Raw genomic sequence first — 57,671 nt, forward strand, 5'->3', positions numbered from 1 at the left:
AAGGAGCCCAGCGATGCGCAGGTGCAGCGCGGCGTGAACCTGATCCGTTCGCTTACGGACAAGGATCATCTCGATGCGGACAAGAGTCTGAATCTGTTTTGCCTGATGGTGTTGAACATGAATGAGTTCGTCTACCTGGACTAGCGAGGAATACGAACATGCACGAAGCGAACAAAACGACGAGCCAGTTCTGCGGGCGGACGCGCCGGGAGTTTTTGTGGCAGGCCGGCGGGGGTTTTGGCGCGGCGGCGCTGACGGGGCTGCTCAGTGCGGAGGGCTTTTTCCAGAAGCAGGCGATGGCGGCGGACGGCATGACGCCGTTCCGCAATCCGGTCGCGCCCAAGCGGCCGATGACGACGCCGAAGGCCAAGAGCGTGATCTTCCTGTTCATGTACGGCGGGCCGAGCCACGTCGATACGTTCGACTACAAGCCCAACATGTACGCGCTGGACGGTCAGACGATTCCGGTGAAAACCTTCGGGCGCGGCGGCAAGAAGAACGAGGGCCGCGTCGTCGGACCCAAGTGGGCGTTCAAGCAGTACGGGCAGTGCGGCAAATACGTCAGCGATCTGTTTCCGCATATTGGATCGTGCGCCGATGACATCGCGTTCATTCATTCGATGTACGCCGACTCGCCGATTCACGGGTCGGCCCTGCTGATGATGAACAGCGGGCGCATCCTGTCGGGTCATCCGTGCATCGGTTCGTGGGTCAACTACGGGCTCGGCTCGGAGAACGAAAACCTGCCCGGCTTCGTCGTCATGCTCGACAAGAAAGGCGGACCGATCAGCGGCGCGAAAAACTGGTCGAGCGGGTACATGCCCGCCACGTATCAGGGCACGATTCTGCGTTCGACCGGCGAACCGATTCTCAATTTGAGGCCGCCCGCCGACATGAGCGCTTCGGCCCAGCGCCGCCTGCTTGATACGCTCAAGGATTTCAATGAAGAGCATCTGGCGACGCGCGCCAGCAACTCCGCCCTCGCAGCACGCATCGCCAGCTATGAACTGGCGTACAAGATGCAGCAGTACGCCCCCGAAGCCGTCGACTTCGAGAGCGAGCCGGCGTACATCAAGGAGATGTACGGCCTGGATCAGGACCGCACGTATGACTTCGGGCGGAAGTGCCTTCTGGCGCGCCGGCTGGTCGAGCGCGGCGTGCGGTTCATTCAGATTTATTCGGGCGGAGCGCACAATGACGACAATTGGGATGCGCACACCGATATTGAGAAGAACCATAATTTCCACGCCGGCAACACCGACTTGCCGATCGCCGGACTGATCAAGGACCTTAAGCAGCGCGGGCTGCTCGACAGCACGCTGATCATCTGGGGCGGGGAGTTCGGGCGTCAGCCCACGGCCGAATACGCCAAAGGCACCGGTCGCGATCATAATGCGTATGGGTTCACGATGTGGATGGCGGGCGGAGGCGTGAAGGGCGGGACGAGCGTGGGCGCGACGGATGAGCTGGGCTCGGCGGCGATCGAAAATCGCTTCCACGTCAAGAACCTGCACGCCACCGTGCTCACGCAGATGGGCCTCGACCCGGACAAGCTCTCGTATTTCTTCGGCGGGCTCAACCAGAAACTCGTCGGCGTCGAAGGCGCCGAGCCGATTCGTCAGATCATCTGATCCGCCATGCTCAACACGCTCGGCTCCGTCAGGCCCACGAGACTTGCCATGCGCACCAGGTCCGCCGCATTACGCGCCTGCATCTTACGCATCATCCGGGCACGGTGATTCTCGATCGTCCGCAATGAAATCGACCATCCATAAGCAATCTGCTTGTTGGACTTGCCCATCACGACTTCATCGAGAAGTTCGCGTTCGCGTGCGGTCAGTGAGTCGATGCGGCGGCGTATTTCGGCCGCGTCGTTCAACAGTTGGCGCCGGCTGTTGGCGTTGCTGACCGCCTTCGTGACGTGCCGGCGAAGATCCTCAAGATCGACGGGCTTTTCGAGCATGTCCACCGCCCCGGCTTTGACGGCTTGGACGGCGGAGGCGACGTCGCCGTAACCCGTCAGCATGATCACGGGCACGCAGGCGGCGATCCGCCGCTCATGGCGCAGCACATCCAGCCCGCTCATGCCCGGCATGCAAAGATCGAGAATCACGCAGCCGATCGCATCCGGATCGAAAGCCCGAAGCATCGCTTCGCCGCTGTCGAATTCGCGGACTTCGTAGCCGTCTATCCGCAAGTTCATGCCCAAAGAGGAGCGTACCGCCAAGTTGTCGTCCACGATCCAGATACCCAGTTCCGATGTCATCATGATCTTCCTTACAATCTTGGTAAGAAGTCAATGAACCCCAGACCCCGATGCGACATGAACAACAACGGCCGCATCACGGTCACATGAACCATTCCCCGATTCATGCGTCCCACGACTCGACGTGCCGGATGATCGGTGCCGACAAGAGGGGCTTTGCACGAAAGAGACGAATGATATTTCAACGCATCGCACGATCTCAAACGCTCGTGGCTCCGGGATGCTGCATCCTTCGGACACGTTGCATATGAACTTTTAGGCATAAGGCGCGGGAGGGACAAGATGTGGATTTCCCTTACTATTCACGAACGACGCAAAATGCGAAGTTTTCAGCTTCCACACAATCGTCGCGATCTGCATCGCATCGATGGTTAATGACAGTTCGGCCGATGGACTGTTGTCAACAGCATGACACTTGATCATGCAATTGACGAGGCGTACCACGACCGGATGTCATGATCGCCCGATGATCGCGATCAACAGGGGTGCGTTGTGTACGCAATATTCTCTGAAATATCCGGTGGATTCTGCATAGGCGACCTCCTGTCATCAAAACCAAGAGTGCCGAACCAAGACATGGACCACACTCTGATCATAGATGCACGGCGCGTTCTGTCAATGGGCGCGCTGAATTTTCGCGGGCTCTTTCAAGTACGAAACAACATCGCGCGATCGGGAGAAGCACTTATCAATCAGCTGGCGCGGCGGGCCGATGGAGTGATCGGATGCGGATGGATTGATCATCACGAGGCGGTATGGCATGCGCAGTCATTCGAGGCCGATGGCATTGATCATCGAAGACGCCGCGGGCGCGGGGCGATCGCTGGCGTCGTCGCTGCGCGCTGCGGGGTGCGCGTGCACGCTCATCGATGTGACGGGCGATGTGAGCGCGTCGATACAGCGGCCCGTGGATCTGATTATTGTGGCGATGGGGAAGCGGGGCACGTCGGCGCTTCAGGCGGTGCAGGTGATTCGCCTGCTCAGCGCGGCGCCGATCGCGGTCATGTCACCGGGCGCGGATGCCGAGCGTCGGAGCATCGGGCCATATACGGATTTGACATGGATCGATGCGACGACGTGCGAGGCGCGGATGATCAAACGCCTCATGAGCATCGCATCGGCGCGATGCGAGCCGAATCAGTCCTTCTGAAAATACGGCGGGAGCGTCGGCTTCGTGTCGCGGAGGATTTCCAGCACGGCGCGGCGCTTGGCGGTGGAGATGTCGGTGAAGTCGGCGCTGGTGTCGCGGCCGGTGAGGATCTCGTAGAGCCGGCGGTTGACGTAGTCGAGCAGTTCCGGCGGCATGGCGTCATAAGCGGGCGTGTAGATCAGGTAGCTGCACGGGTATTCGAACATGTAGTGCTTAAGGTTCAATTCGCGCAGGGAGCGGCCCTTGCGGTCGCGCGGGCCGGCCGCCTCGAACTGCTCCCGGAACTTCGTCGTGCCCGCGATCGGGTTTTCGAGCACGGGCTCGTCGATGAAGAGCATGTAACGCAGGATGGCGTCGCCCTGACGCTCGATGCGGTTCTGCGTGGAGGGGCTGATTTCGTTTTCGGGCCGGCTCATGATGCGATTGGATTCGCGCTGGTGATACAAAGCGATGCGGGTCTGATAGCTGCCGCGCGCGATCAGGTTGTGCATGTGCGTCTGATGCTCGAGGACCATCATCGCCACGATATCGCTGGACGGCGTGAGATAGGGCGAAGTGTCGAAGCGATTCGTCAGATCGGTGACGTTCGTGCCCTTCGTCGTGTCGAGCGGGGGCAGGTCGCCGTTGCCGTCATCGGGGCGATTGAGCGTGACGTTGCCCATGTGCTGCTGCTTGCCGCTGGTGCCGGTGATGTACCAGCCGCCGAAGCGATTGGACAGGGGCGTGCGATGGGTGGTGACGGTCGTGCCGGCCCGGAGCAGGGGGAATCCGTCATTGTCGGTCGTCACGGAGCGCACCATATGCCCGGGCACGGACTGCGTCATCGCCGAGTCGTGACATTGAAGGCAAAGATCGGTCTGTCGAACGAAGGCGGGACGATCGGACTTGTGGACATCAAGCGTATAGAACACGCCGCCGAGTTTGGGATCGACGGCGGAGATTTCGATGACGTCGCCATGCTGGACGGAGCCGATGTAGACATCGTCATTGAAATAGAGCGCGCGGGGCGTGGCGGGGGAGATGTGGCGAATCTGAAAGCTCGTCTTGGAGAAGACGAGCAGTTGGGACGTGGGGGAGATGTGCAGGGCGTCGAGCAGGGCGGGCAGGTAGCCGCGCTTCGGATCGTAGGCGAGGTGGATTTTGCCCGCGTCGATGTCGCGCTGAAGCTGCGCGACGGGATCTTCGGGCGTGGACGTGGCGTAGTTGATGGGCTCAAAGTCATAGTCGCCGTCGGCGCCGCGGGCGGCGGGGACGAAGACGGCGAGCGCGATGAGGAGGAGTATTCGTCGCATGGGCGGGGTCCATCATTATAGAACACGCTCGCGGTCACCCCAACCGGCGACGTGCGGACCGCGAGCGTGTCAGCGAGATAGGCGATCGATTACCGCTGCATTGCGAAGGAAGCGGCGGGGGCGTCGTTGCTCGGCGCATAGCGCGACGGGCTGCCGAGGACGATGACGCAGCCGATGAGCAGGACGGTCAAGAGGCAGGTGGCGAGGAAGACGCAGAGTGTTTTGTCGGTGTCGAGCATGGCAAGCTCCTTCCTATCCGGCGGCTGCGGCCCTTGTCGCACCCGCGACGAATCGAGCCCATCCGGCGGACATATTTGGATAAAACCATCTATAAATCAATATATCGTCAATTTGTCCGGGTTGTCAATACGGCGGATGGAAAATTGCGGGAATATTTTGGGGGGAGGATGGGGATGGGCGGGGCGCAAGGCAGGGGCAAGCGCTTGTGATGACATGGGTTGGAGCGGGCGGAATGGGCGGGGAATCAGCGGGGCAGGAGGACGCCCAGCGCGGCGGCGAGGCGCGCGATGAACGGGCGGTGCTCGGGCGGGGCGTTGTCGCGCCATGCTGTGAGGTAGTCGCTCATCGACTGCGGCTTCGCCGGGTGTGCGACATTGAGCCAGCGAACCGCTTCCCAGTGCTCCGGCTCCGCCTCGATGAACGGCAGCAGCGCCGCCGCCGCGACATTATTGAGCGGGCGATTGTCCGCCTTCGCCCGCAGTTCGGTCGCGTGCTGTGCATACCACTTCGCCAGCGTCAAACCCTCCGGCAACTTCGCCGCCGCGAGCCGCTGGTTCGCATAGTCATCGAGCGCCCCGGCATACGAGGCCCAGTTGCGATAAGGCGGATGCTCGCGCCATGTGTTCGCCATCTTCCGCAACACGAACAGCGACGCCGCCTCGCACATCGTCTCTTCGAACCACTTGCACCCCGTGTCGTCATCGTCGTACACGCACATCACATGACACAGCTCATGCGCGAACTGAAACGACATCTGCGCCCAGAGCCGATCGCCCGTGTTGAGCTTCATCTGAATCGCGCCGTCGGCGGCGCGTTCGTAGAGCACGATCGGGCCGCCGCGCGGTTCGACGTGAATCGCCGGCAGATCGTGCGGCCCGTACCACGGTGTCAGCTCATCGCCCGCCGATCGCAGCACCGCCTCCACATCCGACACTTCGCAATTCCATCCTTCGGGCGCGATCCGCAAATCCAGATGGATCGGCTTGCGATCGTCCGCCGCCTGCGCGGCGAGCAACATCATGCTCGCCAGAAGCGCCGCACTGAGGATGGATCGCGTGCGCCGCTTCATGTCATGCACCTTCGGGCCCGATGCGTTTGCGCTCGCCTTTTTCCTGCGTGGGCATCGCCTGCTCGCCGACCGGCGGCGTGGGCTTGGGCAGGCGCACCGGCGCGGTCAGCGCGAGTCCGAGCGTGATCGCCGTGTCGGGCAGCGAAGTGGGGGGCTCGGCCCTGGCGTCCTTGAAGCGGAACGCCGCGGTCAGGTCGCCGAATGTCTTGCGCCGCCAGTCGCTGATGTTCGGCTCGCGGACGCCCGTGAATTTTTCGAGGAACTGGAGCACGGACGTGTGATCGAACGGCTGCGAGCAGACCCATCCGCCGGCGGTCCATGGCGAGATGATGATGCACGGCACGCGGAATCCACCGCCGATCGGCAAACCGCCGACGAACTCGTCGGGCGTCCCCTCCGGCGGCGTCGGCGGGGCGACATGGTCGAAAATCCCGTCGTTTTCATCGTAATTCAAGATGAACGCCGTCTTGGCCCACACCTTCGGGTTCGACGCGATCGCCTCGATCTTGCTCGCCACGAACGCGGCGCCGGCGGCGGGCATGAACTCCGGATGCTCCGACTCGGTGCTCGTGGGCATGATCCATGACACCGTCGGCAATCGATCGTTGCGCGCATCCTCCTCGAACGTCCCGCGCGGTCCGTGAATCATCGCTTTCTGATGCAGGGGCGATCCCGGCGGCGCCTGCCGGAACGCCTCGAAATATTCGAGTACATTGCAGCCGTAATTGTCCTTCTCCTGATACACCTTCCAACTCACGCCCGCTTCTTCAAGGCGCTCCGCGTAAGTCTTCCATGCGTATCCGTGCACCTTGCCGTTTTCGTCCTTGGGGATCTTGTTGCTGATGAGCGGTCCGCCGCCTTTGCCCGCGGGGTCGATCGTCCCGGTCATCCAATACATGCGGTTCGGCCATGTCGGACCGAACACCGAGCAGTGATACGCATCGCAGATCGTAAACGACTCGGCGAGGGCGAACTGAAAGGGAATGTCCTCGCGCGTGTGATAGCCCATACAGAACGGGCCGTTTTTTCCGTCGGCTTTGCGGTGGGCGGGGAGCCAGTTGTCCATCTTCCCGCCGTTCCATGCTTCATGCTGCACCTTCCACGAATGATTCGTCGAAGGCATTTTCTGCGCGCTGGTCGTCTGCGTGTTCATGCGGAACGGCAGCAGCACGCCGCCGGGACTTTGGTCATCGGGCTGATGAAACACGCTCTTGCCGTGCGAAAGCGTCATCGCCTTCGCGTCGTCAAATCCGCGCACGCCGGCCATCGTGCCGAAGTAGTGATCGAAGGAGCGGTTTTCCTGCATGAGCAGCACGACATGCTTGATGTCCGCCATCGTGCCGGTCGGCGGCGCGTCGGCCAGCGCCCGCCGCACATTCGGCGGCAGGGCGGTCGAAGCCATCGCGGCCGCGGTCAGTCGTGTCGCGTTCGACAAAAGGCGGCGGCGTGTGAATCCGCCCGTGTGCATCGATTCGTCAGCCATGCGGTTGCCTCCAGTATGTCAATTAAACGGACGCAGCCCGGCGACGTCAACACAAATCTCCGCGCCGGCGCGATCGCATCAAAAAAGCGTCTGCGGCATGTCGTCGATCGGATCGATCAGGTCCGGCCCGTCATGCGAAGGCGTGTTGACGCGCGGCGATACCGGCTCGGCGCACAACGCTTCCGCATCGCTCGGGCGAAGCACCTCGCCGGCGCGGTCCGCGTCCGCCTTGAGCCAGTCGTCGATCTCGCTCGCCGTGAGAATCACCGGCATGCGATTGTGGATCGGCGCCAGCAGCGCATTCGGCTCGGTCGTGATGATCGTGTACGTCTCGACGGGTTGATCGGCGGCGTCGCGCCACGATTCCCACAGCCCCGCGAAGGCGAACGCCTCGCCGTCGCGCCGGTGAATGTAGTACGGCTGCTTGTGATCGCCGGTCTTTTTCCATTCGTAAAAGCCATCGGCGGGCACGACGCATCGCCTGTGCCGATACGCGTCGCGAAACGCCGGCTTTTGGCCGATCGTTTCGGCGCGGGCGTTGATCAGCTTGTTGCCGATTGTTTCATCCTTCGCCCATCGCGGCACGAGCCCCCATCGCATCGGCCGCATGACCCGCCGGCCGGCGTCGCCGATGACGATGACGGGGGCGAACTGCATCGGGGCGATGTTGTAGCTCGGGCCGAAGACGCGGAACTCCTCGACGAGGCCGAACGCCGACATCAGTTGCGCCATGCGTGATTTGAGCACGTAGCGTCCGCACATGATCCGCCTCGCCGCCCTTAGCGCGCCGCCGGACTCGGCACGTCGAGCACCTGCGAGTTGGGCGTCGAGTTGCCGAAGCGCTGAAAGTCCTTGAACGTCCAGACGACTTTCTTGTCGCGCGTCACCTCGATGATCTGCGGATTCGTCGGGCCGGCGTGACAGTTGCCGAAGACGATGTTGCCGTTGGGCATCAGTTGCAGCGTCGTCACCCATGCCAATTCGATGCCCGGCAGGTCTTCCGATGTCAGACTCCAGACGATCTGCTTGTCGGGCGAGACTTCCAGGATGCGATGCCCGTTGCCCGTCGACATCAGCGTGTTGCCGTTGGGCAACCGAAGCGCGGCGAAGACCTGGTTGCCGAATCCCTCGGGGCCGTGCCCGCCCTTGGGTTGCATCCCGAACAGCGGCACGTCGTACTCCCAGACGACCTTGCCGTCGCCGTCGTACTCGCGCACCTTGCCGTCGCCTTCGTGACACACGAGGTAGTGCCCATCGGCGAGTTTGCGGACGAGGCGCGTATCGCGATGCGGATTGGGATGATCGACGGTGAGCTTGATTTCGTGCACGATGCGGCCGTCGTGATCGACTTCGATGATGCGGCCGGGGCCGGACTCGGCGATCATCGTGTTCCCGTCGGCGAGGCGTTCAAAGGCATGCACCTGCACCGGCTTGCCCTCATTGCCGTTCATCTTCGTCGCCTCGTATTCCCAGACGACGGCGTTCGTCGCCGGGTCGATCTCGACGAGGTGCGTGTACGAATCCTCGAAGAGAACGTGACCGTTGGCGAGCATGTGAAGGTCGTGAATCTGGTTGACCTTGTGCTCCCATTCGGTGCGTCCGTCGGCGCCGATGATGGCGATCCGCTTCACCGAATCGTCCGCCACCAGCAGGCGGTGCCCCGTCGTCTGCCCCATCGCCGCCGCCGCCCACACCAGCGCCAGGCCCATCACGATCGCTGCACGCATCGGCCACATCCTTTCGCAAATCGTTCCGATCCGCCCGGCCGCCTCGCCCCCGGGAAACCGCCCGCGGACCATCCGCACATTGTACCCGCCCCCGATTTTCCCGCACTGGCCAACGACGCCGCCGAAGCGTACTATGTCACCACCCCCGCGGGCGTAGCTCAGTTGGTAGAGCGTCAGCTTCCCAAGCTGAATGTCGAGGGTTCGAACCCCTTCGCCCGCTTTGATGGTTAGAGGCCGCCGAGTACCGCATGGCGCGTTCCGCTTCGTGGCGATCGAAACCATCCGCACGTCTGAAGCGTCGTCCCTGGAAGATTCGATTATTTGGATGTCATCGCGCACGAGCCGAAGAAGTTGATCGGCCCGCCGTCCGCTTGGACGGGTTGCAGGTTCAGATCGGGCGGCGTCGGGCCGCTGAAGAGAATGATCGTTTCGCCGCGGGTCAGGTCGATCTTGTACAGCCCGTCGCCCAGACCATGAATCTTGTCATTCAGCGAGGCATCGATCGCGCGGATCGGCCCGTCAAGTCCCGGCCGGATTCGACACGGCCAGCCGGCCAGACTCTTGACCGCCACCCATTGCGTCCTGCCTTTGGTGCGTGAAGCGCTGACCAGAAACGCGCCTTCGGCGCGCAGGTCTGCGAAGGCCACGTCGCGCCATGCCTCCGGCACGCCGGGGAAGACGCGAATCGTCGACACCCATGCCGGATGATCCGCATCGTCGGCCCACTGGCTCCAACTCTGCAGCAGCATGTCCTGCACCGACGCCGCGCCCGACAGCGGCGATTCGATCACCGGGCTGTCGGCTTCCATGTACATCGTGTTGGGCGTGAGCGTGCGGTCGATCAGACCGTTGAGATACTCAATCGCCTTGTCGCCCTGATGCATCGAGGCGTACATCGACGCGGCGCCGCTGTAGGAGTAACCGGCGAAGGCCTTGGCGCCGAACGCCCAATGGTCGACCGACTTTTGAATCAGCTCGCGCTGATCCGGTTGCTCCCAGTTGACCTGATACAGCGGGTAAATCATGAGCAAATGCGAGTAATGACGATGCCCGCCCTTGAAGGGAACATCGCGGGCGATCATGAAGCCGTTGTCATCCACGGGGTAGTCGGCCAGATGCGCGAGAATGTCTTTCCACTGCGGCAGCTGCGGGTCATCGATGCCGAGGCGCACCGATTCGGCGATCAGCGTGCGCAGGCCCCACCGCAATACGCCCATGTCGTAATTGCAATCCGGCCCGAATGTCAGTTCAGGCGAGTAGGTCGGGCGAATGTGATACGCGCCGTGCTCGTCTTTTTCAAGAATCGGCAGGTAGACATTGATCGCCCGCCGCAGCATCGGCAGCATCTTCTCGCGCAGCCGGTTATCGTCCGCCGCGTATCGGCATTGCCGCCAGTAGTTGTGCATGGCCCACGGCAGGTTGGCCACTTCGACGGTGCCGCTTTGTCCCTTGAACATTCCGCCCGCAAGGTCCGTCGAACTCGTGATGCGTGCAACGCGCGCCATCTGGCCTTCATACGGACCGAAATCAACGCCGGCGAAAGCGCCGTTCGTCGGTTTGCCCCTGGGCGCGTTGGCGATGAGCTGCGGCGTGTTGTCGTCGATGAGGTCCGCCAGCGACTGCCCGATGTTCAGGCGGTTGGCGGTGTAGACCGGGTAGTACGCCAGTTGAATATTCAGATTCCACCACATGCCCGGCCAGATCGAATTGCGATACCACGGGCCCATCAGATCCATCGCCGGCTTGCCGTCGCGCGTCGCCGCCCCAAGTTTGTACATCTGAATCCAGTAAAAGCTCTCGAGCCGCGTATCGGGAATGCTCACGAAGCTCTGAGCCAGATAGTCGTGCCACCACCGTCGATGATCCTCGACAAGCTCGTCGAAATTGACGCGCTCGGCCCGCGCGATCGCGTCCGTCGCTTCGTCGATGCTCGACGCCTGCGTGTTGTAGCCGATGGCGATGTAGATGCGATGCAGGTTGCCGCTCGCCGCGAGGGTCTTCCATGCGGTCGTATAGTCGCCGCCGGCGAGCATGGGCTGGCGCGATAATTGAATGGCACCGCGCGTCGAGAGTTCGGCCGGGGGATTGGCGGGGTACTTGTCCTGCGGGCGCCGGCGGCCGTAGCCCTCGGGCTTCGATCGATACACGCGCGGCGATTCGGAGATGGCCGGCACGTAATCCCATCGACAATCGCGCTCGCCCTGGTCGGGTTCGAATTCGACGACCATGACATCCCGCTGCGACGGGATGAACGCACGCCATCTGATCTCACCGCGATCAGTGATGAGCCGGCCCCGGGCTTCGGCGTTCCACAGGTCCAACCGCATGTCGCCGCCGGTGATCTTGCCGACCGGCGTGATCAGGAAATGCCCGATCGGCAGTCGCGCGTGATCCGTCAGCGGATCGCTGCCCTTGCGATGATCGAGGATATCGCTGCGGCCCAAGTCCAGTCGCAGCGCATCGGTTTCCTCCGGTCGGTAGTCGAAACCAAAGATGCTCCCGCCGGGCGGCTTGGAGGGCTGATAGATCATCAATCCCAACAGCCCGTTGCCCAGAAAGGCACCCTGTTCCCATTTGCTCGGCAGTTCGTCCCACACCAGGTCATGCCGCGACATGAACGTCGGCCAGTCGATGGCATCGCGAATATCAGCCGCCGATACGCCGGCCGTCGACCACATGACCATCACGCAAAGCGCGACAGCTTCTAATTTCCGGCGCAAACGCACTTTGTTGCTCCGTCAAGAATCATGGCGTCGGGTCGAACCGTTGAACCCTAGCGTAATGCCCGGCGGATGCAACTACAATGGTCGCGGGTGATCGCGCCCATTCCCGGAGACGCTGATCCATGAACAAATCCGCCCTCCATCAAATCGTCGCGGCGTTGCGCCCGATGTTTGATCGGGCCGTGTTGATCGCGGTCGGGTCGGCGCTCACGACCGTCGCGCTCGCGGGGGACTTGCCTACACCGCAGGAATACGGCGCGAACTGGCCGCGTTTTCGCGGGCCCGACGGCAGCGGGGTCTACGCGCCCGGCGACATCCCTGTGACATGCGATCCGGCGACAGGACGGAATGTCGCATGGATCACCCAAGTGCCGATCAGCGGATTCAGTTCGCCCATCGTATGGGGCGATCGGCTGTTCGTTTCCGGCGGCGACGAATCGCAGTGCGCGGTCATGTGTCTGGATACGCGATCGGGCGCCGTGTCATGGCGCAGCGCCGTGCCGAAGATTGTCGGCGACGCCGCCGAGCCGGAAAAGGCGCCGGACGAGTCGGGCATGGCGGCGGCGACGACAGCGACGGATGGGCTTCGCGTGTATGCGATGTTCGCCAACGGGGTTCTGGCGGCGTTCGATCTGTCGGGCAAGGTCGTCTGGTCCAAGCGCGTGGCCGTTCCGAAGAATCCATATGGGTTCGCCACGTCGCTCGTGACCTGGCGGGACCGCGTCATCGTTCAATTCGATCAGGGCGATCCGGATGATCAGCTCAGCAAGCTTTACGCCTTCGACGGCGCGACCGGCACGGTCGTTTGGCAACAGCCCCGGCCCGTCGGCACCTCGTGGGCCACGCCGATTGTCTTCGACGCCGCGGGAAAGTCGCAGATCGTCACGCTGGGCGTGCCGTGGGTCATTTCATATGCATCGTCGGACGGGTCGGAAATCTGGCGCGCCGACTGTCTCGACGGCGAAGTCACGCCCTCTCCGATCTTCCGCGGCGGGATGCTCTTCGTCGTCAGCCCGACGGTCAAGCTTCAGGCCATCCGCCCGGACGGACAGGGCGATGTGACGGGGACGCACCTGGGCTGGGAGGCGGAGGACAACATCCCCGATGTGAGCAGTCCCGTCAGCGATGGTCAATGCGTCTTTGTCGTCAATACGCCGGGCATATTGACGTGCTATGACGCGAAGACCGGCCGCAAACATTGGGAACACGATCTGGGCGACGCGTGCAAAGCGTCGCCGAGCATTGCGGGCAATAAGCTCTACGTCGTCACGATGCACGGGGCGCTGATGGTTGTCGAGGCCGCGCCGCAGTTCAAAGAGCTCGGGCGGTCGACGCTTGGCGAAGAAGTCTTCGCCAGCCCGGCCTTCGCGCAGAGCCGGATGTTCGTGCGCGGGGTGCATCATCTGATCTGCATCGAAGCGGCCGCGCACGAGCCGGTCAAGCCATGAAAATGCGTCTTCTGATTGACGTTCCGAGGCGGAAGTCCGCCGCTTTTCTTACCGGCCCGCGCTGACCGAATCGGTCATCGCCTTGGCGCCTTTCTGCACCGCCCACAGATAATTCTGCGACCCGATGAAGAGCGAGCCGTTGGCTGTGACGGGTGTGGCGTACGGCGCGGAGCCGAGGGCGATTTCCGAAAGCACTTTCATCTCTCTGTCCGCCTTGAGAACGATGAGCATTTTGGAAGTATTGACGAACACCTTGCCGTCGGCGACAAGCGGCGTGCTCCACGTCTCCGCGTGCGCGTCGTACACCCAGTAGGGCTTGCCGGTTTCGACGTCAAGACAATGAATGTGACCAGCCAGGTCGGCGGCGTACAGCAGACCGTCGCTGATGGCGACGCTGGAGATGCTGCGCTCCAGCGCGTCATAGGTCCAGACGCAGCCGGTGTGCGTGATGTCGCCGGTCTTGGCGGCGTCGATGCAATGCAGGAGGCCGCGGCCTCGCCCGTGCGACGGGTCCTGTCCGATCGTGCAGTAGACGCGTCCGTCATGAAACACGGGCGACGCGATGATTTCGCTGGGTCCGAGGAATCTGCCGTCATCCCGGTTCGTGGTGTACTTCTTGCGCTTGTCCCCGATGTAGTAGTTGAAGGGCTTGCCGTCGCCGAGCGGATCGCGGTACGACGGCGGATCGCAATCGTAGGACCAGACCTTTTTGAAATGGATCGGCTCCGAAGGCACATCTTCGAGCGCTTCAAAGGCGTAACAGATTCCGTCCGCCCCGCCGAAGAAAACAAGCTTCCTGCCGTTCACCACCCCGATCGTCGGCGGCGACCAGAGGCAATGCCACATCCGATGCCCCAAATCCTCCGTATCGGTGGCGAGCAGTTTGCCTGTGACCGCATCGAGCGCGATGAAGCTCGGCGCATCGGGGCGGAGGCAGAATGTATGGTCATGATTGACGCCGTTGGCGGAAACGGTGTACAGGATGCGTCCGTCGACGAGCACCGAGCACGCCGCCACATCGTGCGGGCACACGCCCAGTTGATCCACCAGATCGTATTTCCAGACGATGTCGCCATCGGACTTATCCAGCGGGACGGGCGGCTTGTGGGCGCCGGCGATGTAGTGGGCTTCGTCGGTGAACGGCCCGTCGTTGCCGTTGGCCTGTCCTTGCACGTCCAGGCAAAGAATCTCGCAGGCGCTGGTCATCACGTAGGCGCGATCACCGACGACGGTCGGCGATGAACAGACGCCCAGGTTCTGCTGACCGTAGTGCGCATTGTCGGGCAGCAGGTCCTTGGGTCTCACCGGCACCGGCAATCGCCAGAGCGTGCGCCCGGTCATTTCGTCAAGGCACCACACCATGCCGCCGCGCGTGCGCTTCAGGCGCGGGTCGTCCTGCAGACTCGCATCGTCCGTCCCGACGAACACCCGGCCGCCGGCCACCGACGGATTTCCGCACATGTGCGTGCCGAGGCGAACGACCCAGCGCACATTCTCCGTCGTGCCCGGTTCCATCCCCTGACCCGTCGGCGACTTCTCGCCCGGCTTGAACGTCTGCGGCAGCCCCGTCTCGCTCGACACCATGTTCCGCCCCAGGTCGAGTCCGCCCCACCCCGGCCAGTCGCCCGCTTCAAGTATCGCCCAGGGGATCAACACAAAGCCGACCGTCGCGCAAAGGAGTGATCTGCCCATGTTCGCCTTCGACTTCAATGAGGAACAGGTCCGAACGGAACCGCCGCCGCTTGCACGTGTCATCATATCTTCCGACGCGATGCCGTTCACGCCCGCCCGCACGATCAGACCGAGGCGGTTCAACGCTGATCGGGCCAGGGGATGGGCTTTTGCGTCGAAGAGTCGATGGGCATGTCCGCGCCGACGGAGCGGAGATATTTGCCGAGCTTGCCGGCGAGTTGGGCGACGATCTGCGGGTTCTGCGAGGCGACATCGTGGGCTTCGCCGATGTCGCTGGTGAGGTTGAAAAGCTCGATGACGCGATTGGTGTGATGATAGATGAGTTTCCATGGCCCGACACGGATCGCGCTGAAGGGCGGATCGACGTAGTTGTGCGGGAAGTGCCAGTAGAGCGGGCGCGTGTCGGCGCCGGGCATGGTCTCGCTGCGGAGCAGAGGAACGAAGCTCAGGCCGTCGACACGGGGTTTGGCGGCGTCGGGGATCGGGACGTGCGCCATGTCGAGGAACGTGGGGAAGAGGTCTTCGATCATGACGTACTGCTCGCATTTCGATGCGGGTTTCGTCACGCCGGGCCAGCGGACGATGAGCGGGACGCGCGAGCCGCCTTCGTAGGGATCGAGCTTGTGCCCGCGCAGGGGCTTGGGGCCGGGCAAGGCGCCCATCGTGCCGTTGTCGCTCATGAACACGACGATGGTGTTGTCCGCGATGCCCAGCTTGTCGAGATGCGCGAGCACGTCGCCGAGCGATTGGTCCATGCCTTCGATCATCGACGCGTAATCGGCCTGTGAGCCCTTGAGGCCCGCGGCACGATACTTCTCGACGAAGCGACGATCCGCTTCGATCGGCGCGTGCACGGCGTAATGCGCCAGATACAGATAGAACGGCTTGTGATCGGCGACCGCCTTGTCCATCGCGGCCAGGGCTTCGATCGTCAGCGCTTCGGTGAGGTTGATGTCCTTGCCGTGATATTTGTCGAGGCCGGGCACATCCCAGATCCGATCGCCCTTGCGCCACGCGGCGCTGAAGTCATGCAGCCCGTCATAACTGCCGGGCCCGCCGGCGGCGTGACCGGCGATGTTGACGTCGAATCCGAGATTCAAGGGATCCGCCCCGGGCGTGCCCTCCGCGCCCCAGTGCGCTTTGCCGGCATGAATCGTGCGGTAGCCCGCCTCGCGCAGCAGTTGCGGAAGCGTCACCGCCGCGTACGTCAACGGCGTCGTCGGTCCGCCGACCGGGGCGAGCCCGTTGCGGTTCCACTGCGGCAGTTCGATGCCCTTGAGCGAACGATCCGGCGAAAGGTTCTCGCGCAGCGTCCAGTTCGTCACCCGATGACGCGCCGCGTTCGCCCCCGTCATCAGCGAGACGCGCGACGGCGAACACAGCGAGCACGCATACGCCTGCGTGAACATCATCCCCCCGTCCGCGAGCGTCTGCATGTTCGGCGTGCGGTAGCGATCGTTCAACTCGGTCCGCTCTTTGTAGAACGCCACCGACGTGTCCTGCCAGCCCATGTCATCGACGAAGAAGAACACGATATTGGGCTGACGCGGCGGCGCATCGATAGGCGCCTCGGCGGCGCGGAGGATGCTCGACGTGAGAAGACACAGCAATGCAGCCGCAAGATGACGCATCAGGCAATTCCCGCTTTGGTCAGTAGTACATGGGTGAGCCGATGGCGCGGTCGACCCAGCCGTCGGGATACGTGGCGACGTTGAACATTTTCTGCGTCTTGATCTGGCCCGCGTCTTTCCATCGCACGCTGCCGTCGCCGAACGATTGATTGAGGCCGGTGATCGAGGGAGGCGCGTATTCTTCGAGGCCGCCGGCGGTATTGTTGGGATGGTAGCTCCACGCCCAGCCCTCGCGGCCGTGGTTGTAGCGGAACAGGCCGGTGCTGGTGTTGGGCATGAGCACATCGCTGGTGAGCAATTGCGCCGAGCCGCCGCCGCGCGAATCGCACAGTTGCCGCTCAGCACCATTGTGATATTCCGCGGGGCTCCAGCGATCGACGCCGGCGAAATAGGCGTAGGACAACTGCGTGAAGTGATAGCCGTCGGTCAGATGGGTGACCCAGTGCGTCGCGGCCAGCTCCCGATAAAAGTCACGATCGACGGAAGGGCAGATCAGCACGCCGCGCGGAACCTTGTTGGGGATGTCGAAGCCGCTCAAATACGGTTGAATGCGATGCACGGACCACTCGCCGGTGTCGTCGGTCTGGATGGTGTTGATGTATTCGGGATTGCGGCCGGTGGCGGCGTTGGGCGTTTTGCGCGTGATCATCATGATGCCACGATTGTTGAGGCCGTAGCTGATCGCGCCAACGGCGATCTGTCTCTGATTTGCGGCGCAGACGGCAAGCCGAGCGGTGATGCGCGCCTGTTTGAGCGAAGGCAGAAGGATCGCGATGAGCAGCGCGATGATGGTGACGACGACGAGCAATTCGATCAGTGTGAAACCATGTCGGCGCATGGGACGTTCCACGGGGAAGCCCACGGCGGCATGCCGCGGGCCTCGGGGTTAATGATGACGGCGGCGCTTGGCTGTGGTCAGGGCGAGCAGCGCAAGCCCCCCGGGCAGCGCGGCGGGGGCGGGGATCACGATGACGCCGGCGAGGACGCCGACTTCGGTAGGCGTCAGGACACCGGTGTAGATGCGGGCGTCGTCGAGCAGGCCATCGAAGCTTTGCCCGGTGGTGCCGGTGCCCGGGCCGCCCAGACGTGCGGCGGTCTGAGCCGTGTTGATGGCGACGGGCGTGTTGGGCATCGTGCCGGTGGCGATGACCGCGCCGTTGCGATAGAGGAGGGTCTGGCCGGTCGTGCCGTCGAAGGTGACGGCGAAATGGATCCAGACATCCAGCGGCTCGGCGGCCGTATCGTCGAGAATGACGGTGTCGCCGCTGTCGTCACGCGAGATGAAACCGATTTTGCCGGCCAGCGCATGACTCGACTCATAGAGGCGCAGCAGATAATTGTGCTCGAACGGCGAGGCGACCTGATAGACGCCGAAGAGTTCCGCGGCCCCGGAGCCGGCGGGAACAAAATCGACATTGACCCAGATGGAGAGACTGAAACTGCCGTTGATCTGTAGTTCGCTGATGGGCGAGAGGTTCACGTAGTCGCCGGCCCCGTTGGTCCCGCCGTCGAAGTTGAGCGAACGGGTCGATCCGCTGGGCACGGGAGCGACGTTCGTGGACCAGTTGGGCGTATTGACGAAGACGCCGTTCTGAGGGGTGCCGGCGGAATCACCGACGGTGGTGCCGGCGCCTTCGTCCATCTTGTAATGGGCCAGCAGCGTGGCGGCGGGCGCGGCGGGAGCGCCGAACATCAGCGCACAGGCGGCCAGGATGAACAAGCGTTGCCTCTTCATGGGGTCTCTCCTTGGTTCAGCGAATACAGGTTTTGAAAGTGATGGATCAGTTCGTTCAATTCATCGTCGTTCAAGGCGCGGCTGAAGTGCAGCAGTTCCGCGAGGTCGCCATCGAACGGCGCGGCGCCCGTGGGGTGGGACCCGATGAACGCGGCGACAGTGTCCGGGAATGTGACGTCGGGAAGGGCAGCGACCTGCGTTTGGCCGGCGGCGCACAGCTTGAGCGTGCGGGTCTGATCATCGATGACGAGCGCGAGGAGCATCGGGGCGTCGGGGCGATCGAGCGGAAGCGAAACGCTCCGGAGATTCTTTTGCCCATCCCAGATACGAGCGACGGCGTTGAGGCCGATCTGTAGAGCAACCGTGGGCGGGCCGTTGCTGTTCCAGATCATGGTCTGTGCGACTTGGGGATGACGATTCTGCAGGACGGCGAGAATCGTCTGGCTGCGCGATTGGCGGAAGGGCTCTGTGGAGAGGGCGGACCCGTCGGCGTTGAATCGCACGGCGGGCCGCGCGGCGATCGCGGCGGCGGCAAAGCGCGGAGCGACGGACGGAGGCGCGGCGAACGCGGGGGGTTGCCCGGACGCGGCGCGATTGTTCCATCGCACGACCCGGCCCCCGGCGTCGGTCTCAACGCCATGCTCGGCGCTGAGCCAAAGCGTCAGCCCGGCCTGCACGGGAAGACCCGGGGTGGTGGTGACGCGGGCCACGACGCCCTGATGGAGCTGCGCGGTCTGACCGGCGATGAGGACGGTTGCGTCGGTCTTCGTTTTGAGGCGAACGGAACCCTCGATCACCCGAATCGCAGCTCCATCCAGGGCGTCGATCTTCACGCTGAATCGTGTGCCCAGATCGACGATGCGGGCGCCGCCGGGAAGATCGACGGCGAACCCTCGCGCCTCGGGGCGAACGTAGGCCTCAAGCCGCCCCGCGGTGAGCTTGCCGCTGTTGTTGCCCGTCATTTCAAACTCGCACGGGCCGGTCAGATCGACGACCGCCGATGATTTGAACATGATCTGAGCCGTCCCCGACACGAGCCGGATCGGCCCGGCCTCCAGCGCGCCGCCGAGCTCCAGTTGGTCGAAATCATCGGCAAATACCGCATTTTCCGTATTGGTCAATAGCGCCACGCCACGCTTCGGACCCGCCGGCCCGGCCGCGCGATCCGATCCGCCCGTCGGCGGCCGCACGGTGAACCAAAGACTCATCAATATCGCCAGCGCCGCCGCCAAACCCGCCGCATATCGCCAGTTGAACTTCGACCGCGCCGGCGTCGCCGTGACCGTATGTATCGAATGCGCCCGGATGCGGCCGACCGAACGCAGACGGCAGTGAATCATGACAAACGTGCGATAAAGCATCATCGCCTGCGCATCCGTCATCAGCACGCGCTCAAGCCGCTCGAGCGTCGGCGCATCCGCTGTGCCATCAACCGCGGCCGCGATGTCGCGCAGCAGTTCCGAGGGCGTCGGCGTCCCGATCTTTTCAGATTCGTGACTCACGGGTTGGCCTCCCGGATGCGGCGCTGAACGCAGTCGAGCAGTTGCGTGCGGATGCGATGAATCGCCTTGCGGATCGACCGCAGCGAGCGATCGGACTCGGCGGCGAGGTCCGCGGCCGTGGCCTGCGTCGAGTAGAACGCCTGGATCAATTTCATGTCCGGCTCGCGCAGCCCGTTCAAGCATTTCTGCAGCGCCGCCCAGCGATGATCCAACTCCTCGCTGTGCGACTCCTCGAATCGCGCGATCTGAGCCACCAGCCCGTCGCCGAATACATGACGATCCCGCTGCTGCGATCGGCGGAAGTTCCGCACCTGGTTGAACGCGATCCCGTTGGCCCATCGGACAAAGTCGCGCGAGCGGTCGAACTGATCGAACTCGCGCCAGAGCACCTCGCTCGTCCGCTGAAAAATATCCTCCGCATCGTCGAACCGATGCACCATCGAAAAGATGAAACTGAAAATGCGATCGCGATCGCGCGAAAAGAGCGAAACGAAATCCGCCCGCGGGTCGGGATCGTGCGGCTTGTCGGTGCGGTCAGGCATGCGAACCAATTTTCCATCTCGGCGCAAAGACGCTTACCAGAGTATGGTCCGCCCACGCCCTGATTGCCCCCACAGAATTCGAAAATCATGTATTGAGCAATGCGGGCTGTGCGTCGTAAAGCATTTTATGGAAGGTGTTTGTGCGCTGCAAAATCAGCCCGGCTTCCGGAGAATCCGCTTGCCGTGACCGAGCGTGCCGATGAACTTTCCGTCTCTCGCCGACGCCTTGCCCCGCACGCTCACGAAGCTCGGCCGACCCGTCAGTTCGTACCCCTCGAACCCGTCATAATCCGTCGCCATCAGGTGGTCTTTGGCCCTGATCTTCCCGCGATAATTCGGATCCCACACCACGATGTCCGCATCCGCCCCGAGTTGGATCACGCCTTTGCGCGGATAAAGCCCGAAGCGCTTCGCCGCCGCGGTGGCGCCGACTTGGACAAAGCGCTCCATGTCGATCCGCCCGGTGCTCACGCCGTGCGCCCACAACAGCGTCATGCGATGCTCGACCGACGGAATCCCGTTGGGGATCTTCGTAAAGTCGCTCGCCGGCGGCTTGCCCATTTCCTTCTGCTTGGCGAAATCGAAGGGCGCATGATCCGTCGCCACCGTCGCAATCGTCCCGTTCGCCAGCGCGTGCCAGAGATACGCCTGATGCTCCTTGGCGCGGATCGGCGGGCTCATCACATATTTGGCCCCTTCGAAATTCGGCCGCTCGGCGAACGTACTGTCCATCGTCAGGTAGGGAATCACCGTCTCGATCTGCACATCGACGCCGCGCGCGCGGAAGGGCAGCGCCGCTTCGATGGCGTCGCGGCAGGAGGTGTGCACGATGTACCCCGCCGCGCCGGTCATCTCAAGGAACGTGCAGAAGTGATGCACGCCCTCCGCCTCGACGCGCACCGGGCGCGACGGCTCGTGCCACTCGGGTCCGGTCTTCCCCTCGGCCAGCAATTTCGCCTGAAGCTTCGCCACCAGTTCCGCGTTCTCGCAGTGCGCCGTGACCACGACGCCCAATTCCTTCGCCAACCGCAGTGTGTCGTACAGTTCGTGATCCTCGACGCCGAACGCGCCCTTGTACGCGAGAAACACCTTGAACGAAGTCACGCCCGCCTCGACGATCTTGCGAAGCTGCTGCTCCACGCCGGCGTCGAAGCGCGTCACGCCCATGTGAAACGTCCAGTCGCAGGCCGACAGCCCGCGCGCCTTCGAGTCCCATAGTTCAAACGCCTCCGCCGGTTCCTCCGAGCGGGAGGGACAGATCATCTCGATCAGCGTGGTCGTCCCCCCGACGATCGCGGCGCGCGAGGCGGAGTCATAGGTGTCCTTGGCGTACGTGCCCATGAACGGCAGGTAGATATGCACGTGCGGGTCGATAAATCCCGGGAAAACAAGCTTGCCCGTCGCGTCGATGACCTCGTCCGCCTTGACGGACGCCGGGTCGATCGACGATGCGATGCGCGTGATCGTCTCGCCCTCGGCGTAAATATCCGCGGTGAACCGGCTGTCCGCATTGACGATCGTTCCGCCACGAATCAAAAGCGACATGCATGAGTCTCCAGTTTAGCGAGGCCGCTCCTCGCCGTGAGCTTGCCGAACGGGCGGCCTGTTCCTCATCCTCCGACAAGATCCTCCGTCTGCTTCACGAAATCATCGCCGTCCCACTTGTTGTCCACCGTGATCCCCGCCTTGCGGGCGATACGCGCCTGCGCCGCCGCCTTCGCCTGCGCCTGCATGCGGACCAGCTCGGCGTGCGTCGTGAAGTACGGCAGCGCCCGGCCCTTGAAGTCGGCGATCGTGTTGAAATGATGCTTGTCCATGAACCTGAGAAGCTGCTCGCTCATCTTTTTGACCATGTCGTACCCGTATTTCATCACGCCCGTGCAGACCTGCACCGTGTCCGCGCCGAGCAGGATGAACTGGGCCGCGTCCTCGCCGGTTTCGATCCCGCCGATCCCGCTGATGCTGCGTATGCCGCCGAACTCATCGCGAATCAGCGCGGCGATCTCCATCACCATGCGCAGCGCGATCGGCCGCACCGCGATCGACGAGTATCCGCCCGGCGTCGTGTACCCCTCGACCGTCGGCATCGGCCGCAGTGTCTCCAGATCGACGCCCATCACGCAACGGATCGTGTTGATCGCGCTGATGCCGGTCGCGCCGCTCTTGAGCGCCGCGCGCGACGGGGTCTCGATGCGCGTGACATTCGGCGTCATCTTCGCCCATACCGGAACTTTCGCCGCCGACATGACCCAGCCCGTCACTTCCTCGAGAATCTCGGGGTTTTCGCCCATCGCCGCGCCCATCTTCCGTTCCGGCAAGCCGTGCGGACACGAAAAATTCAGCTCCAGCGCATCGACCCCCGCCTCCTGCGATCGCTCGACAATCTCGATCCACGCATCGCGGTTGTACTCCTCCATGATCGACGCCACCAGTACGCCGCCTGGCCACTCGTTCTTGATCATCTTGAAGTCGTCGATCCACTGTTTGAACGGCGTGGTGGCGATCAGCTCGATGTTCTCCCATCCGTAAATCTCCTTCGCATCCGTCGAGAGCCGGGCGTAGCGCGGCGCGACGTTGATGACCTTCGACGCATCGAGCGAGACGGTCTTGGCGATGACGCCGCCCCAACCTTCCTTAAACGCTTTGCCGACGACGTTGCGGTTCGTCCCCGGCGGGCCGGAGCCGATCACGAAAGGGTTGGCGAACTTGAGGCCGTCGACGGTGGTGGCGAGCGTGGGCATATCTCTTTCCTTGTCAGTCGAGGTCGATCTTACGACATTTTGGCTTGAATCTCATCGAGACATTCATCGACGACCGCGAGGAGAAATTCCGCGTCGTCCCTGGTAATGCACATCGGCGGCTTGATGCGCATGGTGTTGCCGAACAGGCCGCCCTTGCCGAGAATCAGCCCGCGGTGCTTGGCCATCTCCATCAGCTCCGCCGCCTCGGCCTTCGCCGGTTCGCGCGATTTGCGATCCTTGACGAGTTCCATGCCGAGCATCAGCCCCAGCCCGCGCACCTCGCCGATGATCGAATGCTTGCCCATCAGGTCGATGAGTCCGGCCTTGAGGAAACCGCCGATTTTCCGGGCGTTTTCCTGGATGTGCTCCGCGTCGATGACCTCGATCGTCGCCAGTCCCGCCGCCATCGAGATGGGGTTCCCGCCGTACGTGTTGAAGTGCACGCGCCGCGTCATCGTCTTGGCCACATCGCTGCGCGTCGTGACGGCGGCGAGCGGCGCGCCGTTGCCGATGCCCTTGGCCATCGTGACCACATCCGGCTTGACGCCGAAGTATTGATGCGACCAGTACTGATCGCCCGTCCGCGCGAATCCGCCCTGCACTTCGTCGGCGATGCAAAGTCCGCCGTGCTGGCGGACGATGTCGTACACCACGCTGAAAAACTCGCGCGGCGGAACAATCGTGCCGCCGACGCCCTGAATCGGCTCGCCGATGAAACACGCGACTTCCCCGCTGGTCTGGTACTGAATGACATTCTTGACGTCCTTCGCGCACTTGAGGTCGCAGCTCGGATACGTCAGACCGTACGGACAGCGGTAGCAGTAGCCCGGATGCGTGTGATGGATATTCGTCGCGGGGTTCGACTTGAAGCGCCAGGTGCCGTGCGCCGTCAGCCCCATCGGCGTCGTCGTCCCGCCGTGGTATCCGTTGCGCAGCGCGATGACATCGGTATTGCCCGTGAATTCGCGCGACATGAGCACGGCGATCTCGTTGGCTTCGGAACCCGAGTTCGTGAAATACGTCTTGTCGAGCGGCGCGCCCTTCGCATCGGTGGGCATCTTCGACGCGAGCTTCTGCGCGAACTGCGCGATCGTCGGATGCAGGTAAATCGTCGTCGTGTGCTGCAACTTCCCGGCCTGTTCCTGAATCGCCGCGGCGACTTTCGGGTGACAATGACCGACGCTGACGGTGACGATGCCCGCGAATGCATCAAGGTATCGCTTGCCCGTTTCGTCCCATACGTACTGCATCTTCCCCTCGACGATCATCAACGGATCGCGGTAGTACGTCAGCACGCCGGGGTTGACGTACTGGTGACGCAGGGCGATGACCTCATCGCGGCTCGGGCCGGTGTAGGGCGAAGGCGTGTGCGAACATTGGGGAAGCGCGATGGTGCGGGCGGTGTGTGTGGGGTTCATGTCATGTAGCTCCATCAAGCGGAGGGTGCGGCGTCGATGTCGTCGGCCTCGGGAATCATAGTGCTCGGATGATCGACGAGGCCGCGCTCCTGCGGCGTGCCGGGAATGACGTTATCGAGAATGATGCCAAGGATCGCCGCGACGGCCATGCCGGTCGTGCCCACGGCGTTGATCACGTCGGCGAGCGTCGTGCGCCAAGTCGCTGCGTCAGCGATTCCGCCGGTGAGCATCTGCTTCACCGCTTCCGACCCGCCGTTGTCGAAGTAGTAGGGCACGCTGATGCCCATGAACAGGGCGAACCCGCCGATGAACAGGTTGCGATCGGAGTTGAGGTCGGCCCGGGCGAACTGGCGGACGCCCACGGCGGCGATCAGGCCGAATAGGGCGCAGTAGAGCCCGCCGACGACGGGCATCGGAATCGCCGCCGCCAGAGCGCCGAATTTGCCGAAAATACCGAGGAAAATGAGAATGATCGCTCCGATCTGCACCACGTAGCGCGAGCCGACGCGCGTCAGTCCGATCAACCCGACGTTCTCCGAATAGCTCGTCGAACTGAACCCGCCGAACACGCCCGTCAGCGCACAGCCGATGCCCTCGGCCCCAATGCCCATCGAAATCTCGCGCGGCGACGGATTGCCCGCGCCCGCCATCTGCTTGCACGCATGGTAGTCCCCGAAGCTCTCGATCATCGACGCCAGATACCCCGGCAGCACGGCGGCGAAGAAGCCGACCGTGAACTTGGGCAGCCCCCATGGGAAAAACACGCCCGTCGTGCGCATCCATTCCGCGTGTTCGAACGCCGAGAGGTCCGGCCGGGCGGGATGATCCGGGCCGTACACGCCGACCGCCGCGAGCACGGCGCAGATGAGCATCGACCCGGCGATGGCCAGCAGCATGGGGAACATGCGGCAGATGACGCTTTTTCGCGCGAGGATGAACGAGAAGAGCACGATGAGGACGATCGTCTGAATCGAGGTGGGCCAGTGTTTGGCGGCGATAGGCGCGCCGACCTGATAGAGCGCCAGACCGATGAGCATGATCACCGGGCCGACGACAACGGGCGAGAGGACTTTGCGGATCAGACCCATGAGTCCGCTGAAGCCGACGAGGGTTTCGAGGGCCGCGCCGCCGATGACGGCGCCGGCGATGTAGGGCATGGCGGCGCCGGGCGCGGCGGTCGGGTTCTGATCGTGAACGATGGCGATGATGGCGATGAACGCGGAGAGGAACGAGAAGCTCACGCCCTGAATGATCGGCAGGCGCGAGCCGAACGTGGACTGTATGAACGTGGCGATGCCCGAACAGAGCATCACCGACGAAATGAGCAGTGCGATCCCGCTGGTGTCGAGGCCCATCTTCGGACCCAAGAGCAGCGGGACCGACACGGTCGAACCGAACATGGTCAAGACATGTTGGAGCCCCAGCACGGTCGCGCGGCCGAGCGGGGGCTTGTCTTCGAGTCCGTAAAGCATGTTCGATGCGTCAGCCATGATTCATCGTCTCAACCACCAAGACACCAAGGTCACCAAGGAAGACATTTTTCAGCATTTTCAAGGTAGTTTCCTTGGTGTTCTGGGTGTCTTGGTGGTTCAATCTTCGGGTGTTCTCATGTGACAACCGCCGCCGGACTCGACGGCTTGTTTCGTGCATCACGGGCCGATTAAAGGGCGGTGATGGCCGAGTACGTCTCGGGGCGACGGTCGCGGAAAAATTGCCAGGTGTTCCGCACTTCGCGGATCATGTCGAAATCCATGTCGGCGATGACGATGTCATCCTCGGTGCGCTTGCTCGACTGGGCGATGAACTGTCCGCGTGGATCGCAGAAGTAGGACTGCCCGTAGAACTCGCCGATGCGCCACGGCTCCTCCCAGCCCGGCCGATTGATCGCGCCGACGAAATACTGATTCGCCACCGCATGCGCCGGCTGCTCGAGCTTCCAGAGATACTCGCTCAAACCGGCGACGGTCGCGCTGGGATTGAACACGATCTCCGCGCCGTTGAGGCCCAGACACCGCGCGCCATCGGGGAAGTGCCGGTCGTAGCAGATGTACACGCCGACTTTGCCGATGCGCGTGTTGAACACGGGATAGCCGAGATTGCCGGGACGGAAGTAGAACTTTTCCCAGAAGCCGGGGTTGCAATGCGGAATGTGAATCTTGCGGAACTTGCCCAGGTACGACCCGTCGGCGTCGATCACCGCGGCGGTGTTGTAATACACGCCCGGCAGCTCCTCTTCATACATGGGGACGACCATGACCATCTTGTGCTTCCTGGCCAGCTCCATCATGAGCTTCGTCGTCGGGCCGTCCGGCACCGGTTCGGTCAAGTGGTACCACTTGGTGTCCTGCTCGGCGCAGAAGTACGGGCCGTAGAACAGTTCCTGAAGGCAGCAGACTTGAGCGCCTTGTCCGGCGGCCTGGGCGATCATGTCGACGTGTTTGTCGATCATGGACTTTTTGATTTTTTCGATCGGCGACGTAGCGGGCTCGCTCAAAGTCGCCTGAATCAACGCTCCGCGGACCATTCGAGGCATGAGAAGACTCCAGCACAGCGTGCGAACAAACCCGCTGATTCATCGGCTAAGATGATCGGCCGGGTACAACTTGTCCACGATACCGCAACAGGTTCAGTTTGGCTACACAAATATCCGCTGAAAGGCCCGTGCATGACGATGACCGCCGCCGCCCAGACCGTGCCCGCGTTGATCGGGGGCAAGTGGATCGAGCTTAAATCCACGCGTTTTGTCGAGGTTTTCAACCCGTCGAGCGGGTCCGTCCTCGCCCGCACGCCGCTGGGTTCGACGGCGGACGCCGCCGCCGCCGTCAGCGCGGCGGCCGAGGCGCTGCCGGCCTGGAGCGAGACGCCGGCGGTCGACCGGGCCCGCGTCATGTTCGCCTACCGCGAACTGCTCAACCGTCATCACGATGAGCTGGCCCGGCTGGTCACGCGCGAGCATGGCAAGACGCACGCCGAAGCGGTCGCCGAAGTGCAGCGCGGCCTCGAAGTCGTCGAGTTCGCGTGCGGCGTGCCGAGTCTGCTGGCGGGCGACACATTCCCGAACCTGGCGGCGAATGTCGATGGCGAGACGAATCGTCATCCGGTCGGCGTGTGCGTCGGCATCACGCCGTACAACTTTCCGAATATGGTGCCGTTGTGGATGTTTCCGATCGCGCTGGTGTGCGGCAATACGTTCGTGCTCAAGCCGTCGGAGAAAGTGCCGCTCAGCGCGATCCGGCTCGGCGAACTGCTCATCGAAGCGGGGCTGCCGGCGGGTGTGTTCAACATCGTGCACGGCGACAAGGTCGTCGTTGACGCGCTCTTGTCGGACCCGCGCGTGGCCGCGGTGTCGTTCGTCGGTTCGACGGATATCGCGCGCTACATCTATGCCACCGCCGCGGCGCACGGCAAGCGCGTGCAGTCGGCGGGGGGCGCAAAGAATCATCTGATCATCATGCCCGATGCCGACCTCGATCAGTCGGTCAAAGCGCTGGCGGCGTCGGCGTTCGGGTGCGCCGGTCAGCGCTGCATGGCGGGGTCGGTCGCGCTGGCGGTCGGCGACGTCGGCGATGCGCTGGTGGATCAGTTGGTGGACTATTCGAGCCGCATGACGGTCGGCCCGACGGATGGGCACGACGAAACGGAGATGGGCCCGTTGATCAACGAGGCGCATCGGACGCGCGTCGCCGGTTATCTGGATACGGCCAAGTCGGAGGGGGCGTCGGTCCGGCTCGACGGGCGGGAAATCGCCGGGAAATTCGATGGTTTTGTGCTTGGACCCTGCGTTGTTGACGAGGTCACGCCGGACATGACACTGTGGCGGAACGAGATTTTCGGACCGGTGTTGTCGGTCGTGCGGGCTCAGACGCTTGACGACGCGCTGGCGATCGGCCGGGCGTGCCCGTTCGGCAACGGCGCGTCGATCTTCACACGTGACGGCTACGCGGCGCGTCAGTTCAAGCGGCACTTCAACGCGGGCATGATCGGCGTGAACATCGGCGTGCCGGCCCCGATGGCGTGGCTCCCGTTCACGGGTTGGAACGCGTCGTTCTTCGGCGACCTGCACGTGCAGGGAACCGAAGGCGTGCTGTTCTACACACGGCAGAAGATGACGCTCACACGCTGGTTCGCCTCGTCCGCCGAGTCGCATCACGACCCCGTCTGGCGCGGTAAGCGATAAGCCAACATGCAGCAACCGCGCAGCGTCCGGTCGGTAGGAACGCCCATGAAGACGCTCGCACTGATTTTGTCGCTGATGGCATTCGCCGGCCTCGCGCAGGCGGAGACAGTGGTGCACCAGCGGGGGACGAAGATACTCGACGGGCGCGGGCGCGAGCTGAACCTGCGCGGGGTGAACCTCGGCGGGTGGTTCGTCTGGGAAGGATGGATCTTCGGCAACGGCATTCTGCACACCGAAAGCACGATGCTCGCGCGGCTCCAGAAGCAGATCGGCAAAGGTGAAACCGACGCGTTCGAACAGCAGGTGTACGAGCATTTCATCACGGAGGCGGACATCCAGCGCATCTCCGCGGCGGGGTTCAACTGCGTGCGTGTGCCGCTGCATCATCGGCTTTTCGATTCGCCGCGCGGGTTTGAGCTGCTCGATCATCTGATGGACTGGTGCGAGAAACACCGGGTGTATGTCGTGCTTGATCTGCACGCGGCGCCGGGCGGGCAATCGGGTTTGTTCATGGCCGACCCCGCCGAGCCGCGCGATCGGCTTTGGGTCTCGCGCGAAAGTCAGGACAAGACCGTGGACCTGTGGCGGAAAATCGCGGGGCGGTACGGCAAGCGAAAGTACCTGGCGGGGTACGATCTGCTCAACGAGCCGGCCCCGCCGTCGGGCGAGGCGCTGGCGGCTTTGTATCAGCGGATCATCGAAGCGATTCGCGCCGTCGATGCGGATCACATGATCATCCTCGAAGGCGCGAAATTCTCGACGGACTTTTCGATGTTCGACAAGCCACCCTGTAAGAACTTGGCGATGAGCTTCCACATGTACACATGGTTCGGCGACGATCGGGCGAAGAAGATCGGCGAGTACGTCGATCTGGCGCGCCGGCTCGATGTGCCGCTCTGGTGCGGCGAGTTCGGGGAGAACACGGTCGAGATGATCCGCTCGACGGTCGATCTGTATGCGGTCGAGCCGGTGATCAACGGGTGGGTGTATTGGACATGGAAGAAAGCGCCGAATCATTTCCCGGGGACGCTCGTCGTGAAGATGGACCCGAACTGGAAGGCGGTGATCGATTGGCTGAGCAGCCCGCTGGGTTTGAATCCGCCGGACGCGGCGACGATCCGCGCGGGGATGAAGGCGTTCATCGAGGCGATCGATGCGAGCAAGTGCGAGGAGAATGCGAAGATGATCCGGGCGGTGCTGCCGGGGCACTAGAGCGGGCGGTTCAGTCGATGTTGTTCGTGGCGATCGTCGTGCTCTTGAGGCGGATTTTGTGCGTCTTGCCTTCGCGATCGATGGTGAACGCCCCGCCCCACACGCCGGCGTACGGCCCTGTGTCCCACTTGACCGTCTGGCTCGCCGCGTCGAACGAATACGTCCCCTCGCCCTGAAGTTTGTCGCCCGGGAGGAACGCCTTGTACTTCCCGCTGGCTAGCTCAAACGACCCGAGAAACAGCGGCGGTTTCCCGACGGCTCCGTAGCTCATGATCCGATACTTCCCATCGCGCGGCCCGGTCGCCGCCGCCGCATCGTCGGCCGCGCGGACGCACAGCACGGTCCACACGAACATCACCACCGCAACGATCATCGCACGACGATTCATGAGGTCTTCTCCATGGATGAAGGCGTTCCCGACACGCCCGCGGATTCTACCATGCCCGGCGCGCCGCGGGTGATCGAGTTCAAACGCGCCATGGATTGAACATGTAGCGCACGGCGGTGAACGTAGATGCTGCCGACAAAACCAATGCTGTAGACGGCGAGCATGACGGCGATGACTTTGGGTGATCGGGCGATCTGAAGGTTTTGCTGGGTGAACGAGACGATGTACAAGGCGATGGCATTGTTGCAGAAGTGGCCGATCATTGATGGGTAGATGGATTGCGTTGCGAGTGTTGTATATCCGAGCCAGAGCCCGATCGGTATTACGAATGGAATCTTTGATGGATTCAAATGTGCGCAGGCGAAGAGTATTGCTGAGAGGGCGATCGCAGCAGGCGCGGACATTCTGCAGGCGAGCCATCGTGTCGCCAGACCTCTGAAGAGCAACTCCTCGCACATTCCGGGTATCAGCGACGCGATCAAGAATATGCCCACTACTTCCATCCCAGCCGATTCCTGAAGTGACAAGCCGAGCAGACGTTCGACCGGGTCTTCGCTACCCATGCTCATGCGCGCGATGACCATCAGTAGCGATACGAATAACGTGCCCATGATCCAAAGCGGCCAGGTCGCCGCCGAGAGCCGGCCGGGCACGAATCCCAATGCGGATGTGAGTTGACGCGGGCGCGGCAATCGCCACGCCGCAAGTATCGCCGCCACGAACATCGTGAACTGCATTGGCAGCGCGGCTGGGGCCAGCAGGCCTAAGCCGTGCGTCTTGTAATCGTAATAGATTGCCAACGGTTTGGTGCCGGATGGCGCATACACCACATGCTGCACGATCGGCGGCGCCCAGTGCGCCATCGAAGCCTTCGTCAATAAATAACCGATTGCGACCGCTGTGACCGTGACGACCACCACATGCCAGCTTCGCGAAGCATCGACCGGCTCCAACTCCGACTCCACCGTCGGCGTCAACCGGAGAACATCATCAATGGGCGCGGCTGTGCCGTCGGGTTCGATGGGGGGGAGCGTCCCGGACATGAACGGCGATGATATCCGCCAATCGCGCGGGGTCGCAAATGCGAAGGACTTGGCTGCGGCGATCATCGAGTGGATAATGTACGAGGCCATCACGGCAGGCGGGGGTCATTCATGAAAATTGAAAGCATCATTCGACCCGGGGAATTCGCGTCCATCGGTCAGTTGATTTTCAGCGATGATCGAGTGGGCGTGACGGATGGCGGGTACGTTCTGGGCATGGTGAGCCGCGCATCGCTGACGGGCTATCGGCTGGAGTATCGAAGCAGCTTCAAGCATCCTCGCGCGGGATTCTTGATGGGGGTCATCCTTGCGGGCCTGCCGCTGCAGACAGTGGCGGGCGATCCGTTGAATCTCGGTTGGCTGATCCTTTCGACGCCGCTGCGCATGATCGCCTCGTTTTGCATGTTCACCTTCGGCGCGGCGATGCTCGTCAGCGTGGCGTGTCGGCGCGACATCCCATGGATCGTCTTCGAGCGAGCGGCGGGGGAGCGGGCGTTTCCATTGCAAGCGGAATTACCCCCCGAGGCGGTCGCGGTGATGGATCAGATGTGCGAACGACACGCGGAGGAAACGCAATAGCTTGAATCCGGGGCTCCCTGCTTCGCGAAGCGCTGCGCAGGGCGGCGTCGCGTCCTTAGAACACGTGTGAGAAGTCCATGGATCAACGAGCCGCGACCGTCAGGGAGCGGTCGAACCAAGCATCCCTGTGCGGCGCCGCGACCGCTCCCTCACGGTCGCGGCTCGTTAAACGCCCCCTTCTCACACACGTTCTTAAGCCGTCATCTTCTCCCGCACGCGCTCCAGCAGTTTCTTCGTGGCGATGACGCCCGCTTCCTCGCTCATGCCGCTGCCTTCGTATTCGATGCCCAGGAAGCTGTGGTAATTGTGCTTCTTGACGACGATGTCGAGCATCTTGAAGTAGTCGGTGTGCGTCTCATTCCCGTCGGCGTCGAAGTCGTGCGTCTTGGCGCTGACGGCCTTGGCGAAGGGCATCGTTTCGTCGACGCCCTTGTAGCGGTCGTAGTCGTGGAAATTGCCGAAGTCCGGCAGCGTGCCGCACAGCGGATGGTTGACCATCTTCATCACCCCCGCCAGCCACTGGCCGTTACTCGACAGCCCGCCGTGGTTCTCGACGATGACGGCGATGTTGCTCTTCGCGCCGTATTCCGTCAGCCGCGCCAGCCCGTCGGCGGCGAGCTTCTGCTGCTCCTCGAAGCTGCCGTTGCTCTGCGCGTTGACACGGATGGCGAAACAGCCCAGGAACTTCGCCGCATCGACCCACTTGTAATGATTCTCCACCGCCATCGTCCGCTTCTTGTCATCCGGATCGCCGATCGCGCCTTCGCCATCGCACATGATCAATCGGCTCTCGATGCCTTCGCTGGCGCATCGCTTCTTCAGTTCGCCCAGGTACGCTTCGTCCTTGGCCTTGTCCTTGAAGAACTGGTTGACGTATTCGCACGCATCGATGCCCAGCGCCTTCGTCGCCGCGGGGAAGTCCAGATGGTCCATGTGCGGCGTGGCCTGCTTGAAGAGCCGCTTGTGGAACGACCACTCGGCCAGCGAGATTTTGAACAGCGGTTCATCCGCCGCCGCCACCTGCGTCGCCGCACATCCCGTCACCGCCAGCGCCGCGGCGGCCAATCCCGTACGTTGCAGAAATTCACGACGATTCAATGGCTGGCGGGTCATGGGTATCTCCTGTAAGTGCGAAGTGTTACGGGTCAACGGGCAACCGGGCCTCGGAACCTCGCAAATAAGTCTATCGACGCCCGTTAAGATTCACAACCGACCGGCTGTTAGAAGAGTGGAACCTGCGCGGATCGATCGCAAGCCCGTCGGGATCGTCATGGCTGAAGAACATTTCATGCAGCAGTTCACGCAGCACCAGCGGACGCTCTACAGCTTCATCCGCTCGCTGTGCCCCCGCCCGCAGGATGCGGACGAGGTGTTTTCGCAGACGTCGATGGCCCTGTGGCGCAAGAACGCCGACTATGAGCCGGGCACGAATTTTCTGGCGTGGGCCTGCCGCATGGCGGAGTTCGAGGTGCTCAATTTCTTCCGCAGCCGCCGGCGCGATCGGCTCGTCTTCGACGAAGCGCTCGTCAGTTTGCTCGCCACGGAAACCGTCCAACTGCTTGCCCATGCCGACCAGCGCGTCGCCGCCCTGCGCTCGTGTCTGGATCAGCTTCCCGAAAATCACCGCCGCATGATCGAGACGCGCTACGAATCGGATGCGAGCGTCGCGCAGGTCGCCGAATCCTTCGGCCGCTCCGCCGCCTCGTTCTCCGTCACGCTCCACAAAATCCGCAAACAACTCCTGGCCTGCATCGCCGGCCGGCTCACGCAGGAGAACTCCTCGTGACCGCGACGCCGCTTGACTTCGACGCGCTGCTCGCCGGGGCGATCGATCAGACGATCGCGCCCGACGACCATCAGACGCTGTGCAACCTGCTTCGTCACGACCCCGCCCTGCGCCGCCAATACATCGAGCACCTGCTCTTCGACGCCGACATGCGCTGGGATCACGGCGCCTCCCAAAGCTGCGGGATCAGCACCGCGACGCCCGCCCTGCCAAGCGCTTCGCGAAACAGCGTGTGGAATTGGGAATTGGGAGTGCGGAGTATCGCGGCCATCGCCGCGCTCCTCGTCATCGCCGCAGCACTCCTTGATGTCTTCCTGCCTTCGACTCCGCACTCCGCACTCCCCGCTCCCCACTCCGCCGCCCCGGCATCTTTCGCCATCCTCAGCGACCTCTCGAATGACGCCGCGTTCGCCGAAGGCGAGCGCGCCCTCGGCGAAGGTCTCACCGCCCCGATCAAACTCGTCTCCGGCAAAGCCCAAGTCATGTTCCAGTCCACCGCCGTCGTCGACCTGACCGGCCCATGCGAATTTGAAATGACCGGCCCGAACCGCGGCCGCCTCATCTCCGGCACGCTCAACGTCTACGTGCCGAAAAACGCCCGCGGCTTCACCGTCGACCTGCCCCACGGCGCGCGCGTGGTCGATCTGGGCACCGCCTACGACGTTTGCATCAAAGACAACGGCGAACCGAGCATTCAGGTGTCCAACGGCACCGTGCGCGTCGAGTGGTCGGATGGATCGGGATCCGAGCGGTCGATCGTCCTGAGCAAACACGAATCCGCGATTTTTGTCGATGACCCCGATCCGGAAAAACGCGTGCTCAAAGCAATCACCGGCGTCATCAGCATCGACTTCAGTCTCGCAGACTCGCCTGTCGCAAAGGATGACGCTTCGCATCGCGCTTCAAAGTTCACATTCGACGGCGAGCAGGCCGGCGAGTGGAACGTGCTCGACATGGGTTCGGACAATCGTGTCCGTTCCAATCGAGCGCTGTCCTGCGACACGCTGACCAGCGGCGACGGACATGCGACCTCCGCACGATTCGACTTCAACCTCGGCCGGGGCTACTGGATGCCGGCGTACGACCCGGGGTACGGCGATCCGCTCCGCGATGATCGCCTGACCTTCAATGCCACGCTCACCCAAGGCGACCTGACGCCCCTTCGGTGGCGCATCGTCGGCCTCGTACCATCGGCGATGTACCGACTGATCCTGTTCGCGCCGAAGTATCAGGGAAAAATGACGGGCCAGAGTCTCGTCTTCTCCGTCCAGGGAGCCGCGCCTGATCACATCGATGGCGAGCGGGACAACGAGTACACCGTCGGCGTGCGCGCCGATGCTTCGGGCGTGATCCTTGGCTCGGTGGGCCTGCCGTCCGATCACGGCGACAGGTACTACGGATGGTCCGGGCTGCAGATACGCGGCCCGCTGCCGATCCGCATCGACGACGAACGAACAACCTCAAACGACATTGCCCGGCGGCGACCATGACATCACGCGCCGCAAACAATCTCACTTCGGACGCGACACCCAACCGACTCAAAAGGAGACTCTAAATGTTGCAAAACACCTTCAACCACTGGCGCTTGCTCGTTGCGGCAAGCGTCCTGGCGCCTTTTCTGACGACACTGCCCGCGGAGGGCGCCATCGTCACGGTACTGGAGGACAACTTCAACAACGGCATCGTCGCCAACAGCGATTCCAACGTCGGCTATTGGAGTCAGAACCTCAACTCAGGACCCGGCGACGCGAACAGCATCGCCGAATCGGGCGGCATTCTTTCGATGACCGTCGGCGACAACGCCGGCACCAATCATTCCAATTTCAGCGGCGTGGTGATTTACAGCGGCGTCACATCCGATTTCAACTTCTTCACTCATGAGATCACGATCGCGGTGCGCGGCATCAGCTTCACCAACAACGGGACGCCGACCATTGGCGGAGCCGCCGAACGCCTTCGCATGATGCTCCTCTCCGACGGTATCAACAGCAACGCGGCCAATGACGCCGTGGTCGTCAGCGTGGACGGTGCGGGCAAGCTGACCCTCGGCTCGAAGGTGAATGCCCCCACAAGCGCTTCGGACGGCGCGACGATCCACAAAACTTTCACCGGGTCGGGCGTCACGGGCTTCGACCTGACCATCGGGCCGGGGACCGGAACCAACATCAACTACACCATCACCGTGCTCGGCGGCTCGAGCGGCACCGCATCCGGCTCATTCGTCTTCGATGTATCGAACTGGAACGGCGCCGGCGGCAACGCGGCGCTCGGATTCTGGACGCAGGAAGCCACGATCACCGGAGGCAATCAATACTTCACCACCACCCTCGACTCGGTGAAGGTGACGACCATCGTCCCGACCCCCGCCGCGCTGCCCGCCGGGCTGGGCCTGCTGGCCGCCGCCGCGCTGCGCCGCCGCCGCGTATGACCACAGTTGTTGCGACAGGCCCCGGGTTTTCCACCCGGGGCTTGCCTGATGGAGTCCGCCATGCGACGACGCGGTTTCACCTTGATTGAACTGCTCGTGGTCGTCGCGATCATCACCGTGCTGATCGCGATCCTCCTGCCCGCCATGCGCCGCGCGAGGGAGGCCGCCATGAATGTCGTTTGCATGAGCAATCTCAAGCAGCACGGCACGGCCATGGTCAGCTACGCCTTGCAAAACCGGATGTGGTTTTACTGGCGCATCGACGGGGTCGCCGCCAGGCAGGCCTATCTCGTGCGGCAGTTGAGCAGTGCGGGCGTGTTCGACATCACCCCCGTCGTCGAGCAGTACCTGCCGCCCTCCGATGTCTACGCCTGTCCGTTCACGGTGCGGGTCAGCGGACAGTCATGGAAAGACCAATATCCCGGGCCGATTTACGGGCACCAGTTCTGGACCTACGAGTTGTACGTCAATTTCTCATCGAGCAGCAAGACTTACTACATGCCGGACGGAACTCCCACGACCTGGTCCAAAGTCGTGCCAAGCACATTGGCCGAGACCGGCAAGGCGGGACGCCCGCTCATGGGCGATCAGGTCACGCAATCGCCCAATGGCGTCAATACGTGGTGGAACCAGCACAATACGGACTACGCTTCGGGTGAGACGCCCGCCAGCGAACTCTGCGGCAACTACGTCTACAGAGACCTGAGCGTGTCGTACTACCACCACAGCGACGGGTTCGTCACGCTTTTCAAGGTCGTTCCCAGCGGAGACGATCGGCGGTGGCGACCGAGGTATTGAAGCCATGCGTGCTGGCGCGATGGCGCGACGTACTGCATGCATACTGGCTGCCCGCGACCGATTCATCATTTCGGCAACGAAGCCGTCAACACGCTCCATCACGACGGCTCCGTTCGATGGCGAGGGGATTGGGTCATTTCACCCACTTCGCGCACAGTCGTTTCGCGATTCGCGCACGGGGATGGCAAATTGGCCCCCGTCGTGCGCATGTGTTGCTGTAAGTCCTTATTCGATCGCGCACCGGGCGCGCCGGGGCTCCGCGCCGGTGCGCACGGGCGGGCCTGTGCGCGCGGTTTGCCGGGTGAAAAGCGAATAAAACGGCGATTCTGATGCGGAAACGGGGCGACGCTTCGGCCGTGCGGCGAAGCGAAGTGTTGCCGCGCCGGTGCGAATGGGGGATGGGCCACACTATACTTTGATGATGCGGCGATGCGTGGTCATGTCGGTCGTGGTGCTGTCGGTGCTGATGCGGACGGCGATGGGCGGGGCGGATGACCCCGACAAGCCGATCGATCCGCGGTATGCCAAGGCGCTCTTGACGATGCACAATCGTGAGCGGGCGGGGCATGATCTGCCGCCGCTCGAATTGAACGACACGCTGGCGGGGATCGCTCAGAAGTATGCGGCGGTGCTGGTTCGCACGGGCAAGCTCGAGCACGATGTGGAGGGCGGGCTGGGCGATCGGCTCAAGGCGGGGGGCTACGCGTTCAGCAAGGCGGGGGAGAATTTAGCGCGGGGGCAGCGGACGGTGGCGGAGGCGATCCACAGTTGGGTCGGTTCTCCGCCGCACCATGCGAATATGCTCGGCGAATTCACGCAGGTCGGCTTCGGTCTGGCGCGCGACAAGGCGGGGGAGCTGACGTGGGTCGCGGTGTTCGGCAAACCCAAGTGAGCGGCGCGGCGTGATGCGAAAGCGGGGGGGCGGGTCGCGTAGAATGCACCGCTCATGAAGACGCAGACGATGTGCGATGTGAAACTGCTGGCCCGGTTGCTTGAAGCGACGCGGGCGGTGCCGGTCGATGCGCTGGGGGCGAATCCGGCGGCGATCGAGTCGCTGCGGACGGGGGGGTGCGAGATTGATGTGCATCCGCATGAGGGCGTGCGGCTGATTCGGACGGGGCTGGGGTGTTGGGTGGACTACATCGAAGGGCGTCACGCGGACCGCCTCGGCCGGCGGCTGTTCGTGTACCGTGCGACGACCAGCACGCAGGACGCCGCCCGATCGCTGCTCCATCGCGAGCCCGCATCGCACATCGGCCACGTCATCACGGCGGACCATCAAACCGCCGGCCGCGGGCGACTGGGTCGGCGATGGCAGGCCCCGCCGGGCGCCGCCCTGATGTTGACGGCGATCGTCGATGCGGCTCGGACGAGCGTCGACCGCCTGATGCTCGGGGCTTGCTGCGCCGTCGCCGAGGCGATCGAGGCGGTGTGCGAAGAGCGCATGCAGGTGCGATGGCCCAATGACGTCTTGCTCGGCGACCGCAAGCTGGCGGGGATCCTCGTCGAGCAATGTGACGCCGCCGCCCTGATCGGGATTGGCGTCAATGTCACCGCCGCTCCGCGCGATCTGCCCGCCACGTGTTTGCATGACCAGGGCATCGCCGTCGATCGGCTCCGCCTGCTCGATTTGCTGCTCGACCGCCTCGATTTCGATGTGCATCATGCCACCGACCGCCAGCTTCAGGATGCCTGGCGGGCCCGCTCGTGCCTGTCGGGTCAGCGGTTGACGGTCGAATCGGACGGTCGCCGGCTGACGGGCCGCGTCATCGACATCGACCCGGCGGCGGGGCTTTTGATGGCGGTCGAGCACGGGCCGGTGGTGACGCTGCCGGCGGCGACGACTTCTATAGTGCACGAGCCGAGTTGAGGAACGCATGGATCATGTGGATAATGACAACATGACTGCAGCGACGCTGCCTTGCGAGGCGCCGGCAAAACGCGACAAAGCCGTCCAGCGAGCCGCGGAGCTTCTGCGCCGCGGCGGCGTCGTCGTGTTCCCCACCGAAACGGTCTACGGCGTCGGCGCCAGCGTGCTCAACGAACGCGCCCTGACCCGCCTGCGCACCATCAAGCAGCGCCCCGCGGATCAACCGTTCACCGTGCATCTGGGCAACGTGCGGCAGATCGAACGCTACGTCGATCTCGCCACGCAGCCGCTCCTCCGCCGCCTCGCCCGCAAAACCATGCCCGGGCCCATCACCTTCGTCGTCGAAGTCGAAGAGCCCGTCATCGAAGCCAAGCTCGCGGAGTGGGGCCTGACCTCCGCCGACCGCGCCCGGCTTTATCATGGCAACACCATCGGCCTCCGCTGCCCCGATCATCCCGTCGCCGTCGCGCTGCTGTCCTCCATCGACGAACCCATCGTCGCCTCCAGCGCCAACATCTCCGGCGAGCCCCCGCCGACCGACGCCGATCACGCCGCCGCCTCGCTCGGCCGGGAAGTCGATCTCATCCTCGACGGCGGGATCGCCCGCTACGCCAAGGCGTCGACGATCGTCCGACTCGCCGGCTCGAAGCTCCAAATGCTCCGCGAAGGCGTCTACGACCAGCGCTATCTCGAAAAGCTCACCAAGCGATGGATCGTCTTCGTGTGCAGCGGCAATACCTGCCGAAGCCCCATGGCCGAAGCCATCGCGCGCGAAGCCCTTTCCCGCCGCCTCGACGTCGACCCCGCCAAGCTCGAAGACGCCGGTCATCATGTGACCAGCGCCGGCGCCTTCGCCCTGGGCGGTTCACCGATGACGCCCGAAGCCGAGCAGGCGCTTCATCGCCTCGGCGTCCCGGTCGGCGAGCATCATTCGCGCCCGCTGACCGCCGCGATGATTCACCAGGCCGATGTGCTGTACTGCATGACCGAATCGCATCGCCAGGCCGTGCTCGCCATCGCGCCCTCCGCCGCCGACAAGGTCCATCTGCTCGACCCCTCGGGCATCGCCATCGAAGACCCGATCGGCGCCGGGCCGGACGTGTATGTGGACTGCGCCCGGCGGCTCTCGAAGTTGATCGACGCACGTCTGGATGAGCTCGACCGGGTCTCGTAATCGCGCCGCCGCGCCGCGGCGTAGGGAGTCCGCCAGTGAAGATCACCGTCAGTTGTGACCATCGCGGGACCGCCATCATGGACGCCGTCCGCCGCATCATCACGCAGGCCGGCCACGAGCTCGTCCCCGTCCCCTATTGCGACGGCGCGAGCTGCGACTACCCCGACATGGCCTACGCCGCCTGCATCGAAGTCGCCCACGGCCGGGCCGACCGCGGCGTGCTCATCTGCGGTTCGGGCATCGGCATGTCCATCGCCGCCAACAAAGTCAAAGGCATCCGCGCCGCCCTCGTTCACGACGACATCGGCGCCGAAATGAGCCGCCGACACAACGACGCCAACGTCATCTGCCTCTCCGCCGACATGCTCGGCCTCCGCCTCATCGAAAAATGCCTCCACATCTGGCTCACCACCGACTTCGAAGCCGGCCGCCACGCCCGCCGCATCAACAAAATCACCGCCATCGAAAACGGCGGCGACCCGTCCAGCGTGACGGATTGACAATCCAATGACGTTTAGCGGCGGGGCATCGCCCCGCGTACTTTGTTGCATGCGTTACGGCATTTTTTTGAACCCGCCGTCAGCCGATGCGTCTGAGATATGGACACCTACGCCTCTGGAGCCGCGCCATGACGCAGAAGATCAGTTTGGATGTCATTGACATTCCCGAGCCCTGTCCGGTGAAGTGGGAGGACATGCGGGGGGATGACCGCGTGCGGCATTGCGGGCAGTGTCAGCTCAATGTGTACCACCTGTCGGACATGACGCGGGGCGAAGCGGAGGCGTTGATCGCGTCGCATGAAGGGCGGCTCTGCGTGCAGTTTTACCGCCGGGCGGACGGGCGGATTCTGACGCGGCGTTGTCCCAAGGCGCTGAGCAAGGCGGCCAAGTGGGCGTGGGGCCGGATCGCGGCGGCGGTTGCGCTGCTGTTGGGTCTGGCGTATGGAGCGCTGGCGATGCATCGCGATCCCAACAGTGCCGACCCGGCGCTGGCGAGCATGCGCAGCGGGATGGACACGATCAAGGAACACGAACCGGTGCGCAGCATCATGAACTGGCTTAGTCCGACGCCGTCGCCGCGCATCGCGATCGGGGGAGCGATCTGCATTACGCCGCGCGTGGTTCCGCCGCCATCGACGACGGCACCAGCGCCGTTGCCTGCGCCTTCGCCGGCGGAGTGATCGGGCGGGGGGAAGCGCGGGGCGCTGCCCCGCCGCTAAACAGTGGATTTTTGTTCGTGGCGGAGTTGGCCGCAGGCGGCGGCGATGTCGCGGCCCCGGCTGGCGCGGATGTGGACGTTGACGCCGCGATCACGCAGAATCTGCTGGAAATTGTGCACATCCTGCGAATCGGGCCGGCCGTACGGCAAGCCCTTCACTTCGTTGTAGCGGATCAGGTTCACATTACACCGCAGGCGTTTGCACAGGGCGGCGAGCTGCTGGGCGTGCTCGGGGCGGTCGTTGGTGTCGCGAAGCAGGATGTACTCGAGCGTGATCTCCCGGCCGGTCTGCTGGAAGTAATAGTGCGTCGCTTCGATGAGCGCATCGATCGTCGTGTACTCGGCCCACGGAATCAGCTCCCGCCGCAGATCGTCGTTCGGGGCGTGCAGCGACAGGGCGAGCGTCACGGGCAACTCAAGCTGATCGGCGAGCCGGCGAATCTGTGCGGGCAGGCCCACCGTCGAAATCGTGATCTTGCGGGCCGAGATGTTGAAAGCCCACGGCGCGGCGAGCGTGCGGACGGCCTTGGTGACGTTCGTGAAATTGCTCAGCGGCTCGCCCATGCCCATGAAAACGACGTTGGTAATGCGGAGTGAGGAGTTCGGAGTGGGGAGTGAAGACTCCGCACGCCGCGCTCCCAACTCCCAACTCAGTTTCCAGATCTGTTCGACAATCTGCCCTGCGGTCAGATTCGTTTCGAGTCCGCCGAGGCCCGACGCGCAGAAGCGGCAGCCGACGGGGCAGCCGACCTGCGAGCTGATGCATGCGGTGCGGCGTTGCGATCCGCTCGCGTTTTCCGAGGGAATCATGACGCATTCGGTGGAGTGGGGCGTGGGGAGCGGGGAATTCGGAGTGAGAACCGCAAGCCCTTCTTTGCCTTGCACTCCCCGCTCCGCACTCCCCGTTCCGCACTCCAAAAGCAGTTTTTGCGTGCCGTCGCTGGCGGACTGATGTTGTGCGATTTTCAAGCTGGTGAAGGTCATCGACGTCGTGAGCTTGTCCCGGTCGGCCTTGGAGAAGTCGGTCATCTGCTGCGGGTCGATGACGCCGCGTTCGTAGACCCACTTGAGCAGTTGCCCCGCGCGGAAGCGCGGCATGGACCAGGACGTGAGCAATGCCTCAAGCTCCGCCTTGTCGAGGTTGAAGAAGTGGGGTTTTTCGGACATGACGTTGCTCATAAGTCAGAAGCCCACGCTTAAAAAGCGTGGGCTTCGGGGATTGACATTCGTGAACATGCGCTTACGCCGTCGCGCTCTGGCGCAGAACGCGGAGACTGCGGGGCAGTTCAAAGTGCATGTTTTCCTCGGTGACGTTGCGCTGATCGACTTCCGCGCCGTAATCGGTGACGAGCATCTGGACGATTTCTTCGACGAGATGTTCGGGCGCGCTGGCGCCGGCGGTCAGCAGAAGGGTTTCGACGCCGGCGAACCACGTCGGGTCGATCTCGCTGCGGTCATCGACAAGCACCGCGCGCGTGCCGGAGTTCTCGGCGATTTCGGTGAGTCGCACGGAGTTGGAGCTGTTCTTGGAGCCGACGACGATGACGAGGTCGGCTTCGGAAGCGAGGACGCGCACGGCATGCTGGCGGTTCGTCGTGGCGTAGCAGATGTCCTCCGACGGCGGGGCTTTGACATGCGGGAAGCGCTTCTTGATCGCCTGAATGATGACGTTCGCATCGTCCATGCTCAGCGTCGTCTGCGTCAGGTACACGAGCTTGTCCTCATCGTCGAAGCTCAGCTTGTGCACGTCTTCGGGGCTCTCGACAATGCTGATCGCGCCGGGGGCTTCGCCGACGGTGCCGACGACTTCGTCATGGCCGGCGTGGCCGATGAGCAGAATGTTGAAGCCCTGTCGCGCATAGCGGATGGCTTCCATATGGACTTTCGTCACGAGCGGGCAGGTGGCGTCGATCATGGCGCACCCGCGTTCCTTGGCGCGTTCGCGCACGGCGGGGGAGACGCCATGCGCGCTGAACACGACGGTCGACTTGGGGGGCACTTCGTCGATGGTGTTGACGAAGGTCACGCCGCGGTTGATGAAGTGATCGACGACGTGGCGGTTATGGACGATTTCGTGATAGACGTAGAGCGGGGCGCCGACGATTTTCAGGGCCTCTTCGACGGTGTCGATGGCCATGATGACGCCGGCGCAGAACCCGCGCGGATTGGCAAGCAGAATCTTCATCGAGACAGCTCCAGTGGAGGGGTTGACCGGCATTCAGTATAGCCGAGCGGCCCGGCGGCGACCAAGCGGGGGCGTGATATACTAAGGGCTCGAAAAACAATGGCCTCGCTCGTTCTCCAACAACTCGACCGCTACGGCCCGGAGCACTGTCAGACGCTTTCCTACGCGGAGGCGTCGGCTTATGCCACGCGGCTCGTGCACGAACAATACGAGAATTTCAGCGTCATCAGCGCCGTCGTCCCCGCCCGGCTGCGTGCGGATTTCGCTCATGTGTATGCCTTCTGCCGCTGGGCCGACGACTTGGGCGACGAGACGGGCGACCCCCGCAAGTCGCTGGAACTGCTCGAATGGTGGCGCGCGGAACTGCGGGCCTGTTACGCCGGTCGCCCCCGGCACCCGGTGTACATCGCACTGGCGAAAACCATCGAGCGGCATGACATTCCGGCCAAGCCCTTCGATGATCTGATCGACGCCTTCGTGCAGGATCAGAAGGTCACGCGATACCGGACATGGGACCAGACGGTCGACTACTGCACGCGCAGCGCCGACCCGGTCGGGCGGCTGGTGCTCTACCTGTGCGGTTACCGTGATGAAGCGCGACAACGCCTATCCGACAAGACCTGCACCGCGCTTCAGCTCATCAATTTCTGGCAGGACGTCCGGCGCGACATTCTCGATCGCGACCGCATCTACATCCCCGCCGACACGCTGGCCAAGCATTATCTGACGCATCAACATATCGTCGATCACGTGCGCGGTCTCAAGCCGCTGACGATTGATCAACGCTCCGAATTCCAGCGGGCGATGCGCGAGCTTGTCGAACGGACGAAGGGGCTGTTCGCGGAGGGGCGTGCGCTTTGGCCGATGCTCGCGGCGGATGTGCGGATGAGTATTCAACTGTTCTCGCTCGGCGGCGAGTCGATCGTGCGGCTCGTCGAATCGCAGCACTACGACACGCTCGATCATCGCCCGTCGCTCTCCAAGGGCGGCAAGGCGCGGCTATTGATGAAAGTCATCGCGGCGAAATGGTTCGGAGGCGGCGTATGAGCACCTCCGCATCGATCGCGGTGGGGCAGGTCGCCGCCTGGGAGCGGTCGCTGGCGCAGTCGCAGGCGCATTGCGTGCAGGTGGTGCGCGAGCGGGCGGCGAATTTTTATCATGGGCTCAAGCTCGTGCCGGAGCCAAAGCGATCGGCGTGCTATGCGTTGTATGCATGGATGCGGCTCGCGGACGATCTGGCGGACGAAGCGGGGAACGCGGAAGCGAAAACGCGGACGATCGAGCAGTTTCGCCGCACGACGATGCGGGCGATCGATGCGGATTTGAACGAGGCGAGCGCGATGCCGGAGGGGGAACTTTGGCCGGCGGTGCGCGACATGGTGCTGCGCTACGGGCTGCCGGTCGAATATCTCGACGACATGATCGAAGGGCAGCTTCTCGATCAGCACAAGACGCGCTACGCCACGTTCGAGGAGCTTTACGACTACTGTTACAAGGTCGCATCGGTGGTCGGGCTTTCGTGCGTGACGATCTGGGGGTACGAGGGCGGCGAGGCGACGCGGAAGCTGGCGGAGCAGCGGGGGATCGCATTTCAACTGACGAACATTCTGCGCGATGTGCTCGAAGATGCGCAGCGCGACCGCGTGTATCTGCCGGCCGACGCGTTTGAGGCGTTGGAGATCAACCCCGTCATGTTCACGATGGGCGACAAGCGCGACGCGCTCGAAGGCATCAAGGAAATGGCGGAGAAGGCGGAGGGGTACTACAAGGCGTCCGAGCCGCTGGAGGCGCGCGTGAGCGGGGACGGGCGGGCGTGTCTGTGGGCGATGACGCGGATTTACCGGGGACTGCTCTATCAGATTCGGCGCGATCCGGCCCGCGTGCTCAGCGGCGAGCGCGTGCGGCTGAGCAAACTGCATAAATGCTGGATCGCCCTCCGCGCCAAGTATCTGCCGATCGGCCTCGGCGGAGGCACAAAATGAGCGGGCAGACGCTCGTACTGGGCGGCGGGCTGGCGGGCATGGCGGCGGCGGTGCGCCTCGCCCAGGCCGGTCACGCCGTCACGCTCATCGAAACCTCCCGCCGCCTCGGCGGGCGCGCGACGAGCCACATCGACCCCGCCTCCGGCCAGCAAGTCGACAACTGCCAGCACGTCCTGCTCGGCTGCTGCACGAATCTGCTCGATCTCTACCGCCGCCTCGGCGTCGGCGACGAAGTCGACTGGCATGACGACCTGCACTTTTTCGACAAGCAGGGCCATCACGATGTGCTGCTCGCCAGCGATCTGCCCGCCCCGCTGCACCTAAGCGAATCGATGATGCGCTTCGGCACGCTGACGCTCGCGCAGAAACTCGCCGTCGGCCGGGCGATGCTGGCGATGATGCTCATGTCGCGCGATCAGCGCGAGTCGCTCCACCATCTGACCTTCTCCGACTGGCTCCGTCGGCACGGGCAGACCGAGGCGGTGATCGAGCGGTTCTGGGCGGTGATCGTCGTCAGTGCGCTTAACCAGATGCCCGAAACCTGCGGCGCCCCGTTCGCCATTCAGGTGTTTCAGGAGGGTTTTTTAGCCCATCGCGATGCATATCGCATGGGCACCGCCGCCGTGCCGCTCGCGCAGCTTTACGATCCGGCGACGCGCGTCATTGAAGACGCCGGCGGCAAGGTCATGTTCGGCGCTTCGGCCAAGCGCATCGTCATGCAGGGCGATCGCATCGGCGCGGTCGAACTCGTTGATGGTCAGACGATCGACATCGACGACTGCATCAGCGCCCTGCCCTTCGACCGGCTCGACAAGGTGGCGGGCGACGATCTGAAACAACGCGACCGCCGCCTCGACGGGCTCAAGCATTTCAAACACAGTCCGATTCTGGGGATTCACCTTTGGTTCGATCGCCAGGTCGTGCCGTATCCGCACATGATCTTCGTCGATTCGCCGTTGCAGTGGATCTTCAATAAGGGTGGAGTGGGGAGTGGGGAATGCGGAGTGAAAGCCGGGGAGCGCTCATTGCCTTTCACTCCCCACTCCGCACTCCCCACTCCGCAATATCTTCATGGCGTCATCAGCGCCGCCGACGCGTGGATCGATCTGTCGGCGGAGGCGATCATCGACATGGCGCTACGTGAGCTGTCGGCTTACGTGAGCGGTGATCTGCGGGCGGCGCTGGCGAATGCGAAGGTCATCAAGGAGAAGCGCGCCACGTTCAGTCCGACGCCCGGTATCGAAGCGCACCGACCGGCGACGTGCGGCGACGTGGCGAATCTGTTTCTGGCCGGCGACTGGACCCGGACGGGTTGGCCCGCCACGATGGAGGGCGCGGCCCGGAGCGGGTACATGGCCGCCGCCGCCGTCATGGGCGAAGCGCCTGTGCCGGCTGTAGCGGATCTGACGCCGGCCCCGCTCTATAAGTGCATCGCCCGCGTCGGTCGGGTCATGCCCCGGTCAAGCGTCGCCTCGCTCTGAGCCGATATGTCAGGTGATGGACGTCCTTTCGCAAGACACGTTGTTTCCCCTGATGCTGTTCATCGCCGCGCTCGCCGGCTTCAGCATGCTCGTGTTCCTGCGCCTCCTGACCAACAACATCACTCACGAAATCGAACGCCACGACCTGGTCCGCAAAGCCAAACAGATGCGCGTCGATTACCTGCGCGATCTGCGCCGTGATGACGATGCGTGATGGAGTGGGTCACCACGGGGGCGCGGGGAGCACGGGGAGAAGGCAATTGAAAAATGTGAATTGACCATTGCAAATTGCAAATTGAGGAGGCCGCTCCGTCAATTTGCAATTTGCATTTTTCAATGGTCAATTTTCAATCTGCATGTCTTGGCGTCTGCTTGGTGAATTCACCTGCCGAGTTCTTCGAGCAGGGCGGCGTGGGTGAGGCAGCCCATTTTGAAGTGGTCGAGTTCGAATTTCTCGTTGGGCGAGTGGAGGTTGTCATCGTTGAGGCCGAACCCGATGAGCAGGGTGTCGAGGCCGAGTTCGGTTTTGAAGGTGGCGACGACGGGGATGGTGGCGCCTTCGCGGACGAGGACGGGGGGTTTGCCGCAGCCGGTGGTCACGGCCCGCTGGGCGGCGGCGACGTACTTGGAGTCGGTCGGAGTGATGACGGGACGAGCATGACCATAATCGCGCACGCGCCACCGGCAGCCCGGCGGCGTCTGCGACTCGAGCCAGGTATTGAATGCCGCCGCGATTTTGTCGGGGTTCTGATTGGCCGCCAGACGGAAGCTGACCTTCGCGCCGGCGAAGCTGGGGATGACGGTCTTGGCCCCTTCGCCCATGTATCCGCCGTAGAGCCCGTTCACATCGCAACTCGGGCGCGCCCAGCGGCGCTCGAGCGTGGTGAAGCCCTTCTCGCCGAGCAGCGCGTCGACGCCGATGGACTTCCCCCATTTTTCATCCGTGAAGTCGAGCTTCTTCCATCGCTCACGCTCGTCCTGCGAGAGCGGGACGACGTCATCGTAAAACCCGGGGATCGTCACGTGATTGTTCTCGTCAAAGAGCCGGCCCAGCACGCGGACGAGCTGCGTCGCCGGGTTGGCGATGGTGCCCCCGTAAACGCCCGAATGCAGATCGCGATTCGGCCCGTAGAGCTGCACGTCGAAGTACAGCAGGCCGCGCAATGCGTATGTGATCGCCGGCTGACCGCGGTCCCACATCGCCGTGTCCGACACGACGACGATGTCGGCGGCGAGCAGGTCCTTGTGCGATGCGATGAACGGATCCAGATGCGCGCTGCCGCACTCTTCCTCGCCTTCGATGAGCACGGTGACGTTGATCGGCGGCTTGCCCGCCGCTTCCTTCCATCCGCGCAGGGCTTCGATGAAGCACATCACCTGACCCTTGTCATCGCTCGACCCGCGCGCGAACAACTTCCCGTCCCGCACCGTCGGCTCAAACGGCGGCGTCGTCCACTTGTCCAAGGGGTCCGGCGGCTGCACATCGTAATGACCGTAAAACAAAACCCGCGACTTGTCCGGCCCGGCCTCGTCGTATCGCCCGACGACGATCGGATGACCCTTCGTCGAATGAATCACCGCATCGAGCCCGCACTCGGCGAGCTGCGCGGCGATCCATTGGGCGCCCTCCTTGCACCGCGGCGCGAAGGCGGGGTCCGTCGAAACGGATTGAATGCGCAGAAGATCGCACAGGCGGGCTACCGCCGCGTCGTGATCCTGACGGATGTGATCGAGTACTTGGGTGAGCATGTTGCGATTGTACCGGCAGTCGGTAACGCGTTCATCCTCGAAAGCCCGCGTCGTCAACTCGTGGGTTTGGGCCGAATGAATAGAAAATAGATCGTCCACCCGATTGCCCCCGCCGCCAGCACGCCGCCGGCGACCCACCATTCGTAGCGGCGCAGGTCGGAGAGGATGAGCGTCATCACCTGTCCGAACAGGTAGCCGAGCGTGCAGCACAGGGCGGTCCAGATGAGCGACCCGAGCAGGTTGAGCGCGACGAAGCGGCGGGGCGGGAAATGCATGAGCCCGATGACGAACGGACTGATCGTGCGCAGACCGTACAGAAAGCGGAAGCCGATAATGACCCACGCGGCATGGTGATGGAGCCAGTCGCGGACCCGGTCGGCTTTTTCCTTCCAGTTGGGCCAGCGCTGCATGAGCCACGGGCCATGCGTCCGGCCCAAGTAGAACCACATCTGATCCGCCCCGAAAGTTCCGAAGAACGAGGCGATCGCCACGTATTCGATCGACAGGTAGCCGCGATAGGCCAGGAAGCTGGCGATGAGCACGACCGTCTCGCCTTCCAGCGCCGCCCCGAGCACGATGGCAGGATACCCCAGGGTTTGAATCCAGTATTCGAGCATGACGTCGCGATGAATGGTATCGCATCAGGCCCGAAACCCGAAATGCCGCCGCCCGTCACATCGGCGTTTTGAACCCCATCGCCCGGACCGCGCACCATCCCTTGCGCGCTTCATAAAACCCGAACAAGCCCGCCGCCGCGAGCAATCCGACGACGATCCACACCCACGCCCCGGCGACGACGCCCAGATAGCCGCACACCGCCAGCGCGACGGCGCCCGCGCACATGAGCAGCCCCCAAGCGAACCGCACCTTCCGTCCGCGCTGATCGATGTTGCACTGCATGACGCGCTCCTCGCATCCAGCGACCCGCGAAGCGGTCACATTACCACTTCGCCAGATCACGATATCACCAAATCAAAAAGCGGTGGGAGTGGGATTCGAACCCACGAACGGGACGAGCCCGTTACCGGTTTTCAAGACCGGCGCATTCGGCCGCTCTGCCATCCCACCGTGGGGGCGCTGCCGCTTGGGTCGTATTGTAGCCAATGGATCGGCGACGTCCGGCGGCTTGCCGAATGCCCGCAGACGGGCTTGGGTGATGGGGAAATGGATCAGGGACAATGCGGACGCGGGCTCGGTGAAAAATTCGGAGGAAGTTTGTAACGCTCGGTCGGTTTGGGCTGGTAACGGGTAAGAAAAAAGGCAGGGAAAAGGCCAACAGACCGGCAAGGGGCCGGTGGGTAGCTTCTAAGGCATGAATCAGAACGATCTTAGGCCGCAACTTGTCGCATTGATGACCGCGCATCAGCGGTCGATCTATGGGTACATCGTCTCGCTGCTCGGCTCGCAGGCGGAGGCGGACGATGTGCTGCAGAACACTTATCTGGCGATCTGGCGGAAGGCGGACGAGTTTCACGGGCGCGGGCAGTTCATGACGTGGGCCTGCCGCATCGCGCACTTTGAGGTGCTGGCACATCGCAAGAAGGCGCGGCGCGGAGCGACGGTCGGGTTCGACGGGCCGATGCTCGACAAGATCGCGGCGGCGGCGCAGGATGTGCTCGCCGGTGCGGACGGGCGCGTGTCGGCCCTGCGCGAGTGCATGCACGAACTGGACGATCCCGCCGCTCGCCTGCTTCAGATGCGCTACGGCCAGGACCTCACGCCCCAGCAAATTTCCGAGCAGGCGGGGCGGCAGAACGCCGGGGCGATCCGCGTCGCGCTGTTCCGCATTCGCAAAACGCTGCTCGACTGCATCCGAGGCAAACTGGCCGAGGAGGCGGTCGAGTGAATACGTCTTCGCTTCCTCCCTTTGATGAACTTCTGACGCGCGCCCTGGATCAGGCGGAGCCGGACTATGCAGCCCTCACGGCGGCGTTCGAAGCGGACCCGACGCGCATCCGCCAGTACGCCGAGCATGCGATTCTGACGGGCTGGCTGCGATGGGATTTGTCGCAAACGATGGCGATGCCCGTTGGGCTGGACATGGATTCGACGAGCGAAGCGGTGCGGGTACGGCCGTGGCATCGCTCGATGTTTTTGCGCGTCGCGGCGGCGATTGTGCTGATGGCGACGGCGTGGATGTTCTGGCCACACGCGACGCCGCCGACGCCTGCCCCGTACGCCGCGCCGCAGGAGGCCCCGGCGATGGCGGTGCTGACGGATCGCTCCGATGATGCGACGTTCGCCGATGCGGCGACCAGTCCGTTGCTCGGCGAGTCCGCCCCCGCCGGTCCGATTCGGCTTGCCGCCGGTCGCGCTCAGTTCATGTTCAAGTCCTCCGCCGTCGTCGATCTGACGGGGCCTTGCACGTTCGAAATGACCGGGCCCAACCGGGGGCGCCTCACGTCTGGGAAGCTTGAGGCGTACGTCCGCCCCGAAGCCCGCGGATTCACGCTCGACCTGCCCGGCGAGGTGCGCATCGTCGACCTGGGCACGCGCTTCGGCGTGACGCTCGACAGCGAGGGCGACGCCGTGGTTCAGGTCATCGAAGGCCGCATCCGCATCGTCACGCCGACGCAGTCGCTGGAGCCGGCGCTGGGGCGGGTCGTGCGCATCGTCGATGGCCATCTGATCAGCGAACTTCCTGACGGGCTCGCCGAGTCGTTCGACGCCGCGACGATGCCGGCGATGCTGGAGCGGACGGGCGACAGCGCCATCGCCTTCGGACACGGCGCCGCCCTGTTCGCCGGCGATGACGCGAAGCGGGCCTATCTGCGGACGGTGCGAAGCGATTGGTGTGCCCGGAGTTTCGTGGCCGAAGCGGTCGTGCAGATTCCCACAAACGCCGGCAAGGGCATCTATCTGGGCATCGGTTCCGGCGAACCGGGCGAGGCGACCGCCGGCGCGACGCCGAGCGTGATGATGCGCGTCATGCCCAACCGCGGACTCATTCAGAGCGAGGACACGCTCACCGGCGCGCCCCGCATCATCAAACAGTTCAACGGCCGCACCATGCTCGGCGGCACGCATCGCCTGCGGCTTGTCTGGGACGCGGACGCACGTCGCGCGACTTTCGAGTTCTACCGCGAAAAAGTCCCCGAAGCCGAAGCGCGATACAGCATCGACGTCACCGCCGATGCGTTCAGAACGCCCGATGCGCCGTCGCGCCTGTTCATCAGCGCGGTCAACGGCGTGTCCTTCACGCGCTTGACGATCACACCCGCTGACGCTCCGAAAGCCGGCGCGCCGCCCGCGCCTGCCGGCGAACTTCAACGATGAAACAACGCCGTCCACGGAGGGTCCGTTGACGGAGAAGGAAGACGGACTTTTTGATCGAACGATGACCTGGATTCAGTTCCGTAATGACACGTAAGGAGATTCCCATGCGTTCGCGACGTGAGATGACGAAACTTTGCCTGTGGATGACGCTGGCCTGTGTGCTGGGCGCCTTCGCGCCGGCGCGGGCGGCGACGGTGCTCTTCTTCGACGACTTCGAGGACGACACGACCAATGGCGCCGACCCGGTGCTGACGTACACCAGTCTCGGCGGCGACGACCTGGCGGATGTCGGCGTCGGCTGGTCCTCCCTGCTGGGCGGAACGACCAAGGGCGTCGCCGGCGGTACGGACCGGTACCTGGACCTCGGCGCCGCCGTCGCAGATGGTGATGTGACGCGCTACATCGATGCGCAGTTCACTTCGACCGCCCGACTCGGCAATCAGTTCGTCGTCAGTTTCGGCATCACCTTTGACCGCACGCCGTCCGGATCGCGCGATGTGTTCATGGACGTCATGGGCGGCTCCACCAGTCTGCTTCAGATCGACTTCCGCCACGGGCCCAACAAGCGGATCATCTACAACGGCGTGGACCGCATCGACGTAGCCGACGACGACATGGAAATCTTCGTCACGCTCACGCTCAACCCCACGTCCTTCGATCTTGCCGTGACCGGCTACACGAGCGCCACCGGACTGGCCTACCAGAACAGCTTGGCGAACATCAACGCGCTGCGGTTCACCGACGCGGCGCAGTCCGCCTCGCGCCTCGCGCAGGTCGACGATGTGAAGGTGACCGTGGCGGCGGTTCCGACGCCCGCAGCGCTGCCGGTCGGGGCGGTGCTCTTATCCATGCTGATGACTCGACGCCGGCGGGCATGAGTCCTCAGCCCCTGCGACCGCCCGGAATCGGCCGGGCGGCCGCATTTTCCTTCGAGGCAGGGAGCGTGCATCCGTCATGCGCCGTTTCGCCTTTACCCTTGTCGAACTCCTCGTCGTCATCAGCATCATCGCGCTGCTGATTTCCATCCTTCTGCCCGCGCTTCACAAAGCGCGCACGCAGGCCAAGCGCGTCCGCGAGTCGAGCAACACGCATCAGCTCATCACGACCATCCACTTCTACGCCCAGGACGCCAAGGGCGAACTGCCGCGCGGTTATGTCAGCGGGCAGTCGCTGGCGTGGACCTACAAGAAATCGTTTCAGACGATGCACGACATCTACGGCCTGCCGCTCGATGTCGATGCCTTCGGCTGCTCGTCGTGGTCGAGCATCAACCCCGATCCGACATGGTGGTACACCGGCAGCATGTGGCATACGCCTTGGATCTATTGGGGCGGGCGACCTGACGAGACGACCTACAAGATGATCACGCGCCTCACCGATGCGGGGCTCAAAACGTCCGACACGCTCACGACCTGCTTCTCGCGCCTTGGCGGGGCGTACGCCTCGTGGTTTCCGCACATCGACGCCTACCACGACATCGGTCAGACGTTCAACGCCACCCCCGAAAAACCCACGGTCATGTGCGTCGGCTTTATCGACGGCGCGGCCATGTGGAAGCCCTTCACGGAACTGGATTTCATCCCCGACGGCGCCGGCGCGAAGTTTTATTACGCACGAACGCGCTGATTGGTGATGCGATCGGGCACCGATCCTCGAACGCTTCGCCTGACCCGCATCACCTCCCCCAGCCCCTCCCTCGGAGGGAGGGGCGAAAGAATGCGCTCGGATGCTTCTTGTAAGGCGACTTATTCGCCGGGGATGTAGCTGATGACGCCGGACCAGGGGCTTGAGGCGGTGGCGTAGAGGCGTTTGGGGATGCGGCCGGAGAGGTAGGCGAGGCGACCGGCTTCGACGCCGAGGCGCATGGCGTGGGCCATGCGGAGGGGGTCTTTGGCGTGGGCGATGCCGGTGTTGAGCAGGACGCCGTCGGCGCCGAGTTCCATGGCGACGGTGACGTCGCTGGCGGTGCCGACGCCGGCGTCGACGATGACGGGATACATCGGGTCGCCGTCCTTGAGCATCTCGAGAATGATGCGGATGTTGTTGGGGTTGAGCACGCCCTGACCGGATCCGATGGGCGAGCCGGCGGGCATCACGCTGGTCGCCCCGGCGTCCTTGATCTTGGCGGCCATGACCGGATCGTCGCTGGTGTAGCACAGCACGCTGAACCCGTCCTTCACCAGTTCGCGCGTCGCTTCGAGTGTTCCGGCGGGGTCGGGCAGGAGCGTCTTCTTATCGTTGAGCACTTCGAGCTTGACCCAGTCTTTGCCGGGGTTATCGAGCTGATCGAGAATCTCGCGCCCGAGCCGGGCCACGCGCACGGCGTCCTCGGCGTTGAAACAGCCGGCGGTGTTGGGCAGGATCGTGTAACGATCGAGGTCGATGAAATCGAGCAGACTCTTGCCATCCTTGTCGATGAGCCGCTCGCGGCGGACGGCGACGGTGATGACCTCCGCGCCGCTGGCGTCGAGCGCGGCCTGCATGAGCGGATAGGTTTCATACTTGCCCGTGCCGACGATGAGCCGGCTGTGCAGTTCACGCGCGCCGAGCTTGAGCGTCGAATCGCGCGATTGTGTTTTCATCGGTGTCGTTTCCATGCTGATCTTGAATCGCTGACTTCCGACCGCTTGTCCTCACCCGCCGCCGACGAGCGTGACCACTTCGACGACATCGCCGTCGCGCAAGGACGACTCGGTGTGCCGGCGTTTGGGGACAAGCTGGCGATTGACCTCGACGGCGACGGCCTGTTTGGCGAAGCCCAGCGCCGCGACGAGGTCGGCGACCGTGGCGCGATCGCCGGGCAGATCGTAGGTTTGGCCATTGAGCGTCAGTTTCATCGCGCTAGATCATAGCGGATGGGGCGGGTGATTCCAGCAGAGGCGCGTGCGGTCGATTTCGATGTGCACGCCGCCGGGCAGGATGAATTGCCGCCGCTCGCCGCTCGTGTCGCGCACGGCCTGAACGATCGATTCGATGAGCGAAGCCGACAGCGCATCGGCCGGGGAACCGCCTTCGATCGACTCGCGGCGAATCAGGTCGCTGAGCACCTCCGGCGGCATGCGGCGGGCGTGATCGCGTTCGAGCATGACGCGGCCGTCGGGCAGATCGACGAGCAGATCGTCGCCGGTGTGTCGAACGACATCGGCGAAGACCTTCGCCGCTTCGTGGAGCCGGCGCGCGGTCGCCGCCGCCTTAATCGCCGCATCCGGCCGCATCGCTCGCAGCACCGGCAGCACGTCATGCCGCAGGCGCGCCCGCCAGCGCGGACCGGCGGCATTGGTGGCGTCCTCGCACCACAGCTGCCCGATGTCCTTCAGCAATTCGACCGCCGCGGCGTGATCGACGTCGAGCATCGGGCGAATGAGCCGGCAGCGTTCATCAAGCCGGCGGCGCGCCCGGATGCCCGCCATGCCGCGCACCGACGCGCCGCGCATCAGGCGCATGAGGAGCGTTTCGAGTTGGTCATCGGCATGATGAGCGGTGGCGACGAACTCGGCGTCAAAGTCGCGCGCCATCTCGGCCAGCGCCGCATAGCGCAGCCGGCGGGCATTGCCTTCGACGTTGCCCGCTTCGTCGGCGGGGCGAATGTCGCGCCGGGAGAAGGGCAGCGCGAGCGTCCGGGCAAGGTCGCGGACGAAATCCGCCTCGGCATCGGCTTCGTCGCGCAGATGATGATGCACATGCCCGACGCGCAGGTCCAACCGCCAATGCTTCTGCACCGCCAGCGCGGCCAGCGCCCGCAGCAGGGCGACGGAGTCGGCCCCGCCGCTGACGGCGACAAGGATGCGGGCGCCCGCCTTGACCCTGCACCGGCGACGCAGCGACGCCGCCACCGCTTTGACCAGCGGCCGGCGATGGAGCATCATGGACGGATCAGCCGACATAACATGATGATAACGGAATCACCATGCACCAGCCCCACGCACAGGTCGTCGAACTTGCCGTCAACCTCGACGACGTGACCGGCGAAATCATCGGTGCGGCGAGCGAAACGCTTCTCGACGAGGGGGCGCTGGATGTATGGACCGCCGCGATCACCATGAAAAAGAATCGGCCCGCCGTCATGCTCAGCATGCTCTGCGAAGCGTCGCGCGCCGATTACTTCGCCCGCCGCATCATCGAACTGACCGGCAGCTTCGGCGTGCGGCATCGGACATGGGATCGGCTCGTGCTCGAGCGGCGCATCGAGACCGTGCAAACCGACTTCGGGCCCATCCGCGTCAAAGTCGGTTCGCTCGAACACGAGACGCTTGTCGCCAAGCCGGAGTTCGAGGACGTGCGCGCGGCGGCGCGGGAGCATCATGTGTCCGAGCGGCTCGTGCTCGATGCGGCGCGGGCGGCGGCGGCGAAGTGGCTGGCCGCACACCGGGGGGATGTGGTATGAATATGCCCATGCTCACGGTCACGCTCGCAGAAAGCTCGCTGTCCGGGTATCTCATGGCCGCGGGGGCGGTGCTTTTGATGATGCTGATCATGGTCAATGTGCGGAGCCGCTACGCCCGGCGTCAGCACGATCACCTTCCGCCGCGCGAACGGCTTGAGCGCGTCAAGCAGACGCACGGCATGCGCAACGACATGCGCGACATGATGGTCGAACTCGAAGAACTGACCCGCCGCTTCTCCGCGCAGCTTGACGCCAAATCAATGACGCTCGAAAAGCTGCTCGATCGCGCGGACCAGACGATCGCCAAGCTCGAGAATCTGACGGAGCAGTCCGCCGCCGCGCCGCCGGCCGCTCCGCCGAAGGAGCCGTATCGCCGCTCGCGCAAGACCGCCGCCGCCCAAGCCATCGACGCCGCCGCCGAACCGCCCGCGCCGCCGCCGGCCCCGGATGTGCTCTCCCAGCGCATCTACCAGCTCGCCGACGCGGGCAAATCCAGCGTCCAGATCGCCAAACAACTCGACGAACAGGTGGGCAAGGTCGAACTGATCCTCGCGCTAAGGCAGTAAGTCGCATTTGAGGAGCCCACACTTGAAAAGCGTGGGCTTCATGGCGTGTGAAAGACGATTCATTCGGGCCAGTCGCCGCTGAAGACTTCGACGGCGGGGCCGGTCATGTAGACGTGGTTGTCGGTTTCGCGCCATTCGAGGGTCAGGTCGCCGCCGGGGAGGTGGGCGAGGACTTTGCGGGCGGTGCGGTGGGTGAGCACGCCCGAGACGGCGACGGCGCAGGCGCCGGTGCCGCAGGCCATCGTGATCCCGCTGCCGCGCTCCCACGTCCGCATCGTCAGCTCGCCGGGCGAATGGACCTGCACGTAATGCACATTGATGCGGCGGGGGAAGGCGGCGTGGTGCTCGACCTTCGGGCCCAGCTTCGCCAACTCGACGGCGGCGACGTCCTTGACGAAAAACGTCGCGTGCGGATTGCCCATCGACACGTACATCGCGCCTTCGAGCGTGGCGTCGAACCTGGTCGCATCGACGGGGACCTTCGGCAATTCGAGAATCGGCTCGCCCATGTCGACGGTCGCCGTGGCGAGCTTGCCGTTGGCATCCAGCGTGTAGTCGATCGTCAGCACGCCGTTGCCGGTCTGCACGCGCATGGGCCTGGCCTTGGTCAGTCCGTGATCGAAGGCGTATTTGGCGACGCAACGGACGCCGTTGCCGCACATTTCGGATTCGGACCCGTCGGCGTTGAACATGCGCATGCGGACATCGGCCTTGAC

General features: G+C 63.6%; 53 protein-coding genes, 2 tRNA genes and 1 pseudogene (2 of these 56 cut by a window edge). 26 read left to right on the forward strand and 30 right to left on the reverse strand.

Translation table 11 applies throughout. The features are described 5' to 3' along the window. Positions 1–144: the end of a DUF1553 domain-containing protein gene (locus GC162_14485; protein MBI1369849.1), read on the forward strand. It extends 2,796 nt beyond the left edge of the window; the window shows 144 of its 2,940 coding nt (coding positions 2,797–2,940); its start codon lies beyond the left edge, outside the window; its stop codon occupies positions 142–144. 14 nt (positions 145–158) lie between these two features. Further along, a complete protein-coding gene (locus GC162_14490; protein ID MBI1369850.1) occupies positions 159–1,631 on the forward strand; it encodes a DUF1501 domain-containing protein in 1,473 nt (490 codons plus the stop codon). Here GC162_14490 and GC162_14495 read toward each other — a convergent pair. Further along, on the reverse strand, positions 1,619–2,269 hold the full coding sequence (locus tag GC162_14495) for a response regulator (protein MBI1369851.1): 651 nt from the start codon (positions 2,267–2,269) through the stop codon (positions 1,619–1,621). The two genes, GC162_14490 and GC162_14495, sit on opposite strands and share 13 nt — an antisense overlap. Before the next feature lie 757 nt (positions 2,270–3,026). Between GC162_14495 and GC162_14500 the strand changes: the two genes are divergently transcribed. Beyond that, entirely contained in the window at positions 3,027–3,416 is a 390-nt protein-coding gene (locus GC162_14500; GenBank protein ID MBI1369852.1) for a hypothetical protein, read from the forward strand. On the opposite strand, the gene GC162_14505 is transcribed toward GC162_14500, so the two are convergent. The 5 genes from GC162_14505 to GC162_14525 form a co-directional block, all read right to left on the reverse strand. After that, positions 3,404–4,708 carry a hypothetical protein gene (locus GC162_14505; protein ID MBI1369853.1) on the reverse strand — a complete coding sequence of 435 codons (1,305 nt, stop codon included), beginning with the start codon at positions 4,706–4,708 and terminating at the stop codon, positions 3,404–3,406. The two genes, GC162_14500 and GC162_14505, sit on opposite strands and share 13 nt — an antisense overlap. A 484-nt stretch (positions 4,709–5,192) precedes the next feature. Continuing rightward, positions 5,193–6,017, reverse strand: a complete 825-nt coding sequence (locus GC162_14510; protein MBI1369854.1) for a hypothetical protein — start codon at positions 6,015–6,017, stop codon at positions 5,193–5,195. 1 nt (position 6,018) lies between these two features. Beyond that, on the reverse strand, positions 6,019–7,485 hold the full coding sequence (locus GC162_14515; GenBank protein MBI1369855.1) for a phospholipase C, phosphocholine-specific: 1,467 nt from the start codon (positions 7,483–7,485) through the stop codon (positions 6,019–6,021). 93 nt (positions 7,486–7,578) lie between these two features. Beyond that, positions 7,579–8,262, reverse strand: a complete 684-nt coding sequence (locus GC162_14520; GenBank protein MBI1369856.1) for an SOS response-associated peptidase — start codon at positions 8,260–8,262, stop codon at positions 7,579–7,581. A 17-nt stretch (positions 8,263–8,279) separates the two neighbouring features. After that, a complete protein-coding gene (locus GC162_14525; GenBank protein MBI1369857.1) occupies positions 8,280–9,236 on the reverse strand; it encodes a PQQ-binding-like beta-propeller repeat protein in 957 nt (318 codons plus the stop codon). Between the two features lie 138 nt (positions 9,237–9,374). On the opposite strand from GC162_14525, the gene GC162_14530 reads away from it, so the two are divergent. After that, positions 9,375–9,447: transfer RNA gene (locus GC162_14530), tRNA-Gly, on the forward strand. Positions 9,448–9,544: 97 nt separating this feature from the next. Here GC162_14530 and GC162_14535 read toward each other — a convergent pair. Then, the gene (locus GC162_14535; GenBank protein ID MBI1369858.1) at positions 9,545–11,905 is read right to left on the reverse strand and encodes a hypothetical protein; all 2,361 of its coding nucleotides are present in this window, start codon (positions 11,903–11,905) and stop codon (positions 9,545–9,547) included. 167 nt (positions 11,906–12,072) lie between these two features. Here GC162_14535 and GC162_14540 point away from each other — a divergent pair, with 167 nt between their 5' ends. Then, positions 12,073–13,398: a PQQ-binding-like beta-propeller repeat protein gene (locus GC162_14540; GenBank protein MBI1369859.1), complete on the forward strand. Its 1,326-nt coding sequence runs from the start codon at positions 12,073–12,075 to the stop codon at positions 13,396–13,398. A gap of 48 nt (positions 13,399–13,446) precedes the next feature. Here the strand turns inward: GC162_14540 and GC162_14545 are convergent, their stop codons facing one another. The 11 genes from GC162_14545 to GC162_14595 all read right to left on the reverse strand — a co-directional run bounded on the left by GC162_14545 (position 13,447) and on the right by GC162_14595 (position 27,192). Further along, positions 13,447–15,156, reverse strand: a complete 1,710-nt coding sequence (locus GC162_14545; GenBank protein ID MBI1369860.1) for a PQQ-binding-like beta-propeller repeat protein — start codon at positions 15,154–15,156, stop codon at positions 13,447–13,449. Between the two features lie 53 nt (positions 15,157–15,209). Beyond that, a complete protein-coding gene (locus GC162_14550; protein ID MBI1369861.1) occupies positions 15,210–16,721 on the reverse strand; it encodes a sulfatase-like hydrolase/transferase in 1,512 nt (503 codons plus the stop codon). A 19-nt stretch (positions 16,722–16,740) separates the two neighbouring features. Further along, a complete protein-coding gene (locus GC162_14555) occupies positions 16,741–17,559 on the reverse strand; it encodes a prepilin-type N-terminal cleavage/methylation domain-containing protein (GenBank protein MBI1369862.1) in 819 nt (272 codons plus the stop codon). A gap of 48 nt (positions 17,560–17,607) precedes the next feature. Continuing rightward, positions 17,608–18,456: a hypothetical protein gene (locus tag GC162_14560; protein ID MBI1369863.1), complete on the reverse strand. Its 849-nt coding sequence runs from the start codon at positions 18,454–18,456 to the stop codon at positions 17,608–17,610. Further along, the gene (locus tag GC162_14565; GenBank protein ID MBI1369864.1) at positions 18,453–19,958 is read right to left on the reverse strand and encodes a hypothetical protein; all 1,506 of its coding nucleotides are present in this window, start codon (positions 19,956–19,958) and stop codon (positions 18,453–18,455) included. The genes GC162_14560 and GC162_14565 overlap by 4 nt, the downstream gene beginning before the upstream one ends. Then, positions 19,955–20,500 carry a sigma-70 family RNA polymerase sigma factor gene (locus GC162_14570; GenBank protein MBI1369865.1) on the reverse strand — a complete coding sequence of 182 codons (546 nt, stop codon included), beginning with the start codon at positions 20,498–20,500 and terminating at the stop codon, positions 19,955–19,957. The genes GC162_14565 and GC162_14570 overlap by 4 nt, the downstream gene beginning before the upstream one ends. Positions 20,501–20,653: 153 nt before the next feature. Continuing rightward, on the reverse strand, positions 20,654–22,045 hold the full coding sequence (hydA, locus tag GC162_14575; GenBank protein MBI1369866.1) for a dihydropyrimidinase: 1,392 nt from the start codon (positions 22,043–22,045) through the stop codon (positions 20,654–20,656). A 65-nt stretch (positions 22,046–22,110) separates the two neighbouring features. Beyond that, entirely contained in the window at positions 22,111–23,241 is a 1,131-nt protein-coding gene (gene preA, locus GC162_14580) for an NAD-dependent dihydropyrimidine dehydrogenase subunit PreA (protein MBI1369867.1), read from the reverse strand. 29 nt (positions 23,242–23,270) lie between these two features. After that, a complete protein-coding gene (locus GC162_14585) occupies positions 23,271–24,659 on the reverse strand; it encodes an aminotransferase class III-fold pyridoxal phosphate-dependent enzyme (protein MBI1369868.1) in 1,389 nt (462 codons plus the stop codon). A gap of 14 nt (positions 24,660–24,673) precedes the next feature. Next, positions 24,674–26,149 (reverse strand): xanthine permease, encoded by a 1,476-nt coding sequence (locus tag GC162_14590; protein MBI1369869.1) that lies wholly within the window; start codon positions 26,147–26,149, stop codon positions 24,674–24,676. 170 nt (positions 26,150–26,319) lie between these two features. Beyond that, positions 26,320–27,192 (reverse strand): acyltransferase, encoded by an 873-nt coding sequence (locus GC162_14595; GenBank protein MBI1369870.1) that lies wholly within the window; start codon positions 27,190–27,192, stop codon positions 26,320–26,322. 138 nt (positions 27,193–27,330) lie between these two features. On the opposite strand from GC162_14595, the gene mmsA reads away from it, so the two are divergent. Beyond that, entirely contained in the window at positions 27,331–28,836 is a 1,506-nt protein-coding gene (mmsA, locus tag GC162_14600) for a CoA-acylating methylmalonate-semialdehyde dehydrogenase (GenBank protein ID MBI1369871.1), read from the forward strand. 6 nt (positions 28,837–28,842) lie between these two features. Then, a complete protein-coding gene (locus GC162_14605) occupies positions 28,843–30,048 on the forward strand; it encodes a cellulase family glycosylhydrolase (protein ID MBI1369872.1) in 1,206 nt (401 codons plus the stop codon). Positions 30,049–30,058: 10 nt separating this feature from the next. On the opposite strand, the gene GC162_14610 is transcribed toward GC162_14605, so the two are convergent. Both GC162_14610 and GC162_14615 read right to left on the reverse strand, forming a co-directional pair. Further along, positions 30,059–30,436, reverse strand: a complete 378-nt coding sequence (locus GC162_14610; GenBank protein ID MBI1369873.1) for a hypothetical protein — start codon at positions 30,434–30,436, stop codon at positions 30,059–30,061. Beyond that, entirely contained in the window at positions 30,433–31,569 is a 1,137-nt protein-coding gene (locus GC162_14615; GenBank protein MBI1369874.1) for a CPBP family intramembrane metalloprotease, read from the reverse strand. Before GC162_14615 ends, GC162_14610 begins: the two co-directional genes overlap by 4 nt. 21 nt (positions 31,570–31,590) lie before the next feature. Here GC162_14615 and GC162_14620 point away from each other — a divergent pair, with 21 nt between their 5' ends. Next, positions 31,591–32,058 carry a hypothetical protein gene (locus GC162_14620; protein MBI1369875.1) on the forward strand — a complete coding sequence of 156 codons (468 nt, stop codon included), beginning with the start codon at positions 31,591–31,593 and terminating at the stop codon, positions 32,056–32,058. Positions 32,059–32,250: 192 nt separating this feature from the next. On the opposite strand, the gene GC162_14625 is transcribed toward GC162_14620, so the two are convergent. Further along, the gene (locus tag GC162_14625; GenBank protein MBI1369876.1) at positions 32,251–33,156 is read right to left on the reverse strand and encodes a TIM barrel protein; all 906 of its coding nucleotides are present in this window, start codon (positions 33,154–33,156) and stop codon (positions 32,251–32,253) included. 13 nt (positions 33,157–33,169) lie between these two features. Between GC162_14625 and GC162_14630 the strand changes: the two genes are divergently transcribed. From GC162_14630 to GC162_14670, 9 genes are all read left to right on the forward strand, one after another. After that, complete coding sequence (locus GC162_14630) at positions 33,170–33,844, forward strand: sigma-70 family RNA polymerase sigma factor (GenBank protein MBI1369877.1); 675 nt, start codon at positions 33,170–33,172, stop codon at positions 33,842–33,844. Further along, positions 33,841–35,334, forward strand: a complete 1,494-nt coding sequence (locus tag GC162_14635) for a hypothetical protein (protein ID MBI1369878.1) — start codon at positions 33,841–33,843, stop codon at positions 35,332–35,334. Before GC162_14630 ends, GC162_14635 begins: the two co-directional genes overlap by 4 nt. Before the next feature lie 65 nt (positions 35,335–35,399). Continuing rightward, the gene (locus GC162_14640; GenBank protein ID MBI1369879.1) at positions 35,400–36,272 is read left to right on the forward strand and encodes a hypothetical protein; all 873 of its coding nucleotides are present in this window, start codon (positions 35,400–35,402) and stop codon (positions 36,270–36,272) included. A 60-nt stretch (positions 36,273–36,332) separates the two neighbouring features. After that, on the forward strand, positions 36,333–37,070 hold the full coding sequence (locus GC162_14645; protein ID MBI1369880.1) for a prepilin-type N-terminal cleavage/methylation domain-containing protein: 738 nt from the start codon (positions 36,333–36,335) through the stop codon (positions 37,068–37,070). Between the two features lie 391 nt (positions 37,071–37,461). Next, positions 37,462–37,962: a hypothetical protein gene (locus GC162_14650; GenBank protein MBI1369881.1), complete on the forward strand. Its 501-nt coding sequence runs from the start codon at positions 37,462–37,464 to the stop codon at positions 37,960–37,962. 54 nt (positions 37,963–38,016) lie between these two features. Then, complete coding sequence (locus GC162_14655; protein MBI1369882.1) at positions 38,017–38,940, forward strand: biotin--[acetyl-CoA-carboxylase] ligase; 924 nt, start codon at positions 38,017–38,019, stop codon at positions 38,938–38,940. A gap of 7 nt (positions 38,941–38,947) precedes the next feature. Beyond that, on the forward strand, positions 38,948–40,114 hold the full coding sequence (locus GC162_14660; GenBank protein MBI1369883.1) for a threonylcarbamoyl-AMP synthase: 1,167 nt from the start codon (positions 38,948–38,950) through the stop codon (positions 40,112–40,114). Positions 40,115–40,149: 35 nt separating this feature from the next. Next, the gene (rpiB, locus tag GC162_14665; protein ID MBI1369884.1) at positions 40,150–40,614 is read left to right on the forward strand and encodes a ribose 5-phosphate isomerase B; all 465 of its coding nucleotides are present in this window, start codon (positions 40,150–40,152) and stop codon (positions 40,612–40,614) included. 128 nt (positions 40,615–40,742) lie between these two features. Next, positions 40,743–41,294, forward strand: a complete 552-nt coding sequence (locus GC162_14670; protein ID MBI1369885.1) for a hypothetical protein — start codon at positions 40,743–40,745, stop codon at positions 41,292–41,294. Between the two features lie 35 nt (positions 41,295–41,329). On the opposite strand, the gene rlmN is transcribed toward GC162_14670, so the two are convergent. Both rlmN and ispH read right to left on the reverse strand, forming a co-directional pair. Further along, positions 41,330–42,511: a 23S rRNA (adenine(2503)-C(2))-methyltransferase RlmN gene (gene rlmN / locus GC162_14675; protein MBI1369886.1), complete on the reverse strand. Its 1,182-nt coding sequence runs from the start codon at positions 42,509–42,511 to the stop codon at positions 41,330–41,332. Positions 42,512–42,572: 61 nt separating this feature from the next. After that, positions 42,573–43,517, reverse strand: a complete 945-nt coding sequence (gene ispH, locus GC162_14680; GenBank protein MBI1369887.1) for a 4-hydroxy-3-methylbut-2-enyl diphosphate reductase — start codon at positions 43,515–43,517, stop codon at positions 42,573–42,575. A 99-nt stretch (positions 43,518–43,616) separates the two neighbouring features. On the opposite strand from ispH, the gene hpnC reads away from it, so the two are divergent. Genes hpnC through GC162_14695 form a run of 3 tightly spaced genes read left to right on the forward strand, consistent with a single transcriptional unit; the run spans position 43,617 to position 46,980 of the window. After that, a complete protein-coding gene (gene hpnC, locus GC162_14685) occupies positions 43,617–44,564 on the forward strand; it encodes a squalene synthase HpnC (protein ID MBI1369888.1) in 948 nt (315 codons plus the stop codon). Beyond that, positions 44,543–45,499: a hypothetical protein gene (locus GC162_14690; protein MBI1369889.1), complete on the forward strand. Its 957-nt coding sequence runs from the start codon at positions 44,543–44,545 to the stop codon at positions 45,497–45,499. The genes hpnC and GC162_14690 overlap by 22 nt, the downstream gene beginning before the upstream one ends. Next, positions 45,439–46,980: an FAD-dependent oxidoreductase gene (locus tag GC162_14695; GenBank protein MBI1369890.1), complete on the forward strand. Its 1,542-nt coding sequence runs from the start codon at positions 45,439–45,441 to the stop codon at positions 46,978–46,980. Before GC162_14690 ends, GC162_14695 begins: the two co-directional genes overlap by 61 nt. Positions 46,981–47,361: 381 nt before the next feature. On the opposite strand, the gene GC162_14700 is transcribed toward GC162_14695, so the two are convergent. From GC162_14700 to GC162_14715, 4 genes are all read right to left on the reverse strand, one after another. Further along, entirely contained in the window at positions 47,362–48,729 is a 1,368-nt protein-coding gene (locus GC162_14700; protein ID MBI1369891.1) for a dipeptidase, read from the reverse strand. Between the two features lie 53 nt (positions 48,730–48,782). After that, positions 48,783–49,346 carry a DedA family protein gene (locus tag GC162_14705; protein ID MBI1369892.1) on the reverse strand — a complete coding sequence of 188 codons (564 nt, stop codon included), beginning with the start codon at positions 49,344–49,346 and terminating at the stop codon, positions 48,783–48,785. A gap of 55 nt (positions 49,347–49,401) precedes the next feature. Beyond that, positions 49,402–49,629, reverse strand: a complete 228-nt coding sequence (locus GC162_14710) for a hypothetical protein (GenBank protein ID MBI1369893.1) — start codon at positions 49,627–49,629, stop codon at positions 49,402–49,404. Positions 49,630–49,709: 80 nt separating this feature from the next. Then, positions 49,710–49,797, reverse strand: a tRNA-Ser gene (locus GC162_14715). A gap of 244 nt (positions 49,798–50,041) precedes the next feature. Here GC162_14715 and GC162_14720 point away from each other — a divergent pair. The 4 genes from GC162_14720 (at position 50,042) to GC162_14735 (ending at position 53,631) form a co-directional block, all read left to right on the forward strand. Then, on the forward strand, positions 50,042–50,575 hold the full coding sequence (locus tag GC162_14720) for a sigma-70 family RNA polymerase sigma factor (protein MBI1369894.1): 534 nt from the start codon (positions 50,042–50,044) through the stop codon (positions 50,573–50,575). Then, on the forward strand, positions 50,572–52,005 hold the full coding sequence (locus GC162_14725) for a hypothetical protein (protein MBI1369895.1): 1,434 nt from the start codon (positions 50,572–50,574) through the stop codon (positions 52,003–52,005). Before GC162_14720 ends, GC162_14725 begins: the two co-directional genes overlap by 4 nt. Positions 52,006–52,109: 104 nt before the next feature. Beyond that, a complete protein-coding gene (locus GC162_14730) occupies positions 52,110–52,883 on the forward strand; it encodes a hypothetical protein (protein ID MBI1369896.1) in 774 nt (257 codons plus the stop codon). 76 nt (positions 52,884–52,959) lie between these two features. Beyond that, on the forward strand, positions 52,960–53,631 hold the full coding sequence (locus GC162_14735; GenBank protein ID MBI1369897.1) for a prepilin-type N-terminal cleavage/methylation domain-containing protein: 672 nt from the start codon (positions 52,960–52,962) through the stop codon (positions 53,629–53,631). Between the two features lie 119 nt (positions 53,632–53,750). On the opposite strand, the pseudogene thiS reads toward GC162_14735, so the two are convergent. Continuing rightward, positions 53,751–54,842: pseudogene (gene thiS, locus GC162_14740) on the reverse strand (sulfur carrier protein ThiS). A gap of 9 nt (positions 54,843–54,851) precedes the next feature. Then, positions 54,852–55,889 (reverse strand): tRNA lysidine(34) synthetase TilS, encoded by a 1,038-nt coding sequence (tilS, locus tag GC162_14745; GenBank protein MBI1369898.1) that lies wholly within the window; start codon positions 55,887–55,889, stop codon positions 54,852–54,854. A gap of 23 nt (positions 55,890–55,912) precedes the next feature. Between tilS and GC162_14750 the strand changes: the two genes are divergently transcribed. Together GC162_14750 and GC162_14755 are read left to right on the forward strand one after the other, a co-directional pair. Next, on the forward strand, positions 55,913–56,389 hold the full coding sequence (locus tag GC162_14750; GenBank protein MBI1369899.1) for a DUF111 family protein: 477 nt from the start codon (positions 55,913–55,915) through the stop codon (positions 56,387–56,389). Positions 56,390–56,397: 8 nt separating this feature from the next. Next, a complete protein-coding gene (locus tag GC162_14755; GenBank protein ID MBI1369900.1) occupies positions 56,398–56,955 on the forward strand; it encodes a hypothetical protein in 558 nt (185 codons plus the stop codon). A gap of 59 nt (positions 56,956–57,014) precedes the next feature. On the opposite strand, the gene GC162_14760 is transcribed toward GC162_14755, so the two are convergent. Beyond that, positions 57,015–57,671, reverse strand: partial view of a diaminopimelate epimerase gene (locus GC162_14760; protein ID MBI1369901.1) — the 3' portion only. 162 nt of this gene lie beyond the right edge of the window; the window shows 657 of its 819 coding nt (coding positions 163–819); the start codon falls outside the window, past its right edge; its stop codon occupies positions 57,015–57,017.

Source organism: Planctomycetota bacterium, from assembly GCA_016125255.1.
GTDB lineage: Bacteria > Planctomycetota > Phycisphaerae > Phycisphaerales > Zrk34 > RI-421.

Coding starts and splice junctions, on each gene's coding strand:
- GC162_14535 (MBI1369858.1), bottom strand. CDS start 11,905: ATGTGGTCGACGGCCGGCGTATCGGCGGCTGATATTCGCGATGCCATC.
- GC162_14585 (MBI1369868.1), bottom strand. CDS start 24,659: ATGAACCCCACACACACCGCCCGCACCATCGCGCTTCCCCAATGTTCG.
- GC162_14490 (MBI1369850.1), top strand. CDS start 159: ATGCACGAAGCGAACAAAACGACGAGCCAGTTCTGCGGGCGGACGCGC.
- tilS (MBI1369898.1), bottom strand. CDS start 55,889: ATGTCGGCTGATCCGTCCATGATGCTCCATCGCCGGCCGCTGGTCAAA.
- GC162_14630 (MBI1369877.1), top strand. CDS start 33,170: ATGGGTATCTCCTGTAAGTGCGAAGTGTTACGGGTCAACGGGCAACCG.
- GC162_14550 (MBI1369861.1), bottom strand. CDS start 16,721: ATGCGTCATCTTGCGGCTGCATTGCTGTGTCTTCTCACGTCGAGCATC.
- GC162_14660 (MBI1369883.1), top strand. CDS start 38,948: ATGGATCATGTGGATAATGACAACATGACTGCAGCGACGCTGCCTTGC.
- hpnC (MBI1369888.1), top strand. CDS start 43,617: ATGGCCTCGCTCGTTCTCCAACAACTCGACCGCTACGGCCCGGAGCAC.
- mmsA (MBI1369871.1), top strand. CDS start 27,331: ATGACCGCCGCCGCCCAGACCGTGCCCGCGTTGATCGGGGGCAAGTGG.
- GC162_14560 (MBI1369863.1), bottom strand. CDS start 18,456: ATGAAGAGGCAACGCTTGTTCATCCTGGCCGCCTGTGCGCTGATGTTC.
- GC162_14545 (MBI1369860.1), bottom strand. CDS start 15,156: ATGATGACACGTGCAAGCGGCGGCGGTTCCGTTCGGACCTGTTCCTCA.
- GC162_14500 (MBI1369852.1), top strand. CDS start 3,027: ATGCGCAGTCATTCGAGGCCGATGGCATTGATCATCGAAGACGCCGCG.
- GC162_14595 (MBI1369870.1), bottom strand. CDS start 27,192: ATGCCTCGAATGGTCCGCGGAGCGTTGATTCAGGCGACTTTGAGCGAG.
- GC162_14670 (MBI1369885.1), top strand. CDS start 40,743: ATGACGCAGAAGATCAGTTTGGATGTCATTGACATTCCCGAGCCCTGT.
- GC162_14720 (MBI1369894.1), top strand. CDS start 50,042: ATGAATCAGAACGATCTTAGGCCGCAACTTGTCGCATTGATGACCGCG.
- hydA (MBI1369866.1), bottom strand. CDS start 22,045: ATGTCGCTTTTGATTCGTGGCGGAACGATCGTCAATGCGGACAGCCGG.
- GC162_14690 (MBI1369889.1), top strand. CDS start 44,543: ATGGTTCGGAGGCGGCGTATGAGCACCTCCGCATCGATCGCGGTGGGG.
- GC162_14735 (MBI1369897.1), top strand. CDS start 52,960: ATGCGCCGTTTCGCCTTTACCCTTGTCGAACTCCTCGTCGTCATCAGC.
- GC162_14555 (MBI1369862.1), bottom strand. CDS start 17,559: ATGCGCCGACATGGTTTCACACTGATCGAATTGCTCGTCGTCGTCACC.
- GC162_14710 (MBI1369893.1), bottom strand. CDS start 49,629: ATGCAGTGCAACATCGATCAGCGCGGACGGAAGGTGCGGTTCGCTTGG.
- GC162_14620 (MBI1369875.1), top strand. CDS start 31,591: ATGAAAATTGAAAGCATCATTCGACCCGGGGAATTCGCGTCCATCGGT.
- GC162_14755 (MBI1369900.1), top strand. CDS start 56,398: ATGCTCACGGTCACGCTCGCAGAAAGCTCGCTGTCCGGGTATCTCATG.
- GC162_14605 (MBI1369872.1), top strand. CDS start 28,843: ATGCAGCAACCGCGCAGCGTCCGGTCGGTAGGAACGCCCATGAAGACG.
- GC162_14520 (MBI1369856.1), bottom strand. CDS start 8,262: ATGTGCGGACGCTACGTGCTCAAATCACGCATGGCGCAACTGATGTCG.
- GC162_14750 (MBI1369899.1), top strand. CDS start 55,913: ATGCACCAGCCCCACGCACAGGTCGTCGAACTTGCCGTCAACCTCGAC.
- GC162_14730 (MBI1369896.1), top strand. CDS start 52,110: ATGCGTTCGCGACGTGAGATGACGAAACTTTGCCTGTGGATGACGCTG.
- GC162_14495 (MBI1369851.1), bottom strand. CDS start 2,269: ATGATGACATCGGAACTGGGTATCTGGATCGTGGACGACAACTTGGCG.
- GC162_14650 (MBI1369881.1), top strand. CDS start 37,462: ATGGGGGATGGGCCACACTATACTTTGATGATGCGGCGATGCGTGGTC.
- rlmN (MBI1369886.1), bottom strand. CDS start 42,511: ATGAGCAACGTCATGTCCGAAAAACCCCACTTCTTCAACCTCGACAAG.
- GC162_14570 (MBI1369865.1), bottom strand. CDS start 20,500: ATGCCTGACCGCACCGACAAGCCGCACGATCCCGACCCGCGGGCGGAT.
- GC162_14700 (MBI1369891.1), bottom strand. CDS start 48,729: ATGCTCACCCAAGTACTCGATCACATCCGTCAGGATCACGACGCGGCG.
- GC162_14515 (MBI1369855.1), bottom strand. CDS start 7,485: ATGCACACGGGCGGATTCACACGCCGCCGCCTTTTGTCGAACGCGACA.
- GC162_14540 (MBI1369859.1), top strand. CDS start 12,073: ATGAACAAATCCGCCCTCCATCAAATCGTCGCGGCGTTGCGCCCGATG.
- GC162_14615 (MBI1369874.1), bottom strand. CDS start 31,569: ATGGCCTCGTACATTATCCACTCGATGATCGCCGCAGCCAAGTCCTTC.
- ispH (MBI1369887.1), bottom strand. CDS start 43,517: ATGAAGATTCTGCTTGCCAATCCGCGCGGGTTCTGCGCCGGCGTCATC.
- GC162_14525 (MBI1369857.1), bottom strand. CDS start 9,236: ATGTGGCCGATGCGTGCAGCGATCGTGATGGGCCTGGCGCTGGTGTGG.
- GC162_14590 (MBI1369869.1), bottom strand. CDS start 26,149: ATGGCTGACGCATCGAACATGCTTTACGGACTCGAAGACAAGCCCCCG.
- GC162_14695 (MBI1369890.1), top strand. CDS start 45,439: ATGCTGGATCGCCCTCCGCGCCAAGTATCTGCCGATCGGCCTCGGCGG.
- GC162_14655 (MBI1369882.1), top strand. CDS start 38,017: ATGAAGACGCAGACGATGTGCGATGTGAAACTGCTGGCCCGGTTGCTT.
- GC162_14705 (MBI1369892.1), bottom strand. CDS start 49,346: ATGCTCGAATACTGGATTCAAACCCTGGGGTATCCTGCCATCGTGCTC.
- preA (MBI1369867.1), bottom strand. CDS start 23,241: ATGCCCACGCTCGCCACCACCGTCGACGGCCTCAAGTTCGCCAACCCT.
- GC162_14640 (MBI1369879.1), top strand. CDS start 35,400: ATGTTGCAAAACACCTTCAACCACTGGCGCTTGCTCGTTGCGGCAAGC.
- GC162_14510 (MBI1369854.1), bottom strand. CDS start 6,017: ATGAAGCGGCGCACGCGATCCATCCTCAGTGCGGCGCTTCTGGCGAGC.
- GC162_14505 (MBI1369853.1), bottom strand. CDS start 4,708: ATGCGACGAATACTCCTCCTCATCGCGCTCGCCGTCTTCGTCCCCGCC.
- GC162_14645 (MBI1369880.1), top strand. CDS start 36,333: ATGCGACGACGCGGTTTCACCTTGATTGAACTGCTCGTGGTCGTCGCG.
- GC162_14610 (MBI1369873.1), bottom strand. CDS start 30,436: ATGAATCGTCGTGCGATGATCGTTGCGGTGGTGATGTTCGTGTGGACC.